The 57,671-nt window shown below is 74.4% G+C and carries 33 protein-coding genes and 2 riboswitches (1 of these 35 only partly in view); of the genes, 18 read left to right on the forward strand and 15 right to left on the reverse strand.

All coding sequences use genetic code 11. The features are described 5' to 3' along the window. Positions 1-193: 193 nt before the first annotated feature. The 8 genes from ACIP2X_RS12915 to ACIP2X_RS12950 all read left to right on the forward strand — a co-directional run bounded on the left by ACIP2X_RS12915 (position 194) and on the right by ACIP2X_RS12950 (position 8,957). Positions 194-652: a DUF6174 domain-containing protein gene (locus tag ACIP2X_RS12915; protein ID WP_401671297.1), complete on the forward strand. Its 459-nt coding sequence runs from the start codon at positions 194-196 to the stop codon at positions 650-652. Positions 653-1,198: 546 nt separating this feature from the next. Further along, on the forward strand, positions 1,199-2,785 hold the full coding sequence (locus ACIP2X_RS12920) for an ABC transporter substrate-binding protein (protein WP_401671299.1): 1,587 nt from the start codon (positions 1,199-1,201) through the stop codon (positions 2,783-2,785). A 20-nt stretch (positions 2,786-2,805) separates the two neighbouring features. After that, positions 2,806-3,774, forward strand: a complete 969-nt coding sequence (locus ACIP2X_RS12925; RefSeq protein ID WP_401672335.1) for an ABC transporter permease — start codon at positions 2,806-2,808, stop codon at positions 3,772-3,774. Between the two features lie 14 nt (positions 3,775-3,788). Next, the gene (locus ACIP2X_RS12930) at positions 3,789-4,685 is read left to right on the forward strand and encodes an ABC transporter permease (RefSeq protein ID WP_401671301.1); all 897 of its coding nucleotides are present in this window, start codon (positions 3,789-3,791) and stop codon (positions 4,683-4,685) included. A 110-nt stretch (positions 4,686-4,795) separates the two neighbouring features. Then, positions 4,796-5,953, forward strand: a complete 1,158-nt coding sequence (locus tag ACIP2X_RS12935) for an oligopeptide/dipeptide ABC transporter ATP-binding protein (protein WP_401672337.1) — start codon at positions 4,796-4,798, stop codon at positions 5,951-5,953. Further along, the gene (locus tag ACIP2X_RS12940) at positions 5,946-6,644 is read left to right on the forward strand and encodes an ABC transporter ATP-binding protein (protein ID WP_401671303.1); all 699 of its coding nucleotides are present in this window, start codon (positions 5,946-5,948) and stop codon (positions 6,642-6,644) included. Before ACIP2X_RS12935 ends, ACIP2X_RS12940 begins: the two co-directional genes overlap by 8 nt. A gap of 103 nt (positions 6,645-6,747) precedes the next feature. Further along, positions 6,748-7,965 (forward strand): MFS transporter, encoded by a 1,218-nt coding sequence (locus tag ACIP2X_RS12945; RefSeq protein ID WP_401671305.1) that lies wholly within the window; start codon positions 6,748-6,750, stop codon positions 7,963-7,965. Further along, a complete protein-coding gene (locus ACIP2X_RS12950; protein WP_401671307.1) occupies positions 7,962-8,957 on the forward strand; it encodes a sugar ABC transporter permease in 996 nt (331 codons plus the stop codon). Before ACIP2X_RS12945 ends, ACIP2X_RS12950 begins: the two co-directional genes overlap by 4 nt. Before the next feature lie 19 nt (positions 8,958-8,976). Here ACIP2X_RS12950 and ACIP2X_RS12955 read toward each other — a convergent pair whose 3' ends face one another. Then, positions 8,977-10,068, reverse strand: coding sequence for an acyl-CoA dehydrogenase family protein (locus tag ACIP2X_RS12955; protein ID WP_401672340.1), 1,092 nt, complete (start codon positions 10,066-10,068; stop codon positions 8,977-8,979). A 199-nt stretch (positions 10,069-10,267) separates the two neighbouring features. Here ACIP2X_RS12955 and ACIP2X_RS12960 point away from each other — a divergent pair, with 199 nt between their 5' ends. Beyond that, positions 10,268-12,010, forward strand: a complete 1,743-nt coding sequence (locus ACIP2X_RS12960) for a CoA transferase (RefSeq protein WP_401671309.1) — start codon at positions 10,268-10,270, stop codon at positions 12,008-12,010. After that, positions 12,007-13,683 carry a class I adenylate-forming enzyme family protein gene (locus tag ACIP2X_RS12965; protein WP_401671311.1) on the forward strand — a complete coding sequence of 559 codons (1,677 nt, stop codon included), beginning with the start codon at positions 12,007-12,009 and terminating at the stop codon, positions 13,681-13,683. The genes ACIP2X_RS12960 and ACIP2X_RS12965 overlap by 4 nt, the downstream gene beginning before the upstream one ends. Before the next feature lie 64 nt (positions 13,684-13,747). Here the strand turns inward: ACIP2X_RS12965 and ACIP2X_RS12970 are convergent, their stop codons facing one another. The 3 genes from ACIP2X_RS12970 to ACIP2X_RS12980 are packed head-to-tail and all read right to left on the reverse strand — an operon-like array spanning position 13,748 to position 16,019. Further along, a complete protein-coding gene (locus tag ACIP2X_RS12970; RefSeq protein ID WP_401671313.1) occupies positions 13,748-14,560 on the reverse strand; it encodes a metal ABC transporter solute-binding protein, Zn/Mn family in 813 nt (270 codons plus the stop codon). Next, complete coding sequence (locus ACIP2X_RS12975) at positions 14,518-15,387, reverse strand: metal ABC transporter permease (RefSeq protein ID WP_401671316.1); 870 nt, start codon at positions 15,385-15,387, stop codon at positions 14,518-14,520. The genes ACIP2X_RS12970 and ACIP2X_RS12975 overlap by 43 nt, the downstream gene beginning before the upstream one ends. Next, on the reverse strand, positions 15,384-16,019 hold the full coding sequence (locus ACIP2X_RS12980; protein WP_401671318.1) for a metal ABC transporter ATP-binding protein: 636 nt from the start codon (positions 16,017-16,019) through the stop codon (positions 15,384-15,386). Before ACIP2X_RS12980 ends, ACIP2X_RS12975 begins: the two co-directional genes overlap by 4 nt. A gap of 139 nt (positions 16,020-16,158) precedes the next feature. Further along, positions 16,159-16,381, forward strand: a riboswitch (cobalamin riboswitch). A 171-nt stretch (positions 16,382-16,552) separates the two neighbouring features. On the opposite strand from ACIP2X_RS12980, the gene metE reads away from it, so the two are divergent. Then, on the forward strand, positions 16,553-18,871 hold the full coding sequence (gene metE, locus ACIP2X_RS12985; RefSeq protein WP_401671321.1) for a 5-methyltetrahydropteroyltriglutamate--homocysteine S-methyltransferase: 2,319 nt from the start codon (positions 16,553-16,555) through the stop codon (positions 18,869-18,871). A 57-nt stretch (positions 18,872-18,928) separates the two neighbouring features. Here the strand turns inward: metE and ACIP2X_RS12990 are convergent, their stop codons facing one another. The 8 genes from ACIP2X_RS12990 to ACIP2X_RS13025 all read right to left on the reverse strand — a co-directional run bounded on the left by ACIP2X_RS12990 (position 18,929) and on the right by ACIP2X_RS13025 (position 29,239). Beyond that, entirely contained in the window at positions 18,929-20,719 is a 1,791-nt protein-coding gene (locus tag ACIP2X_RS12990; RefSeq protein ID WP_401671322.1) for an FAD-binding dehydrogenase, read from the reverse strand. 203 nt (positions 20,720-20,922) lie between these two features. Further along, positions 20,923-21,735 (reverse strand): ABC transporter ATP-binding protein, encoded by an 813-nt coding sequence (locus ACIP2X_RS12995; protein ID WP_401671325.1) that lies wholly within the window; start codon positions 21,733-21,735, stop codon positions 20,923-20,925. Continuing rightward, positions 21,732-22,724 (reverse strand): FecCD family ABC transporter permease, encoded by a 993-nt coding sequence (locus ACIP2X_RS13000; RefSeq protein WP_401672342.1) that lies wholly within the window; start codon positions 22,722-22,724, stop codon positions 21,732-21,734. The genes ACIP2X_RS12995 and ACIP2X_RS13000 overlap by 4 nt, the downstream gene beginning before the upstream one ends. A gap of 122 nt (positions 22,725-22,846) precedes the next feature. Beyond that, positions 22,847-23,839, reverse strand: a complete 993-nt coding sequence (locus ACIP2X_RS13005; protein ID WP_401671327.1) for an ABC transporter substrate-binding protein — start codon at positions 23,837-23,839, stop codon at positions 22,847-22,849. 134 nt (positions 23,840-23,973) lie between these two features. Continuing rightward, complete coding sequence (locus ACIP2X_RS13010) at positions 23,974-24,372, reverse strand: (2Fe-2S) ferredoxin domain-containing protein (RefSeq protein ID WP_401671330.1); 399 nt, start codon at positions 24,370-24,372, stop codon at positions 23,974-23,976. Between the two features lie 39 nt (positions 24,373-24,411). Continuing rightward, positions 24,412-24,602: riboswitch (cobalamin riboswitch) on the reverse strand. A gap of 132 nt (positions 24,603-24,734) precedes the next feature. Continuing rightward, positions 24,735-26,180 carry a Gfo/Idh/MocA family protein gene (locus ACIP2X_RS13015; RefSeq protein WP_401671332.1) on the reverse strand — a complete coding sequence of 482 codons (1,446 nt, stop codon included), beginning with the start codon at positions 26,178-26,180 and terminating at the stop codon, positions 24,735-24,737. A gap of 150 nt (positions 26,181-26,330) precedes the next feature. After that, a complete protein-coding gene (locus ACIP2X_RS13020; protein WP_401671334.1) occupies positions 26,331-27,170 on the reverse strand; it encodes a hypothetical protein in 840 nt (279 codons plus the stop codon). Positions 27,171-27,670: 500 nt separating this feature from the next. Continuing rightward, positions 27,671-29,239: an amidohydrolase gene (locus ACIP2X_RS13025; RefSeq protein WP_401671336.1), complete on the reverse strand. Its 1,569-nt coding sequence runs from the start codon at positions 29,237-29,239 to the stop codon at positions 27,671-27,673. Positions 29,240-29,328: 89 nt separating this feature from the next. On the opposite strand from ACIP2X_RS13025, the gene ACIP2X_RS13030 reads away from it, so the two are divergent. From ACIP2X_RS13030 to ACIP2X_RS13045, 4 genes are all read left to right on the forward strand, one after another. Further along, a complete protein-coding gene (locus ACIP2X_RS13030) occupies positions 29,329-29,937 on the forward strand; it encodes a hypothetical protein (RefSeq protein WP_401671339.1) in 609 nt (202 codons plus the stop codon). A gap of 62 nt (positions 29,938-29,999) precedes the next feature. Further along, positions 30,000-31,709: an ABC transporter transmembrane domain-containing protein gene (locus tag ACIP2X_RS13035; protein ID WP_401671341.1), complete on the forward strand. Its 1,710-nt coding sequence runs from the start codon at positions 30,000-30,002 to the stop codon at positions 31,707-31,709. A 134-nt stretch (positions 31,710-31,843) separates the two neighbouring features. After that, the gene (locus tag ACIP2X_RS13040; protein ID WP_401672345.1) at positions 31,844-33,496 is read left to right on the forward strand and encodes an ABC transporter ATP-binding protein; all 1,653 of its coding nucleotides are present in this window, start codon (positions 31,844-31,846) and stop codon (positions 33,494-33,496) included. A gap of 71 nt (positions 33,497-33,567) precedes the next feature. Beyond that, a complete protein-coding gene (locus tag ACIP2X_RS13045) occupies positions 33,568-34,635 on the forward strand; it encodes an iron-siderophore ABC transporter substrate-binding protein (protein ID WP_401671344.1) in 1,068 nt (355 codons plus the stop codon). Positions 34,636-34,695: 60 nt separating this feature from the next. Here ACIP2X_RS13045 and ACIP2X_RS13050 read toward each other — a convergent pair whose 3' ends face one another. Continuing rightward, a complete protein-coding gene (locus ACIP2X_RS13050) occupies positions 34,696-34,905 on the reverse strand; it encodes an MbtH family protein (RefSeq protein WP_399894323.1) in 210 nt (69 codons plus the stop codon). Between the two features lie 20 nt (positions 34,906-34,925). Next, positions 34,926-53,807, reverse strand: coding sequence for an amino acid adenylation domain-containing protein (locus ACIP2X_RS13055; protein WP_401671346.1), 18,882 nt, complete (start codon positions 53,805-53,807; stop codon positions 34,926-34,928). A gap of 171 nt (positions 53,808-53,978) precedes the next feature. Between ACIP2X_RS13055 and ACIP2X_RS13060 the strand changes: the two genes are divergently transcribed. From ACIP2X_RS13060 to ACIP2X_RS13070, 3 genes are all read left to right on the forward strand, one after another. Next, positions 53,979-55,019 carry a FecCD family ABC transporter permease gene (locus ACIP2X_RS13060; protein WP_401671349.1) on the forward strand — a complete coding sequence of 347 codons (1,041 nt, stop codon included), beginning with the start codon at positions 53,979-53,981 and terminating at the stop codon, positions 55,017-55,019. A gap of 89 nt (positions 55,020-55,108) precedes the next feature. Beyond that, complete coding sequence (locus ACIP2X_RS13065) at positions 55,109-56,218, forward strand: FecCD family ABC transporter permease (protein WP_401671351.1); 1,110 nt, start codon at positions 55,109-55,111, stop codon at positions 56,216-56,218. A 4-nt stretch (positions 56,219-56,222) separates the two neighbouring features. Next, positions 56,223-57,122 carry an ABC transporter ATP-binding protein gene (locus ACIP2X_RS13070; RefSeq protein ID WP_401671354.1) on the forward strand — a complete coding sequence of 300 codons (900 nt, stop codon included), beginning with the start codon at positions 56,223-56,225 and terminating at the stop codon, positions 57,120-57,122. Positions 57,123-57,170: 48 nt separating this feature from the next. Here ACIP2X_RS13070 and ACIP2X_RS13075 read toward each other — a convergent pair whose 3' ends face one another. Further along, on the reverse strand, positions 57,171-57,671 hold the 3' portion of the coding sequence (locus ACIP2X_RS13075) for a methionyl-tRNA formyltransferase (protein ID WP_401671357.1). It continues 447 nt past the right edge of the window; only the last 501 of its 948 coding nucleotides appear in the window; the start codon falls outside the window, past its right edge; the stop codon is at positions 57,171-57,173.

The following is a 57,671-nucleotide window of genomic DNA, read 5'->3' on the forward strand; positions in this document are numbered from 1 at the left end:
CCGGGAGGCACCTGTGAAGACGCTGTGAAGGTCGGGAGCGCTCGCATCGTAGGGGCCTTGCCGATCGGGCGGCCAGGGCTGGATCCGGACATCCCCGTCGGCCGGACGCGCCTCGCGCACCTCACGCCCGAACGTTCCGGGGCCGGCCGCCGTCGTAGCGGTAGCCGCTCCGAGGGCCGAAGGGACTGCCACCATGAAGAGTGCACGCGTCGGCGACCACGCCTTGTTCGCTCCCCGACCGATCGCCGGACTGGTCGCCGGATTGCTGTGCGCGACCGCCGCGTGCGGCGGCGCACAGCGTGCGACGGACTGGGAGGAACCCTCCTCGTACACTTACACCCTCCTGTCGACCGAGGGCGAGCGATCGCTGATCGGGACGTTCCGCGTGACCGTGCGGGACGGCGAGGTCGCGACGGCGGTCGGCCTGGACGACAGCGGACGGCGCGTGGTCCGGCAGAATCCCGACGCGGTGCCCACCCTCGGGGAGTTGCTGAGGGAATTCGACCGGGCCCGGCAGGACGGCGCCGACAGGGCCGAGATCGAGTACGCGGCGGACGGGCATCCACGCAGCATCGTCCTCGACCGGGACGAGCGGGCCATCGACGACGAGGCCGCCTACGTCATCAGCGCCTACGAGCCGCTGGCGCGGTGAGATGAGGCACGGCCGGGCGAGGTGAGGCGCCGGAATCCCTACCGAGCCGCTTCCCCGCTCCCGCACACGACTTGGCACACACTCCCGAGTCGTCCCGGCCCCCGCGCACGACCCGGCACACCTCCCGAAGTCGCCCCGGCCCCCGCGCACGACCCGACACACCTCCCGAAGTCGTCCCGCTCCCCCCGCACGACCCGACACACCTCCCGAAGTCGTCCCGCTCCCCCCGCACGACCCGGCACACCTTCCGAAGTCGTCGCGACCCCCCGCACGACCCGGCACACCGCTCCCGCGTCGACCCGCTCACGCCTCACGGCCGCCCGAACCGGCCGGCTCCCGCATCGTGGCAGCCGAACCGTCAGGTCCCCCCGCCTCACAGCCGGCCGGACCGGCGACCACGCCCCCTTGCCTGGCGCGACGCCGTCGGTCGCCGGGACGGCGGCACTCGCTCCGATCCGCGGCGACTGACATCCCGCGCGCAGGGGTATCTCTCCCGTCGCACATAATGTGCAAGTACGATCGGCCAGCAATAAGAGTGTGAGGCTCATGACGACCCGTCGAACAAGAGGAGCCGCCGTCGTGGCGGCGATGGCGGCAGGGGTCGCCGCCTGTTCCGCCCCCAGCGAGGGCGGCGCCGGCGGCGGTGCAGCCGACTCGGTCGTGATCGGCGTGGGCTACGAGCCGGACACCTTCAGCCCGCTGCTCGGCTACGGCAAGGACGGCAATTCCAAGATCTTCGACGGGCTGCTCACACGGGACGCCGACCTCGCACTGAAGCCCGCGCTGGCGACGTCGCTCCCGGAGATCGGCGACGACGGCCTGACCTACACGTACACCCTGCGCGACGGCGTGAAGTTCAGCGACGGCGAGCCGCTCACGCCCGCCGACGTGGTCTTCACCTACAAGGCCGTGCTGGACGAGAAGACCAACAACACGGCCAGGAGCGAGCTGGACGCCGTCAAGGACGTCCGCGCGAGCGGTGACGACAAGGTCGTCTTCACCCTGAAGTACCCGTACGCGCCCTTCGCCGGGCGCACGGTACTGCCCATCGCTCCCGAGCACATAGCGGGCGAGCAGGACGCCAACACCGGCTCCTTCAACACCAAGCCGGTCGGTACCGGGCCGTACGTCCTCTCCGCCTGGAGCAAGGGCGAGAAGATGACGTTCAAGGCGAATCCGCACTACTGGGGCGGCGCGCCGAAGGTGAAGACGTTCACCATGGCGGTCATCACCGACGACAACGTACGCGCCACCCGGCTGCGCTCCGGCGACCTCGACGGCGCCGTCCTGCCGCCCAACCTCGCCGCCACCTTCAAGAACGACGACGGCGCGAAGTCGTACGAGGCGAGGTCCTACGACTTCCGCGCGGTCACCCTCCCGACCGCCGGCAAGGTCACCGGCGACCGCGCGATCCGGCAGGCGCTCGACGCCGCCGTCGACCGCGAGGCCATGGTCGACAAGATCCTCGACGGCGCGGGCACCCCGGCGTACGGACCGCTGCCCGTCGACGATCCCGCCTTCGCCGAGGACGTCGAGCGCACGCAGGACCTGGACAAGGCCCGGCGGATCCTCGACGCGGCGGGGTGGAAGGCCGGCGCGGACGGCATCCGCGCCAAGGGCGGGCAGAAGGCCGCCTTCACGCTGCTCTACCCCTCCGGCGACAAGGTCCGCCAGGACCACGCCCTCGCCTACGCCTCCGACGCCAAGAAGGCCGGGATCGCCGTGACGGTGGAGAGCGCCACCTGGGAGGTCATCGAACCGCGGATGAAGGACACCGCGGTCCTCGCGGGCTTCGGCAGCACCGGCGACCCCGACTTCGGCCTCTACACCCTGCTGCACTCCTCCCTCGCCGGCGACGGCTTCAACAACATGGCGCGCTACGACAATCCGGTCGTGGACGAGGCGCTGGACACCGGCCGCCGTACCCAGGACCCGGGCGAGCGCAGGGCCGCGTACGAGACGGTGCAGCGCGAGCTGGTGAAGGACCCCGGCTACACGTTCCTCACCCACATCGACCACCTCTACGTGCTCGCGGACCGCTGGAACGGGCTGACCACCCAGCTCGAACCGCACGAGCACGGCTTCGCCAGCGGCCCCTGGTGGAACATCGAGGACTGGCAGCCCCGGACATGACGCCACTGCCCTGGGGGGCGATGGCACGACTGGCGGGACGGCGGACCCTGTTCGCCGTCCCCGTGCTGCTCGTCGTGACGTTCGGCGTGTTCGCCATCGCCGCCGCCTCCCCCTTCGACCCCGTCAAGGCGTACGCCGGCACGGCCGCGCTCGGTGCCGACCAGGAGACCCTGGACCGGCTGCGCGACAACCTCGGTGTGGACCAGTCGTTCCCGGCCCGCTGGTGGGAATGGCTGACCTCGGCGCTCACCGGCGACCTCGGCCATTCCAGCGTGCTGCGGCAGCCGGTGGCGCAGGTGATCGGCGAACGCCTGGTGTGGTCCTCGTTGTTGTGCGCGGTCGCGTTCACCGTGGCCGTGCTCGCCGGGACGGTGCTCGGGGTGCTCGCCGCCCGCCGTCCCGGATCGATGCTCGACCGGGCCGTCACCTCGCTCGCCTACACCCTGGAGGCCGCGCCGGTCTTCTGGATCGCCCTGCTCGCCGTGTGGCTGTTCGCCCTGCAACTCGACGTGCTCCCGGCGGGCGGCCTGACCGACACGGCCAGCGAGCGGGTCACCGCCGGTCAGGTCGCGAGCCACCTCGTGCTGCCCGCCGGGGTCCTCGCCGTCTCCCAGCTCCCCTGGTTCGCCCTGTACGTACGGCAAGGGGTCGGCGACGCCCTGGCGGAGGACCCGGTCCGGGGCGCACGCGCCCGGGGACTGGGCGAACGCACCGTCCTGCTCGGGCACGCCCTGCGCTCGGGGCTGCTGCCGGTGCTGACCCTGATCGGCTCCCGCGTTCCCGAACTCATCACCGGAGCACTGCTGGTGGAGAGCGTCTTCAGCTGGCCGGGCATCGCCGCGGCCACCGTCGAGGCGGCCACCGCCGTCGACTTCCCGCTGCTCGCCGCCCTGACCACCCTCGCGACCGCCGCCGTCCTGGCCGGCAACCTCGTCGCCGACCTGCTCTACGGCCTCTTCGACCCGAGGGTGAAACTCAGTGACATGTGACCTTGGTAATTGCCGTGGCTGACACCGCGATCAAGACCGAGCCGCCGGCGCCGACCGCGTGGCGCGCGGCCGGCACCGCCCGCCGCTCGACCCGCGCGCTGCGCGTGCGCGTCTCCGCCACGCTGGTGACCCTGACCGTCCTCGCCGTCCTGCTCGTCCCGCCGCTGGCTCAACTCGACCAGCAGGCCGTCGACCTGTCCGCCAAACTGCTGCCGCCGTCCTGGGACCATCCCTTCGGCACCGACGACGTGGGCCGGGACCTGCTGCTGCGTTGCGTGTACGGCCTGCGGGTCTCGCTGCTCGTCGGTGTCGCGGCGGCGCTCACCGCGACCGTGGTCGGCACGGCCGTCGGCGCCGCCGCCGGCGCGCTGGGCGGCTGGTTCGACCGGGGCATCATGCGCCTGGTCGACACCTTCTCCTCGGTGCCCCATCTGCTGCTCGGCATCTTCATCGTCGCCATGTTCCGGCCGGGGGTCTGGCCGGTCGTCGTCTCGGTGGCGCTCACCCACTGGCTGTCGACCGCGCGCATCGTGCGCGCCGAGGTGCTCTCGCTGCGCTCGCGGCCGTACATCGACGCCGCCGTCTCCGGAGGCGCTTTGCGCCGGCGCGTGGCGGTACGGCACCTGCTGCCCGGGGTGCTGCCCCAGGCCGCGCTCGCCGCGGTGCTGATGGTGCCGCACGCCATGTGGCACGAGTCGGCGCTGTCCTTCCTCGGGCTGGGACTGCCCACCCACACCGCGAGCCTGGGCACCCTCATCCAGAGCGCGCGCGGTTCGCTGCTCGCCGGGCAGTGGTGGCCGACCCTCTTCCCCGGCCTGTTCATCATCGTGCCCACCCTCGCCGTCGCCGGGCTGGCCGGCGCCTGGCGGGAGCGGATCAACCCCCGCCGCCGATCGGAGCTGATGCTGTGACCGAGCGACCGCCACGCGGACCGGCCGAACGACGGGCGAGTCACCCGTCGTCACCCTCCGCCGGACAGTCCCCCGTGCTCTCGGTGCGGGGCCTCTCCGTGCGCTTCCGGATGCCGGGCGGTGCCCACGTCGCCGCCGTCACCGGCGCGCACTTCGACGTGGCGGCGGGCGAGTGCCTGGCCCTCATCGGCGAGAGCGGCTGCGGCAAGTCCGTCCTCGCGTCCGCGCTGCTGGGCCTGCTCCCGGCCAACGCCGAGACGGCCGGCGAGGCCCGGCTCGGCGACCTCGACCTGCTCTGCGCCGACGAACGGACCCTCGCCCGACGGGTGCGGGGCCGCCGGATCGGGCTCATACCGCAGAGTCCGGCCGCGCACCTCACCCCGGTGCGCACCATCCGCTCCCAACTGGAGGAGACTCTCCGGGAGCTGACCCCGGTCCGGGGCCGGGCCGCGCTGCGCGCGGCGGCGGAGTCGGCCGCCGGCCGTGCCGCGTTCCCCCTGGACCACCTCGACCGCCACCCGCATCAGCTCTCCGGCGGCCTCGCCCAGCGCGCCGCCACCGCGCTCGCCCTCGTCGGCGACGCCCCGCTGCTGCTCGCCGACGAGCCGACGACGGGGCTCGACCGCGACCTGGTGGACCGTACGGTCGACGAACTGCGCCGCCACGTCGACGGCCGGGACGGCACGGGCACTTCGGTCACCGCAGGCGTCCCGAAGGGCGCAGACGCTCCGGCCGTCTCGGGCGGCCCGAGGGGTAGGGGCACGCCGACCATCGCAGGCGACCCGGAGAGTACGGGCGCTGCGGCCGACGCCGACGGCCCGGGCGCGCCAGGGGGCGCCGATGGCGCGCGGGACGGCGAGGGCACCCGGGACGCGAACGGCACCAGGCGCGCGCTGCTGATGATCACCCATGATCTGGCGGCGGCCGAGCGCATCGCCGACCGGATCGCGGTCATGTACGCGGGCCGTATCGTCGAGATCGCCGACGCCACGGCGTTCTTCGGCTCCCCCGGCCCCCGCCACCCCTACAGCCGCGGCCTCCTCCAGGCCCTTCCCGACCGTGCCTTCACCCCCATCCCCGGTCTGCCCCCGGAGCTCGGCGCGCTCCCCGACGGCTGCGCCTTCGCCGCGCGCTGCGACCGGGTCAGCGACAACTGCGGCGCGCTGCCGCCGCTGACCGACTCCGTAGCCTGCCACCACCCGCTCACAGGTCACGGCCCGCGAACAGCGCGCCCTGCCGTTCCGGCTCCCGAGGACATCCGTGCTTGAACTCCGCGCCGTCACCGCCGGATACGACCGCCACGCACCGGTCGTGCGGAACGCCTCCCTGGCCGTCGCGCCGGGCGAGGCCGTCGGGCTGCTCGGCCCCAGCGGCTGCGGCAAGTCCACCCTCGCCCGGGTCGCCGCCCTTCTGCACCGCCCGGACTCCGGCACGGTGCTGCTGGACGGCGAGCCGGTACGGCAGTGGCGTCACCGCGCGCCCCGCGCGCTGCGCACCGCCTTCGGGGTCGTCTTCCAGCAGCCACGGCTCTCCGCCGACCCCCGCCTGCGGCTCACCGACCTGATCGCCGAACCCCTGCGCGCCACCGGCCGGCGCGACGAGATCCCCCAGCGGGTCGCCGAACTCGCCGACACGGTCGGCCTGACCGCCGACCTGCTGCGCAGGCAGCCCCACGAGGTCAGCGACGGCCAGCTCCAGCGCGCCTGCCTCGCCCGTGCCCTGGTCCTGCGTCCCCGCTGGCTGGTGTGCGACGAGATGACCGCGATGCTCGACGCCTCCACCACCGCCGCCCTGGTCGCGGCCGTCGAGGAGTACCGCGCCACCACGGGCGCGGGACTGCTCGCCGTGGGGCACGACCGCGTGCTCCTGCACCGCTGGTGCGACCGCACGGCCCCCTGGGAGACGGTGTGCGGCAAGGAACCGGTCGCCGTGGGCGAGCCGGTCTCCGGCGCCGCCTGATCCACCGGGCGCACCCCATGTGGCACACGCCACACGCCGAGGTCCGCGCGGGCCGGAACCCGGAGGGGGTCCCGTCCGACTGCTCTTGCTGGGAGGTGCGTCTGTGACGACGGGTCGGAGCGCGACGGGGACGGCGGCCGAGGTGGACAAGGCGGGGGCGGGCGGCGCGGGCGGCGCCCTGACCGCGCTGCTCACCTGCGCCATGGCCTTCTCGATGATGCAGTTGTTCCTGCTGGGTGCCCTCGGCCCCCGGCTGGTGACGGAACTCGGCGTCTCCCCCACCGTGCTGGGGCTGACGACGACCGTCGGGTTCGCGACGGCGACCGTGCTCTCGCCGGTCGGCGGGCGGGTGGTGGACCGGGTGGGACCGCGCCGGTGCCTCGTCGCGCTGCTGGCGGTCTCCGCGCTCGCGCTGGCCCTGATCGGGGCGGCGCCCGGCACCGGTCTCCTGCTGGCGGCGGTGGCGCTCGGCGGGGTGCCGCAGGCGCTGGCCAACCCCGCGACGAACAAGGCGATCCTGGCCGTCGTACCTCCCGTCCGGCGTGGCTCGGTGACGGGCATGAAGCAGTCGGGGGTCCAGCTCGGGGCGTTCGCGGCGGGGCTGCCGCTCGCGGCGCTCGCCGCCGTCGTGGGGTGGCGGGGAGCGGTGTGGACGGCGGCGGGTGCCGCGGTCGTGGCGGCCGTGTGGGCGGCGCGTGCGCTGCCCACCGACCCGCCCGCGAAATCCACTCCGGCGGCCTGGGTGCCACGTGGCACGATCGCCTGGCTGATGGTGTTCTCCCTGCTGCTGGGCTGCGGCATCGCCTCCGTGAACACCTATCTGGCGCTCTACGGCGCCCAGCGGCTCGGCCTCGGCGCGACGGCGGCGGGCGCGCTGGTGGCGGTGCTGGGCGTGGCGGGGATCGCCGGGCGGGTCGGCTGGTCGCGGCTCGCCGGACGCCCCGGGCGGGCGGTGTGGTTGCCGGGTGCGCTGGCCGCGGGCGCCGTGCCGGCGGCGGCGCTGCTCGCCCTCTCCGCGCACACCCCCGCGCTCGCCTGGGTGGCCGCGGTGGCGGTCGGGGTGTTCGCGGTGGCGGCCAACGCGGTGTCCATGGTCCTCGTGATGCGGCGTGCCGCGCCCGGCCGGGCGGGCCAGGACTCGGCGCTGGTCTCGGCCGGGTTCTTCGCCGGGTTCGCGATCGGGCCGCCGCTGTTCGGTCTGCTGGCGCAGGAGGGCCGGTACGGGGCCGGATGGTGGCTCGTGGCGGGCGAGTTCGCGGCCGCGGGCGTGGTCGCCGTGCTGTGGGCGCTGCGGGGAAGCCGCGAGGACGGCGGGAGGTGAGCGGGTCCCTCCCGGCCGTGCCGCCCGCGTGGGCCGCTCCGGCTCTCGCCTCCATGCTCGACCGGGTCGCCGTCACCCGTGCCGCGGTCGGCGACCGCTTCCCGCTGTTCGCGGACCCCTACGACGGGACGTGGACGACGAGCGGGCGCGGTTCGTGGACCGGCGGCTTCTGGGCGGGGCTGCTGTGGCTGCGCGCCCGGCGCACCGGCACACCGGCGGACCGGGAGGCCGCGCGGCTGTGCACCGCCCGGCTCGCCGGCTGGACCGGGGCGGACACCGCGACCCGCGGGCTCATCTTCTGGTACGGCACCCTGCATGCCGCCGACGGCGACGGCGGACTGCGGGAGCGGGCCGCCCTGGCCTGCCGGGACTCCTTCGACGCGGAACTGGGCCTGGTGCCCTGGGGTGCGGCCTTCGGCGGGCCCCGCCTGCTCGCGCGGGTGGACGCGGTGCCGGGGCTGGTGCCGCTGCTCGCCACCGTGGACGCGGCGGCGGCCCGGTCCCACCTGCGGCGCCATCTCGACCTCTGCCTCGGGCGGCCCCCGCGCCACTGGGCGTGGCGGCACGACCCGGCGCGGGGCTGGACCGCCGTCAAGGATCCGCCGCCGGGCTGGAGCCGGGGGCCGGCGTGGCTGCTGCTGGCGGTGGCCGAGGCCGTACGTCACGTGGGCTTCGGGGAACTCGCCGACGTGACGACCGAGTCGATGGCCGGGGACCTCGTGCCGCTCGCCGACGCGGCGCGGCCCGACGGCCCTCGTGACAGCTCGGCCGCGGCCGTCACCGCCACGGCGTTGCTGCTTCTCGGACACCGGAGCCGGGCCGTCGCCGTCCTCGAAGAGCTGGTCCGCTCCCATCTGAGCGTCGACGGCCGCCTGCTGGACGGCTGTTACGACCTCGCCTCCGCGACGGCCGTCCGGCACGAGCTGATCTGGGGCGACTTCTTCCTCGCGTACGCGCTCGCCCTGCTCACCGGCCTCGTCGCACCGGCATGACGACGAGCCCGAGTCCCTTCTAGGAAGTTCCTGTCCGCAGGACGCGGCGGGCCACGGCGGTGATGTGCAGCTCGTCCGGACCGTCCAGGATGCGTGCGGCGCGACCGGTGCGGAAGAAGGCGGGCAGCGGGGTGTCGGGGCCGAGGCCCTCCGCCCCGTACACCTGGATCGCCGCGTCGGCGACCTGCTGGAGTGTGCGGGCCGCCGCCACCTTGGCCAGGCCCACCTCGACGTGGGCGTCGAGACCGGCGTCGAGGAGGGCCGCGGCCTCGTGGACGAGCGGCCGGGTGGTGCGCAGGGCCAGCAGGGACTCGAAGACGTGGCGCTGGACCAGCTGGAGGTCGCCGAGCGGACCGCGGGAGCGGGTGCGGGACAGGGCGCGGTCCCGCATCAGGGCGAAGGCCCGTTGCGCCTGTCCGAGCCAGCGCAGACAGCGCAGCGTGCGGCCGAGCTGGAGCCGCTCGCCCGCGACGGCCAGGGCCTTGCCGCGTTCACCGATCAGCTGGTCGGCGCCGACCGTGACGCCGTCCAGGGCGATCTCGTACTGGCCCGCCGCGCCGAGCACCGGCAGGTCGCGCACCACCCGGAAACCCGCCGCGGCAGTAGGCACCAGCAGCAGTGACAGCCCCTCACGATCGGGTGCGGAGCCGTCCGTCCGCGCCAGCACGGTGACGAGGTCGGCGTCCGCGACGCCGCTGGTGAACCACTTGCGGCCGGTGAGCCGCCAGGCCCCGTCCGTCGTCCGTTCGGCGCGGGTGGCGGTGCGGAAGGGGTCGGTCCCGGGAACGTCGGGCTCGGTCATGGCGTAGCAGGCCCGCAGGTCCCCGGCCACCAGCGCGGGCACGTACGTCTCGCGGACGCGCGGGCTGCCGTGCCGCCACAGCATCAACACGTCCAGCAGCGAGGCCGACCCGAGGGCCGCCGGGCCGTGGTCGCTGGCGCCCTCGGCCTCGGCGACATGCGCGTACGCCCGCAACGGCAGCCCCTGGCCGCCCAGTTCGGCGGGATGGGGCAGGGCCCACAGCCCGGCGTCCTTCGCCTCCTGCCGGAGCCGGGCCAGCACCGCGCCCGCCTGCGGGCCGCCCGCGTCCAGCACCGGCTCCTGGGGCATCACCCGCCCCTGGACGAACTCCGCCACCCGGTCCCGCAACTCCACGATGTCGGGCGGGCATTGCGGCTCCCCCTGCGTCACCAGCACCACTTTCCTCCGCTCCCGTGGGAACTCCGGCCGTCGCCGGTCCGACTGCTCTTGTCGTGGAACAGGTCGGGGGCGACCGCCCCCGGGTTCCCGAGCGTCAGGAAGGAACGGCATGGCAACTCCAGCCACACCCATCACCCTGCGCACGGCCCGGCCGCTGGAGGGGCTGCGCGGGGAGGCCTCGGGGCCGCCCGGCCCCGCGGACGGACTCGTCGCGGAGCATCTGCGGCTGCTGGGCGCCGACGGCGACGGCCGTCCCGGTGGCCGGTTCGCCCTCTCCGGGTTGCCGTCCTCGCCGGAGCCGGTCACCGCCCGCACGACGTGGGGTGACGGGCTCGTCGACGAGGCGACCGTGCAGGCGGCGACCGGCGTCATGGCCGTCCACGGCCGTCGTGACGGCGCCCCCCGCGGCCTGGCCGTCGACTACGCGGCCACCGCCACCGGCGTGCTCACCGTGCAGGCGCTGCTGGCCGGACTGCTGGCGCGGGCCCGCGGCGGAGGCCTCCCCGGCGCGCACGTGAGCGCGGAGCGGGCCGGGCTGCTGGCCGTCTCGCAGTACGCGGCCGCCGCCGGCGCCGAGGAGGGCGAGGCCGCCGAACTCGCCCCGGGCGGACCCCCGTTCACGGCGGCGGACGGCACGCTCTTCGAGCTGGAGACGCTCGACCCGGGCGGCTGGGCCGCGTTCTGGCGGGCGCTCGGCGCGCCCGAGGAGGCGGTACGGCGGGGCTGGCGGCCCTTCCAGTTCCGTTACGCGACCGCCTGCGCGCCCTTCCCGCCCGTACTGCACGAGATCGTGCGGGCGTCTTCCTGGGAGCGGATCCGGGAGGCCGCCGGGGACGCCGGTGTCGACGTGTGCCCCCTGTCGTCGCTGGCGCGGCGTGCCGCCGAGTACGACGGGGCGCCACCGTGGGAGCTCGCTGCGCACCAGGCGTCGTACGCCCGGACGACGGCACCGGTGGACGCCCCGCTCGCCGGCCTGACCGTGCTGGAGGCGGGGCGGCGCATCCAGGCGCCGCTCACCGCGCATCTGCTCGGCCTGCTGGGCGCCGAGGTCGTCCGGATCGAACCGCCGGGCGGTGATCCGCTGCGGGGCATGCCGCCGGCCTGCTCGGGGATCTCCGCACGCTGGCTGGCGCTCAACCGGGGCAAGAAGGCCGTGGAGGTCGACATCAAGTCGGCGGCGGACCGCGAGCGGCTGCGCGCGATGGCCGCGGGCGCCGACGTGTTCCTGCACAACTGGGCGCCGGGCAAGGCGGCCGACCTCGGTCTGGACCACCAGCACCTGGCGGCCGCCAACCCGGCGCTGGTCTACGCCTACACGAGCGGCTGGGCCGGACGGCTGCCCGGCGCGCCCCTGGGCACCGACTTCATGGTGCAGGCCCGCACCGGGGTCGGTGAGGCCGCCAGGCCCGCCGACGAGGCGCCGGCACCGTCGCTGGTGACGCTGCTCGACGTGCTGGGCGGACTGCTGGGCGCCGAGGCGGTGCTCGCGGGCCTGCTGCTGCGGGAACGCACGGGGTGCGGGGTGCGGGTGGACTCGTCCCTGCTCGGTGCCGCCGACGTACTCACCGCGCCCGCCCGCGCCCGAGCGGCGCGGGGGCTCGACCCCCGGCGTCCGGCCGGCTTCCGCCGTCCGCTGCCGACGGCCGACGGCTGGATCGCCCTTCCCGACCACACCGCCGCCCCGGTCGACCCGCGCCCGCTGTCCACCGCACAGGCGCTCCAAGAGCTGCGGGGCCGCGGGCTCGCGGCCGTCCCCGTCGTCACCGACCTCTCCGACCTGCTGACCGCCGGCTCGATCAGCCGCGACGCGCACGGCGCCCCCGCCGTCCCCGACCCCTGGAGCTTCGCATGACCGTCACCCTGCACGACCTGCTGCCCGCCGAACTGCGCCGCACCTGGGCCGTCGACGGCACCTGCCCCGATCTGGACCTGTACAGCCTCTACCGCGCCCATCAGATCGCCGACCTGCACCGTACGGCGATCCTCGACGCCAAGGGCAAGCTCTGCTACACCGCGCTGGACCGCAGGGCGCGATGTCTGGCCGCCGGCCTGTCGGGGCTCGGGATACGCGCCGGCGACGTGGTCGGCGTACAACTGCCGAACGGCCGGAACGCCGTCGTCGCCGATCTGGCGCTGGCCGCCCTGGGTGCCGTCGCGCTGCCGTTCCCCGTGGGGCGAGGCGGGCGGGAGGCGGCGTCGCTGCTGGCCAGATCGGAGGCGGTCGCGGTCGTCGCGGCCGCCGAGCACCGGGGCAACCACCACGCGGCCGACCTGCTGGCGTCGGCCGGTGAACTACCCGCCCTGCGCACCGTGGTGGCGGCCGGGCCCGGTGCCGTCCCCGAGGGGGCGGTCGCGCTGTCCGCGCTGCTGCGCACCGACCCCAGGGCGTTCGCCCCGGCCCGCCCGCACCCCGACTCCGCCGCCCGCATCCTCGTCTCCTCCGGCTCGGAGGCGGAGCCGAAGATGGTGGCGTACTCGCACAACGCGCTGGCCGGCGGGCGCGGCAACTTCCTCGCCTCGCTGATGACCGGCGGGCAGCCGCCGCGCTGCCTGTTCCTGGTGCCGCTGGCCTCCGCGTTCGGCAGCAACGGCACCGCCGTCGCGCTCGCGCGGCACGGCGGCACGCTCGTCCTGCTCGACCACTTCACGCCCGAGGCCGCGCTGGAGGCACTCGTCGAGCACCGGCCCACCCATGTCCTCGGCGTGCCGACCATGATCCGGATGATGCTGGACCGCGTCGCCGAGGGCGGCCTGGCGGAGTTCACCCCGCCCACCGCCCTGGTGGTCGGCGGCTCCCCGCTGGACGAGGCCACCGCCGAGGAGGCGCGGCGCGTCTTCGGCTGCCCGGTGGTGAACCTCTACGGCTCGGCCGACGGAGTCAACTGCCATACGGGGCTCGCGGCCGAGGACACGAAGGGCGCGGGGCCCGGCGTCCTCGCGGGCCACCCCGACCCACGCGTCGCCGACATCCGCATCGCCAGCCCCGGCACCCGCGAACTGCGCGAGCTGCCGAGCGGCACGGTCGGCGAGATCGTGGCCCGCGGCCCGATGACGCCGCTGTGCTACGTCGCCGCCCCCGACCTGGACGCCCGCTACCGCACCGACGACGGCTGGGTGCGCACCGGGGATCTGGGACTGCTCCAGGAGGACGGCACCCTGCGGGTCGTCGGCCGGCTCAAGGACGTCGTGATCCGCGGCGGGGCCAACATCAGCCCGGCGGAGGTGGAGGTCGAGCTGGCGGGCCATCCGCTGGTGCGGGACGTGGTCTGCGTGGGGGTGCCCGATCAGCTGATGGGCGAGCGGCTCGCGGCCTGCGTGGTGCCGCGCGAGGGCCGCGCGCCCACGCTGGCCGAGCTGTGCGCCCACCTCGACGCGCGCGGACTGGAGCGGCGCAAGCACCCCGAACGGCTGCTGGTCGTTGCGGAGTTGCCGCTCACCCCCGCGGGCAAGCCGGACCGCACCGTACTGCGGGAACGATTCGCCGCGCAGCCGGGCCCGGAGCGGCCGCTGGCTCCGGCCGGCTGAGTGCGCCACGCGCTGAGGGGGCCGTCCGGCGCGGGCGGCCCCCTCGGTGCGTGACGCGACGCCGTCACGAGGCGGCCATCGCCGTCTCCACCGTCTTCGCCGCTTCCCGGTAGACCGCCAGCAGGTCCAGGTCCGTCCCCGGGTAGTTGACGATCTCGACCTGCTCGGCGCCCGCGTCGGGCAGCACCGTGCCGGTCGTCATGTGCGCGTTGTCCAGGACGAGTCGGGGCTTCGTCCGCGACAGCTCGGACAGCTGCTTCGCCGTCACGGCCTCGGGCCCGAAGGTGCCGACGAGTTCGGCACCCGCCAGCTTCGCCGCCCAGGTCGTGAACACCTGGGCGACGACGGTGGGCTGCTTCCCTCGCGGCCACTTGGCCTTCAGACCCTTGTGCAGCGCCGCGTACTCGGAGTCGAAGGAGGCGGTCCACCGCGCGGCGGCGTCCTCGGTGCCGAACAGCTGCGCCAGCCGGGCGACTTCGGCCTTCGCCTTGTCCGCGTCGTTGTCGAGGGCGACCTCGACCAGCTCGGCGTCGGAGCCGGCCGCTTCCTTGATTTTCGCGGCGTACGGTTCGAAGGGCGCGTAGAGCACGTAGTCGGCGCCCGCCACCGCCGCGAGGTCGGAGGGCTTGGGGTCGTAGTCCGGGGCGTGCTGCACCGACTGCGGGACGATGACCTCGACGTCCGCGGCGCCGGCGGCCTTGGCGAGGGCGCCCTCCCAGGTGGTGGTGGCGACGACGACCGGTGAGGAGTCCTTGGCACCGGAGGACGAGGACGACGACGGCTCGTTCTCGCCCCCGCACCCGGTCGTGGTCAGGGCGAGCCCCGCGGTGAGGGTCAGTGCGAGGAGGGAATTCTTGCGGACGCGGGTGCGCGCCATGAGCTGATTCTCCGTTCGGGTAGGAGATGGACGGCGAGGACGACCACGCCGGCGGTGAGGACGAGGACGGGCCCGGGGGGCCAGTCGAAGCGGAGCGCGAGAAGGAACCCGGTCAGGTTCACGGCGACTCCGATGCCGACCGCCCAGGCGGTGATGGACTTCAGGGACGTGCCGAGGCGGCGGGCCGCGAGCGCCGGCAGCAGCGTGAGGGCGTCGACGAGCAGCGCGCCGGTGAGCTTGATGGCTCCCGCGACGGCCACCGCGACCAGGACGAGCAGCACCAGGGTGAGCCGTTCGACCCGTACGCCGGAGGACAGGGCGAGTTCGCGGTCGTACAGCAGCAGGGCGAGGTCGCGGCGCCGCCACCAGAACAGGGCCGGGACGGCGACCGCCAGGGCGCCCAGCACCCACAGGTCGGCGGTGCCCACGGACAGGATCGAACCCCACAACAGGGCGAACGCGCCGGCCGCGTTGACCCCGGACACCGCGAGCACGAGCAGCGCCGCCGCGATGGCCAGGCTCATGAGCAGGCCCATCGCCCCCGACAGCCCGTCCGGGGTGCGGGCCAGCGGGGCGACCCCGGCGCCGGCGAGGGCGCAGGCGAGCAGCGCGCACAGCATCGGGTCGAGGCCGGTCAGCAGGCCCACCGCGATGCCGAGCAGTGCCACGTGCATCATCGCGAACCGCACCGGCATGATGTCCAGACCGACGATCACGACGCCGATCACGGGCAGGCCCACGGCGGCCAGCAGCAGGGCGACCCCCGCGCGCTGGACCGGGACGAGTTGCAGCAACTGGCCGACGTCGGCGGCGGCCTGGGCGTTCACCGCACCTCCCGCAGCCGGCCGGCGGCCATCTCCAGCACCTGGTCGCAGCGGTCGGCCAGGGCCCGGTCGTGAGTGACGACCACGACGGTCACGGGCAGGGACAGCAGGACGTCGGCTGCCTCCTCCTGCCCCGCGAAGTCCAGCGCGGCGGTGGGTTCGTCGGCCAGCAGCACCCCGGCGCCCGCCGCGACACAGCCGACCGCACGCGCCAGGTACATCCGCTGCAACTGGCCGCCGGACAGGGTGTGCAGCGGCCGTCCGACGAGCTGCCCGACGCCCAGCTTCGCCGCCGCCTCGACGGCCTCGTCCCGCGCGCCGCCGCTGTCCAGCAACTCCCCGGCCAGCAGCGGGAACCGGCCGACGGCCGGTTTCTGCGGGATCCAGGCGCAGGCCCGGCGCCGCCACGCCCACTCGGCCGCGCTGCGGGTGTCCCGTCCGCCCACCAGGATCCGGCCGCCCGCCCGGCGGTGCAGACCGAGCACGGCGCGCAGCAACGTGGTCTTGCCCGAGCCGTTGGTACCCGTCAAGGCCACCCGCCGGCCGGCCGCGACGTCGAGGTCGACGCCCCGGACGGCCTCCACCCGGCCGTGCCGGCAGGCGACGTCGCGCATCACGACGTCCAGTCCTTCCATGCCACCTCCTCGCTCCTCCACAGCAGTCGGAAGGGAACGGCGGCTGGTTCCCGGGTGCCGGCGACGGCCGGCGCGCCCGCGTGTCCGACTTCACCTTCCGCATGCCGGACCTGCCCGCCTCGCCCGCCTGTCACGGCGTAGGGTGGTCGGCGCAGCTGGTTCGCCCCGTCCGCCAGGCGGGACGTCGTAAGAGGGAACCCGGTGGGAATCCGGGACTGCCCCGCAGCGGTGAGTGGGAACGACCGCCGTCATACGCACTGGACCCAAGGAGACGGGTCCGGGAAGCGACGGCCAGTAGGTGCCTCGTACGACACGAGGCGGGCCCGCGAGTCCGAAGACCTGCCAACTGCCCGTGCGCGACCCCTCGTGCGCGGACATTCCGGTGACCTCGAGGGCGGGTCGGCGTACTACCAGGCGGACGACCGCGCGGTGCTCGCAAGCCGCGCGAGGTCGGGTCCGTCCGGTTCCGTCACCCTTCGCGCTCTCGTCCCGTCCCCGGGATCTCAGGGATTCATCTCGCGAAGGAGATCTCCGTGACCACCAAGCCCGCAGCCGCGGCAGCACGGGCCACCGTGTACGGCTACCCCCGCCAGGGCCGCAACCGGGAGCTGAAGAAGGCGATCGAGGGCTACTGGAAGGGCCGCGTCACCGCCGACGCCCTCCGGTCGACCGCCGCCGAACTGCGCGCCGCCACCTGGCGCCGCCTCGCCGGGGCCGGCGTCCACGACGTGCCGAGCGGCGACTTCTCGTACTACGACCACGTGCTCGACACGACCGTCATGGTCGGCGCGATCCCCGACCGGCACCGGGAGGCCGTCGCGGCCGACGCGCTCGACGGGTACTTCGCCATGGCGCGGGGCACGCAGGACGTCGCGCCGCTGGAGATGACCAAGTGGTTCGACACCAACTACCACTACCTGGTGCCCGAACTGGGCCCGGACACCGTCTTCGCAGCCGACGCCTCGAAGCAGGTCGCGGAGTTCGAGGAAGCCCGCGCGCTGGGGCTGACGGCCCGTCCGGTCCTCGTCGGACCCGTGACGTACCTGCTGCTCGCCAAGCCCGCGCCGGGCGCCCCCGCGGACTTCGAACCGCTCACGCTGCTGGACCGGCTGCTGCCGGTGTACGCCGAGGTCCTCGCCGACCTGCGCGCGGCGGGCGCCGAGTGGGTGCAGCTCGACGAGCCCGCCCTCGTCCAGGACCGCACCCCGGCCGACCTGAACGCCGCCGAACGGACCTACCGCGAACTCGGCGCCCTCACCGACCGGCCGCAACTCCTCGTGGCCTCGTACTTCGACCGGCTCGGCGACGCCCTGCCGGTCCTGGCCAGGTCCCCCGTCGAGGGACTCGCGCTGGACTTCACCGGGGCCGGCGCGGCCAACCTCGACGCCCTGGCGGCCGTCGGCGGACTGCCCGGCAAGCGCCTGGTCGCCGGTGTGGTCGACGGGCGCAACATCTGGGCCGCCGACCTGGAGAAGTCCCTCGCCACCCTCGGCACCCTGCTGGGCCTCGCCGACCGGGTCGACGTGGCCGCCTCCTGCTCGCTGCTGCACGTGCCGCTCGACACGGGCCTGGAGCGGGACGTCGAGCCGCAGATCCTGCGCTGGCTCGCGTTCGCGCAGCAGAAGACCGCCGAGATCGTCACCCTCGCCAAGGGCCTCGCCCAGGGCACCGCCGCGATCACCGCCGAACTGGCCGCCAACCGCGCCGTCCTGGCCTCCCGCGCGAGCTCGCCGATCACCCGGGACCCGGCGGTCCGCGCCCGCGCCGCCGCCGTCACCGAGGCCGACGCCCGCCGCTCCCAGCCGTACCCCGAGCGGGCCGCCGCCCAGCGCGCCCACCTCGGCCTGCCCCTGCTGCCGACCACGACCATCGGCTCCTTCCCGCAGACCGGCGAACTGCGTGCCGCCCGCGCCGATCTGCGGGCCGGCCGGATCGACGACGCCGGGTACGAGGAGCGCATCCGGGCCGAGATCCAGGAGGTCGTCGCCTTCCAGGAGAAGACCGGCCTCGACGTCCTCGTGCACGGCGAGCCCGAACGCAACGACATGGTCCAGTACTTCGCCGAGCGGCTCACCGGCTACCTCGCCACCCAGCACGGCTGGGTCCAGTCCTACGGCACCCGCTACGTCCGCCCGCCGATCCTGGCCGGGGACATCTCCCGCCCCGGGCCGATGACGGTGCGCTGGACGACGTACGCCCAGTCCCTCACCGGCCGCCCGGTCAAGGGCATGCTGACCGGGCCGGTGACCATGCTCGCCTGGTCCTTCGTCCGCGACGACCAGCCCCTCGGCGACACCGCCCGCCAGGTCGCCCTCGCGCTGCGCGACGAGGTGAACGACCTGGAGGCGGCCGGTACCTCGGTCATCCAGGTCGACGAACCGGCGCTGCGCGAGACCCTCCCGCTGCGCTCCGTGGACCACGCCGCCTACCTGGCCTGGGCGACGGAGGCATTCCGGCTCACCACCGCCGGCGTACGCCCGGACACCCAGATCCACACCCACATGTGCTACGCCGAGTTCGGGGACATCGTCCAGGCCATCGACGACCTCGACGCGGACGTCATCAGCCTGGAGGCCGCCCGCTCGCACATGCAGGTCGCACGGGAGCTGGCCGCGCACGGCTACCCGCGCGAGGCCGGGCCGGGTGTCTACGACATCCACTCCCCGCGCGTCCCGGGCGCCGGCGAGGCCGCGGAACTGCTGCGCACCGGCCTGAAGGCCATTCCGGCCGAACGGCTGTGGGTCAACCCCGACTGCGGTCTGAAGACCCGGGGCTGGCCCGAGACCCGCGCGTCGCTGGAGAACCTGGTGGCCGCGGCCCGCACGGTCCGGGCGGAGCTGTCGGCCTCCTGATCCCGCCGTGCCGAAGAGGCCGGGGCGTCGGTGGCGCCCCGGCCTGCGGGAGGCGGTTCAGGTCGCGGTCGCCTCGGCCGCCGCGCGTCCCGCCGTGCGGCCGGAGAACAGGCAGCCGCCGAGGAACGTGCCCTCCAGCGAGCGGTAACCGTGGACTCCTCCGCCGCCGAAACCGGCGACCTCACCGGCCGCGTACAGGCCGGGGACCGGGGTGCCGGAGGCGTTCAGGACGCGGCCGGACAGGTCGGTCTGGAGGCCGCCCAGGGTCTTGCGGGTCAGGATGTTGAGCCGCACGGCGATCAGCGGCCCGGCGGCCGGGTCCAGGATCCGGTGCGCGGACGCGGTGCGGCTGAGCGTGTCCCCGGGATAGGCGAGCGCGTTGCGGATGCCCATGACCTGGACGTCCTTGGTGTAGGGGTTGGCGATCTCGCGGTCGCGGGCCTCGATCTGCCGCCGGAGGTCGGCAAGCCGGATCAGGTTCTCGCCCGTCAGCCCGTTCATTCCCGCCACCAGCTGCGGCAGGGTCTCGGCGACGACGAAGTCCTCGCCCCGCTCCTTGAACCGCTCGATGGGCTCCGGGGTCTGCCAGATGCGTGACAGCAGCTGCCAGACGTTCTTCTCGGTGAGGTCCGGGTTCTGTTCGGAGCCGGAGAGGGCGAACTCCTTCGCGATGATCTTCTGTGTGGTGACGAACCAGGAGTAGTCGTATCCGCTGTCGGTGATCGACTTGAGGGTGTGCAGGGTGTCGTAGCCAGGGATGTCGGGGCTGGAGAACCGCTTGCCGGTGGCGTCGAACCACAGGGAGGACGGCCCGGGCAGGATGCGGATGCCGTGGCCGGGCCAGATGGGGTCGTAGTTCTTGAGGCCCTCGGTGTAGTGCCACATCCGGTCGGGGTTGACGATCCGTCCGCCGGCCCGCTCGGTGATGGCGAGCATCCGCCCGTCCACGTGCGCGGGCACTCCGGTGATCATGGACTTGGGCGGGGTGCCGAGGCGGGCGGGCCAGTTCCGGCGAACGAGGTCGTGGTCGGCGCCGATGCCGCCGGAGGTCACGATCACGACCGGCGCGCGCAGTTCGAAGTCGCCGATCACCACGCGGGAGCTGGGCTTGCCGCGGGCGGCGTCGCTCGGCTCCAGGACCGCGCCGCGTACCCCGGTGACGGCGCCGTTCGTGACCACCAGCTCGTCCACCCGGTGACGGAACCTGAAGGCGACCCGGCCGTTCTGCGCGGCGGCCCGCACCTTCTTCTCGAAGGGTTCGACGACGGCGGGTCCGGTGCCCCAGGTGACGTGGAAGCGCGGCACCGAGTTGCCGTGGCCGTCGGCGAGGCCGCCGCCCCGCTCGGCCCAGCCGACGATCGGGAACCACTGCACTCCGAGCCCCGACAGCCAGGACCGCTTCTCCCCGGCGGCGAAGTCGACGTATGCCTCGGCCCACCGGTACGCCCAGTGGTCCTGGCCCTCCGGATCGTCGGTCCCGCGGTCGAATCCGGCCGTGCCCAGCCAGTCCTGCCAGGCGAGTTCGCGGGAGTCCTTGATGCCCATCAGCCGCTGCTCGTGGGAGTCCACGAGGAACAGGCCGCCGAACGACCAGAACGCCTGTCCGCCGAGGCCGGTCCCGGGTTCCTGGTCGAGCAGCAGCACCTTGCGTCCGGCCGCGGCCAGTTCGGCCGTGGCGACCAGCCCGGCCAGACCGTGGCCGACGACGATGGCGTCCGCGTCCGACGCGGCGGAGGCGGCGTACGCCGGGGTCGCGGCCTGGGCCAGGGCGGCGCCGGCGAGCACGCCGCCCGCCACGGTCAGGGCATGGCGGCGGGTGATCGGGGCCGGTGATGACGAGTGCTCCATGGGCTGCCTTCCAATGGGGGTGAGGAGGGGGCCGGAGAGGTGCGGGATGCTGCTGCGAGAGCAGGGGTTACCGACGGTAGATCAGGGAGTACGCGGACCACCAGAGTCGTGCGCCGCTCAACTGCCTGTGTGCATAGGCGAGTTGACCTGTCCAGCCGGTGAGCGGTCGGCGGCGACGGGGGACGGGGCCTCGTGCGGGGCGTTCACGGCAGCAGCGTGATGTGCGGTACGCCGGTGCGGGGATCCTCGGTCACCTCGGCGTCGACGCGGTAGACGTCGGCGAGGAGTCCGGGCGTGAGGACCTCCGCGGGCGGCCCGGTGGTCACCACGCGGCCGCCGTCCATGACGCAGAGGCGGTCGCAGAAGGCGGCGGCGAGGTTGAGGTCGTGCAGGGCGACGACGGCGGTGACGCCGAGCCGGCGCACGAGGCGCAGCGTGTCCAACTGGTGGCGCAGGTCCAGGTGGTTGGTCGGCTCGTCCAGCACCATCGTGCCGGCCCGCTGGGCGAGCGCGCGGGCGATCAGCACCCGCTGCTTCTCACCGCCCGACAGCCGGCTGAAGGGGGCCTGCGCGAGGCCCTCGGCGTCGACCTCGCCCAGTGCGGCCATGATGACGGCGCGGTCGCCGGCGTCGTCGCCCTCGAAGACCCGCTTGTGCGGGGTGCGTCCCATGGCCGCCACGTCGTACACCGAGAGCTCGAACTCCCCGGCCGACTCCTGCAGAACGGCCGCGAGTCGCCGCGCGAGGCTCCTGCCCGGCATCCGCCGGACGTCCTCGCCGTCCAGCAGCACCCGCCCCGAGGTGGGGCGCAGCGCCCGGTAGACCGTGCGCAACAGGGTGGACTTCCCGGCGCCGTTGGGGCCCACGAGGCCCACCACCTCGCGCGGCGCCACGTCCAGCGACGCCCGGTCCACCAGTGCCCGGCCGTCCACGACGACCGAGACGTCCCGCACGGCCAGCGCGCCGGGCGCCGCCGCGGCCGGGGTGGCGGGCTCGGCCGCGAGTGTCCTCGTCATGCCGTCCTCCGACGCATCAGCCACAGGAAGAAGGGGCCGCCGACCAGGGCGGTGAGGATGCCCACGGGGATCTCCTCCGGGTTCATCACGGTGCGTGCCACCAGATCGGCGGCGATCAGGAAGGCCGCGCCGAGCAGTGCCGCCGCGGGCAGCGCGCGGCGGTGGTCGGCGCCGACGAGCAGCCGCACGACATGGGGCATGATCAGTCCGACGAAGCCGATCTGGCCGCTGACCGCGACGATCGTGCCGATCATCACGGCGACCAGGGTGAACAGCGCCGCGCGGAAACGGTGGACGTCCAGGCCGAGCGCGACGGCCGCCTCCTCCCCCGCGAGCAGCAGGTTGAGGGACCGGCAGACGCCCAGCAGGACGGCCGTGCCCATCAGGACGGCGCCGACGGGGATCCACACCACCGTCCAGGTGGTGCCGGCGAGACCGCCGAGCATCCAGCGCAGGGCCGACTGCGTCTTGTGCGGATCGCCGGAGGTCACCACCAGGAAACTGGCGAGCGCGGAGAGCACCTCGGCCGTCGCCACGCCCGCCAGCACCAGCCGCACGGTCGTCATCCGACCGCCGGACCGGGCCAGGAAGTAGACGGCGACGAGTGCGGCCAGCGCGCCGAGGAACGCGGCGACCGGCAGTGAGAACACGCCGAACAGGGTGAGGTGGAAGACGACGACCAGCACCGCGCCGACGGAGGCGCCCGACGACACACCCAGCAGCATCGGATCGGCGAGGGGGTTGCGCACCAGCGCCTGGAGCGCCGTGCCGCACACCGCGAGGCCCGCGCCCACGACACCGGCGAGCAGGACCCTGGGCAGCCGTACGTCGACGACGATCGTCTCGCGGACCGGGGTCCAGGTGGGGTCGGCCAGGGCGGGATGCACCCGGTTGAGCAGGATGCCCCAGACCTGGTCGGCCGGGACGCTGATGGAACCCGCGGCGATCCCGAAGGTGGCCGCGAGCACCACCAGCGCGGCCAGCAGCATCAGGACGAGGGGGTAGGGAAGCCGGGTGCCGCGCCGGACGGCGTCCGTCCCGGCCGGCTTTCGCGTGCCTGCCTGCGCGGTGGCGCTCTCGTCGGTCACGCCCGCGGCATCGGCCGTGCCGCTCACTTGAAGCGGTCCGGGTGGAGCTGGCGGGCCAGGGAGTCCACGCCGGCCGGCACCCGCACGCCGAGCACGGTGGACGACAGCGGCAGTACCGCGAACCGCTTGTTCCTGATGGCGGGCACGTCCTTCAGCGCCGGGCTGGCCAGTAGGAACTTCTTCTTGTCCGCGACCGGCTGATCGCCGTAGTCGTAGATCACGACGACCTCGGGCGCCCGCTCGGCGACCTGCTCGAACGACACGTCGCCGAACGCCTTGTCCAGGTCGGCGAAGACGTTCACCCCGCCCGCGCGTTCGATCATCTCGTTTCCGATGCCGGCGCCGCCCGCGGTGAAGGCGGTCTTGTCGCCGCTGTCGTAGACGAAGAGCTCGACCGGGGTGACCCCGGCGAGTTCGTCCTCGACCGTGTCCAGGGTGGTGTGGAGCTTCTTCAGCTCCGCCTCCGCGCGGTCCGGCACCCCGAAGATCTTGGCCACGTTGCGGATCTCCTGGTCCATCGTGGCCATGGTCACGGGTCCGGACGGGCATTCCTCCACGTTCAGGTAGGAGTTGATGCCCGCCTTGGACAAGGCGTCACGGCTGCGGCCCTCCTTCTCGTCGAAGGTGCTGGCGAACCCGCCGTAGGCGAAGTCGGGTTCGGCGGCCAGCAGCGTCTCGAACGACGGGTACTCCTCCGCGACGACCTCGATGCCGTCGTAGGCGTCCTGGTACTCGGGGAGGATGCTGTCGTCGAGGTAGGCCGTGCCCACCATCGACCTCTCCAGACCGAGCGCCAGCATGACCTCGGTGGCGTGCTGGTTCAGCGACACGGCCCGCCGCGGGGGCCGCTGATACGTCGTCTCCACCCCGCAGTTGGACAGCGTGACCGGGAAGCCCTCGGCCGCGGGGCCCGCCTGCGCGGCGTCGTCCCGGGTGGAGCCGCCACCGCAGCCGGACATCAGCAGGGCCGCGGCGGCGGTGGCCGACAGCAGGGACAGCGGGCGCTTGCCCATCATGGAGGGTCCTCTCACCGGAGGGGGAACAGGGAACGCGGAACGGTCAGGACGGACGGGGTCCGGGACACGGCCGGGAACGGCGGAGGGCGGCCGCGAACGGTCCGACCGGAGGTGGGGTGTGGGCGTCGGCGCGGTCAGGCCGCCGGTCCGGGAGCCGGCGTCGCCCCGGACCGGGCGGGCCCGGGCGGGGTGAAGACGTGGAGCTCCAGGATGTCCGGCAGCGCCACGAGGCCGGGGCCGCCCGCGCGCACCCAGGCGGCGACGTCCTCCGTCGCGGCCGGGTCGTTGACCAGGCCGAACCAGACCGGCCGGCCACCGGCGGCGCGCCCCTCGGACGAGGGCCGCACGACGACCACGTTCGCCTGGTCGCACGCGTCGAGGCAGTCCGTGACGAGGACGGGGGCGTCCTCGGCGAGCCGCGCGGTCTGCGCCGCGTGGTCCACCCCGGTCACCTTGGGGCTGCCGCAGCAGCAGTCACGGCACACGACGACCCGGCACGGCACCGAACATTCCGGCGACGTCTCGACAGGCATCACGACATACCCTCCTCCCCGGGGAAATCCGCCCCGGTCACGTCGAGGAGGCGACCGCGTGAGTCTCCTGGCTCTCGGGTCAGTGCTCGTCCCGGCCTTCCCACCCGCATCCGGGCAGTGGTTCGTTCGGGATCCGCTCGCCGATCACAGTGGCGGGACCGCGCCGGATTCACACCGGCTTCCTCGTTCCGCCGTCGCCTTTTCGCGGGACATCATGTCAGACGGGCCAGTCATCTCATACGCCGGCGGCGACGCCGGGCAGGGTGAGGTGGTGCACACGACCGGCGGGCGGCATGCGCAACGCGCCGCCCCGTCGCATCGACCGGGCGGCGCGTTGCGCGCTGTTGGGGGGGAGCCGGGGGTCAGCTGACCGGCGGCATGTCACTGGGACGTGAGTCGAGGCCCGCGCGGCGGTTGACCCACGAACCGCGCGTGAAGTCGGGCACGGCGACCGGACGGCCGCCCGCCGCGAGGGACTTGACGCTCAGCGGCACCGGGGAGCACCAGGCGGCGGCGTCGTACACGTCCATGTCGGGGACGAGTCCGGCGCGCATCTGCTGGACGGTGCGCCACTGCAGGACGTAGTCCATGCCGCCGTGCCCGCCGTTGTTGGCGGCGTCGTCACCGATCTTCTGCCAGAGCCAGTGGTCGAACTCCTTGAGGTACGCGTCGAACGACCGCCAGGTGTGGCCGCTGTGATCGGGCTCCACGTAGATGCGGCCGCCGCCGGCGGAGGTGACCCCGGCGTAGTCCTCGAAGATGCCGCGGCTGCCGGCCAGCGAGTTGATACGGCTGTACGGCCGCGGCGAGCTGACCTCGTGCTCGGCGCGGACGACCCGGCCCTGGGCGGTGTCGATCAGGCAGGTGACCAGGTCACCGTTGATGTAGGTCTCCTTCCAGCTCGGGTGGGAACGCGGCACGAAGCGGGCGCGGTAGTCGGCGAGGCCCCTGGGCTCGGTGGCGGTGGCGCGCAGCGTCGTGAAGCGGTCGCCACGGTTGATGTCCATCGCGGCGGCGATCGGGGCGAGTCCGTGCATGGCGTAGAAGGACGCGGTGCTGCGGGTGTGCCACAGCCGCCGCCAGGAGTCGGTGTAGTACGTGTCGGAGAAGAGCAGCTCGCGCAGGTCGTGCAGATAGCCGCCGTGGCCGTTGGTGACGTCGCCGAAGAGGCCGTCGTGGGCCATCTTGAGCATCGCCAGCTCGTTGCGGCCGTAGCTGCAGTTCTCGGACAGGAACAGGTGCCGCCGGGTCCGCTCGCTGGTGTCGACGAGGTCCCACAGCTCGTGCAGCTCGGTGGCGACGGGCAGTTCGACGATGGCGTGCCTGCCGGACAGCAGGGCGGCGCGGCCCTGCTCGTAGTGGAACTCCCAGGGAGTGGCGACGTAGACGAGGTCGATGTCCTCACGGCGCAGCATGCGGGCGTAGGCGTCGGCCGAGCCGCCGTACTCGGCGGGGCGGGGCCGTCCCTCGGCGACCAGTTTGTCGGCGGTTCGCCGGGCGCGCTCGGGGCGGATGTCGCACACGGCGGTCACCGTGCACCCGGGGACGGCGGCCCATCCCGAGGCCATGCCGTTGCCCCGGTTGCCGAGGCCGATCAGGGCGACGCGGACCGTGCGGTACGGGTCGAAGGGGACGTTGACCATCGACTTCTGACCGTGCCGCCGGGCCGGAGGGGCGTCGGCGGCAGGAGGGGCGGGGGCGGCGCCCGGTGCGGCGGCGGCCGTGGTGCCGAGCCCCGCGACGACGGCGCCGGAGGCCAGGGCCCCGCCCATGAGAGTACGGCGTGAGACAGCAGGGATTTCATGCATGACGCTGAACGCTCCCTTGTGGGTGGCCGACAGCTCTTGTTGCCGAACGACTTTGGCGAGCGGACGACGGAGTGTCAATAGGTGCTCGAAGAGAGGCTGTTGCGAGCAGAAATGAGCATCCAGCTGTCACGGGGGTGAGGGTGGAGCCGATCAGGCCCGCGGCGAGGCCTGCTGCTCCGCCTCGCCGAAGCGGGCCAGGGCGAGGGCGCCCGCGATGGAGGCGGCGAAACCGGCGACGGCCAGCGGTGCGAGGCCGTGGCGGGTGGTGTCGCCCAGCCAGACGATGCCGAACAGGGCGGGCCAGACTGTCTCCCCGATGACCATCGCCGCCGTGGCGGAGGTGACAGAACCGGACTGGAGGGCTTCGATCAGGAGCAGATAGCCGGTGATGCCGGAGAGGACCACGGCGTACACCGACGGGTCGGCGAGCAGGCCGGGCAGCGACAGTTCCGGCATCAGCCGGGCCCCGACGGCCGTCACGCCGAAGCTGATCCCGGCGAGGCCGCCGAGGACGGCCGCGCGGTGGCGCACGTCGCGCAGACGCGGGGTCAGCGCCCAGCTCACCAGGGCCAGCCCCACCGAGCCCACCAGGACCGCGAGCCGCATCCTCATGTCGCCGTCCCCGCCGGTCTCCCGGCCGGCCGCGATCGCCATCACCGCGAGCCCGCCGCACACCGCGACGACGGCGGCCCACTCCACCCGTCGCAGGCGGATGCGCAGCACGAACGCCGAGACGATCGCCGTCACGGCCAGCGCCCCGGCGACCGCCGCCTCGACGAGGAAGAGCGGGACCGAGCGCAGGGAGACCAGTTCGGCGCCGAAGCCCAGCGTGTCGAGGGCGACCCCGACGACGAACGGCCACTGCCAGGTGGCCCGCACGGCCGCGCCGGCGCCCCCGCCGGCCACCCTGCGCGCACCGAGCGCCTGGAACACGGTCGCCGTTCCCATGAAGAGGGCGGCGCACAGCGCGAACAGCAGCCCGAGTCCCATGACCGCAGGCTAATGCGCCGAGCGCGCGTGACCTCGGAGGACAACCCCCCGTGGTGTCGCCCCCGCCGGGTCCGGCCCGGGCTCCTGCGGCGCGTCCGCGCCACGGCGCTCGAATCCGGCCTGCACGCCGGAACAGACCCGGCACCGACGGCGAGGGCCAGGCCGCTGCGGCAATCCCGGCACGGCCGGACCGAGCCACCGCGGCGAACCCGACCCGCAGCGGGTGCCGCGCCCGATCTCCGGCCCTACGGCGGGCCCGCGCCGCCGCAACAGACCCGCGGCGCCGCACCATCCCACCGAAGCCCTACCCGCACCGAGTGCCTTGTCGCTGCGGCTAACCAGGCACGACGGGACCGCGCCGCCGCGGCGCACACCGGCACCCCCACCGCCGCAGTGCGCTCCGGCACCCGCAGACGCGGCGGACCCCGCACGACGGGACCGGGACGCCATTGCGTACACCGGCACCCCCACATGCGGCGGCTGCGGCGGGGCCCCGTTGCTCAGAAGGCGTCCTCCGTCTCGCCCTCCAGGAACGTCCCCAGTACCTCGATGTCCGCGATCCGGGAGGGGTCCACCCGGTAGGGGTCGTCGCCGAGGACGACGAGGTCGGCACGCTTGCCCGGGGCGATGCTGCCCGCGTCGGACTCCCAGTGGCAGGCGTGGGCGGCGTCCACGGTGTAGGCCCGCAGGGCCTCGTCCACGGTGATTGACTCCTCGGGGCCGATGGCGAGGCCCGACTCCGAGGCCCGTTCGACCATGAACTGGACCGCCCGCAGCGGCGCACCGTCGGCGACCGGCCGGTCCGAGCTTCCCGCCACCCGGACGCCGTGGTCGAGGAAGCCCCGGCCGCGGTAGAGCCAGCCGGCCCTGTCCTCCCCCATGACCGTGGCGTAGTCGTCCCCGTAGTAGCGCAGGAAGTTCGGCTGGACGACGACGGTGACCCCGAGCGCGGCCAGCCGGGGCAGCTGGTCCGGGCGGACCAGGCCCGCGTGTTCGATGCGGTGGCGCGCCTCGGGGCGTGGCAGCAGGCGCTGCGCCCGCTCCAGGGCGTCCAGGGCGACGTCGACCGCGCGGTCCCCGATGGCGTGGATCGCCAGCTGCCAGCCGGCGCGGTGCCCGGCGACGATGGTCTCCTCCAACTCCTCGGGGGAGGCCTGGAGTTGCCCGGAGGTGCTGGTCCCCCGGTAGGGGCTCGTCAGTGCCGCCGTACGGGCCATCATCCCCCCGTCGGTGAAGATCTTCAGGGCACCCAGGGACAGCGCGCCGTCGCCGAAGCCGGTGCGCAGACCGAGGGTGAGGGCGTGGGTCGTGGCGTCCTCGGGGGCGGCGCGTACGGCGTCGAGGGCGTCGGCGGCCACCATGAGCTGTACGCGTACCGGCAGGCGGCCCCTCTCGTGGGCGAGCTGGTAGGCCGCCGCCTCCACCGGGCTGTGGCGGAACAGCCGGGCTCCGACGCCCGCCTCCGCGCAGGCGGTCACGCCTTCGGAGCGGCAGACGCGGGCCGCCCGCTCGATCGCCTCGGCGAGTTCGTCCAGGGAGTGCGGCGGCCGGGTGCGCAGGGCGGCTCCCATGGCGCCCTCGACGAGGAAGCCGTCACGGCTGACCGCCTCGGCGGGCAGTCCGTCGAGGATCGCCGTGTTGACGAGGCAGGCGTGGCCGGAGAGATGGCCCAGATACACCTTGCGGCCTGCGCTGACGGCGTCGAGGTCGGCGGCCGTCAACGGGCGGTCGAGGGTGCGCTGGTCGTAGCCGCCGAAGTCCAGCCACGCCCCGGCCGGCGCCTGGGCGACCGCGTCGGCGACGACGCGGAGCACGTCGTCGGCGCGGGTGCTCGGCGCCACACCGGGGACCGCCGCCTTCAACCCGGCCCAGGCGAGATGGACATGGCTGTCGATGAAGCCCGGCAGCACCACGGCGCCCCCGAGGTCGTGGGTGCGCCGCGCCGGCAGCCCCGCCACCTCCTCGTCGAGACCGACGACGCGACCGCGCCAGATGCCCAGTTCGCGGGCGACCGGGCGGTGCGGATCCATCGTGATGACGCGGGCGTTGGTGATCCTCGACGACAGCAAGGACAACTCCTTTTCGGTTCTCCCAGGCGAAACTGCTGGCACACAGCCCGTACATGTGTTTAGGTAAGGCTAACCTAAGGGGGTTACCGGTGGAGGAACCACTGGGCCCCGACCGCGAGTTGGCGGCCTGGGCCGATGGTGTGCTCGCGCGTATCGACGCGCAACAAGGTATCGACGAGGAACTGCTCGCCGCCCTCGGGCGCGGTCCGAGCCTGCGCGAGGAGACGCTGGCCCGGATGGCCGAGGCCGTGCGGGCGGCGGCCCTCGGCTTCGGACCGGCGGGCTGCGCCACGGCCGCCGGAGTGCCGGAACGGCTGCTGCGCAACTGGCAGGACGGGAACCCGGCGTTCGCCGCGGCGATGTCGGGCGCACGCGCCCTGGCCCGCTCCCACGCGCCCGAGGGCAGCGACGCGGCACGGCCGCCGACCCCCGCCGCGCTGCTCGTGCTGCTCCAGGCGATCCGCTCGGGCGCCCAGCACGCCTCGGCGGCGGCGCTCGCCGGTCTGCCCCGCGCGGCCCTCTACCGGTTGCGCAAGGAACGCCCGAAGGTCGACGCGCTCGTGCTCGCGGCCCGCCGCGCCCGGTCCAGGCGGACCGAGCGGCGCGGCGGTTCGGCCTACGAGCACCGGTACCGGCTCGTCCGCCTCGACGACGCTCCCGCGCATCACCAAGGGGGTAGCCGCGAGCGTCAGATCTGATTAGCCTTACCTAAGTTTTGTGCACTCGGTGCAAGCGCGGTGACCCCCTTCCGGAGGGATGCGTGAGAAGAGCGGACCTGCCGGGACGGCGTGTCCTGTGGGGTGCGGTGGGTGGTCAGCGCCGGGACGTCCTGCTCGGCGCGGTACTGGGCATGGGCCACCAGACCGGCGAGGCCCTGGTGCCGGTGCTCATCGGACTGGCCGTCGAACGCGGCGTCGTGGCCGGTGACGTGGGCGGCCTGCTGCTGTGGCTCGGTGTCCTGGCCGTCGTCTACGTCGGGCTCTCCTACAGCTTCCGCTTCGGCGCCCGGGCCGGGGAACGCGCCGCCGTGACCGCCGCGCACCGCCTCAGGGCCCAACTGGTCGGCCGCGTGCTCGCCCCCGAGGGCGGCGCGCAGGAAGGCCGGTTGCCGGGCGAACTGGCCAACACCGCCACCGAGGACGCCAAGCGGGTCGGCGCCGTCACGATGGCCCTCGTCGTCGGCATCGGCGCCGCCACCGGCCTGGTGGTCGGCGCGGTCGTCCTGCTGCGCATATCCCTCCCGCTCGGCCTGCTCGTCCTGCTGGGCGCGCCGCTGCTGCTGTGGCTGGTGCACCTGCTGAGCAAGCCGCTGGAACGGCGCAGCGAGACCGAGCAGGAACGCGCCGCGAGGGCCTCGGGCGTGGCCGCGGACCTGGTGGCGGGGCTGCGGGTGCTCAAGGGGATCGGCGCCGAACCGGCGGCCGTCGCCCGCTACCGGCGCACCAGCCAGGAGTCGTTGGCCGCCACCCTGCGCGCGGCCCGTGCCGAGGCCTGGCAGAACGGTGTCGTCACCATGCTCACTGGAGCCTTCCTCGCGCTGGTGGCGCTCGTCGGCGGGCGGCTGACCGCCCGCGGCGACATCGGTCTCGGTGAGCTCGTCTCCTCCGTGGCGCTCGCGCTCTTCCTCATCGGCCCGCTCTCCGAGTTCTCCTGGGTCAACGCGGAACTCGCGCAGGGCCGGGCGTCCGCCGCCCGGATCGCCGAGGTGCTCGACGCCGACCGCGCCGTGTCGCCCGGTCCGCCGCCGGACGGCGCCCCACCGGGGCGGACCGCGGGCCGGCTGCGGCTGAGCGGCCTGTCCTACGGCTGCCTGCGCGAGGTGGACCTGGACATCGCCCCCGGCGAGACGGTGGGCGTGGTCACCACCGACCCGGCCGACGCGACGGCGCTGCTGCGCTGCCTGGGCCGCCACGCCGATCCGGCGGACGGGGCCGTGGAACTGGACGGCATCGCCCTGCCCGCGCTGAGCCTCGCGCACGTGCGGGCCGCGATCCTCGTCGCCGAGCACGACGCCGACCTCTTCGAGGGCACGCTCCTCGACAACGTGACGGCCGCGATCACCACCGCCGACGCCGCACCCGTCGCCGCCGCGCTCGCCGCGTCGGGTACCGACGAGGTCGTACGCGCCCTGCCCGAGGGCACCGGGGCGGCCGTCACCGCGCGCGGCCACTCCCTCTCCGGCGGGCAGCGGCAGCGGGTGGCCCTCGCCCGGGCGCTGGCCGCCGACGCGCCGGTGCTCGTGCTCCACGAGCCCACGACGGCCGTCGACGCGGTCACGGAGGCGGGCATCGCCGTCGGGATCAGGGAGGTCCGCGGCGAGCGCACCACCGTCCTGGTGACCAACAGCCCCGCGCTGCTCGCCGTGACCGACCGGGTCGTGCTGATCGAGGACGGCAGGGTCACCGCGACCGGCGCCCACGACCGGCTCGTGCACGAGCGCGCCGCCTACCGGACGGCGGTGCTCGCGTGACCGGACCGCACCAGGGGACAGGGGCTCCTGCGAACGCCGCCCTGCTGCCCGTCGCCACACCGGCCCGGACCAGGGCCGCCGTCGCCGAACTGCTGCGCCCGCAGCGCCGGCTGGCGGCCACCGCGTTCACCGTGATGGTCGTCTCCACCGCCGTCGGGCTGCTCGTGCAGCCGCTGCTGGGCCGGATCGTCGACCTGGCCGCGGGCCGCGGCTCCGTGGACGCCCTCACCACCACCGCGGCCCTTCTGCTCGCGGTGGCCGTGGCGCAGGGCGTGACCGCCGGGTTCGGCCTGTCACTGATCTCCCGGCTGGGTGAGACGACCCTGGCCCGGCTGCGCGAGCGGTTCGTGGAGCGGGCGCTCGGGCTTCCCCTGGAGCGGGTCGAACGGGCCGGTGCCGGCGACCTGACCGCGCGGGTCACCGCCGACGTCTCCCTCATCGCCGAGGCCATCCGCAACGCCCTGCCGGAGCTGGCCCGTTCGCTGCTGACCATCGTCCTGACCCTGGGCGCCCTGGCGCTGCTCGACTGGCGTTTCCTGCTGGCCGCCCTGATCGCGGTGCCGGTGCAGGCGGCCACCGCACGCTGGTACGTCTCCCGCGCCGTCCCGCTCTACGCCGAGCAGCGCAGGGCCGCGAGCGCACAGCAGCAGCAACTGCTCGACACCCTCGCCGGCAGTTCCACCGTGCGCGCGTTCCGGCTGGAGCGGGAGCACACGGAGCGGGTCACGGAGCGGTCCTGGTCGGTGGTGGCGCTGACGATGCGCGGGGTCCAGCTCGTGCTGGGCTTCTACAGCCGGCTGCACGTGGCGGAGTACGCCGGGCTCGCCGCCGTGCTGTTCACCGGCTACTGGCTGGTCCGCGACGGTGCGGCGTCCATCGGCACGGCGACGGCCGCCGCACTGTACTTCCACAGCCTGTTCACCCCGGTCAACGCCGCGCTCGTCCTGCTCGACGACGCCCAGTCGGCGACGGCGAGCCTGTCCCGGCTCGTCGGGGTCACCGACCAGCCCACGCCCCCGGAGGGCACCGCTTCCGTGCGTGCGGGCGGCGTCGACGTCACCGTGCGGGGTCTGCGCCACGCGTACCGGCCGGGGCATCCCGTCCTGCACGACGTCGACCTGACGGTCCGGCACGGTGAGCGGGTGGCCCTGGTCGGTGCGAGCGGCGCCGGCAAGACCACGCTGGCCCGGCTCGTCGCGGGCATCCAGCCGCCCACCGCAGGGACAGTCCTGATCGGCGGTGTGCCCCCGACCGAGCTCGGCGCGGCGGCCACCCGCACGGTCGCCCTGATCACCCAGGAGACCCATGTCTTCGCGGGCCCCCTCGCCGACGACCTGCGCCTGGCCAAACCCGACGCCACCGACGGCGAACTGCGCGCCGCGCTCGACCGGGTGGACGCCCTCACGTGGGCCGAGGCGCTGCCCGACGGCCTGGCGACCGTGGTCGGTGACGGCGGCCACCGGCTCAGCGGCGCGCAGACGCAGGCCCTCGCGCTCGCCCGGCTGATCCTGGCCGATCCGCCCCTGGTCATCCTCGACGAGGCCACCGCCGAGGCGGGCAGTGCCGGGGCGCGTGCGCTGGAGAAGGCGGTCGCACAGGCGGTCGACGGCCGCACCGCGCTGATCGTGGCCCACCGTCTCAGCCAGGCGGCGGCCGCCGACCGTGTCGTCGTCATGGACGCGGGACGGATCGTCGAGAACGGCACGCACGACGAACTCCGCGCCGCCGACGGGCGCTACGCCGCCATCTGGAGGGCGTGGTCGGACACCCGCGACACCGGCACCTGACCCCACGCGCACACCCCGAAACCCCCCGCACCGCCCGGCTCCACAGGAACCCGAACAACGAAGGACCAGCGATGTTCCGCTCCCGCAGAGCACCACGGCTCGCCGCCGCGCTCACCTCCGCCCTCCTGCTCCTGACCGCCACCGCCTGCGGCGGTGACGACTCGGGAGCCGACGACACGGGTGCGAAGGCTCAGCAAGGCGCCTCCGGCGAGTCCGCCTTCCCGGTCTCCGTCGCGCACAAGTACGGCAGTACGACGATCAAGTCCGAGCCCCGGCGGATCGTCACCGTCGGCCTCACCGACCAGGACGCCGTCCTGGCGCTCGGCAAGGTGCCGGTCGGCACCACCGAGTGGCTCGGCGGCTACAAGGGCGCCGTCGGCCCCTGGGCCGAGGACAGGCTCGGCGGCGCCGAGGTGCCGACCGTCCTCAAGGACACCGGCACCGGCCCGCAGGTGGAGAAGATCGCCGCGCTCAGGCCGGACCTGATCCTCGCGGTCTACGGCGGACTCACCAAGGAGCAGTACGAGTCGCTGTCCAAGTTCGCGCCCGTGGTCGCCCAGCCGAAGAAGTACAACGACTACGGCGTGCCGTGGCAGGAGCAGACCGAGACGATCGGCAAGGCGCTCGGCAAGCCGGAGGAGGCCGCCAAGGCGGTCGAGGAGACCGAGGCGCAGATCGCGGCGGCCGTCGAGGAGCACCCCGAGTTCAAGGGCCGCACGGCCGTGATGGCCACGCCGTACGAGGGCATGTTCGTCTTCGGCAGCCAGGACCCGCGCTCGCATCTCCTGACCGACCTCGGCTTCACCCTGCCGCCGGACCTGGACAAGGTGATCGGTGACCAGTTCGGCGCGAACATCAGCAAGGAGCGCACCGACCTGCTCGACCAGGACGCCCTCGTGTGGCAGGTCACGGACGTGACCAAGGACGCCGGCAAACTGCACAAGGACGCCTCCTACAAGGACCTGAACGTGGTCAAGGAGGGCCGCGAGGTCTACGTGAGCGAGACCAGCGACTACGGCAACGCGCTGTCCATGGGCACCGTTCTGGGCCTGCGGTACGTGGTCGAGCGGCTGGTCCCGCAGCTGGCGGCGGCCGTCGACGGCAAGACCGACACGAAGGTGGAACAGCCCGCGTCCTGAACCGGCGCGGCTGTGGGCACGACTGTGGGGCGGTCCCCGGGGACCGCCCCACAGTCGTGTTCAGCTGTCCATGGCCTCGGCCAGGCTGCGCGGCCTCATATCCGTCCAGTGGGTCTCGACGTGGTCCAGGCAGGACTGCCGGTCCGCGGGCCCGTGCACCACCCGCCAGCCGGCCGGCACGTCGACGAAGTCCGGCCAGAGGCTGTGCTGGTTCTCGTCGTTGACCAGCACCAGGAAGACGCCCTCGGGGTCCTCGAACGGATTGCTCATGTTCTTCCTCTCCTCATGGTTCACGACCGTGTGTTCCGCTCCGCCCACGCGACGAGCCCTTCCAGTGCCCTGAACCAGGTCTCGGCCAGGTCCTGGACCGTCTCGCGCGGCAGCAGTCCTTCCAGGTAGGACCAGTGGGCGGCCAGCACCGGCCCGTCCGCCCGGTCCTCGGTGACCACGTTGATGCTCAGCGCGTGGCCTTCGCGCATGGCGCCCTCGGGGCCGATGTCGGCCGCGTCCTCCTCCGGCGCGTACGACCAGTCCGTCTCCTCGGGGATGCCGAACCGCCCGAGGTAGTTGAACTCGATCCGGGCCGCCTCTCGGCCGGCGAGCACCTCACGGGTCCGGGGGTTGAGGTGCCGCAGCATGCCGTGCCCGATGCCGCCCGCGGGCAGCGCGGCCAGGTGCTCCCGCACCCGTCGCAGGGCCTCCCCCGCCGCCGGGCCGCCCGCGAAGGCGTCGGCCGGATCGACCGGGCCGGGGTCGAGGCGGACCGGGAAGACACTGGTGAACCAGCCGACCGTACGGGAGAGGTCGATGTCCTCGCCGCCCAGTTCCTCGGCGCGGCCGTGGCCTTCGAGGTCGACCAGGACGGAGGTGTCCGAGCCGCCGTCGCGCCGCCGCCGGTCGGCGAAGGCCAGGGCGAGTCCGGCCAGCAGCACGTCATTGACCCCGGCCCCGAGGGTGGCGGGCACCGTGGACAGCAGCGGCCCGGTGTGCTCGGCGGGCATCCGCAGGACGACCTCCCGCTGGGTGGCGGTCGTGTCGCGGTCCGGGTCCAGCGCGCGGACGAGCGGGAAGGGTTCCGTGCCGCCGTCCGACACGGCCGTCCACAGCGGCAGTTCCGCCTCCCTGGCCGGGTCCTGGGCCAGCTCGGTCAGCAGCCGCGACCAGCGGGCGAAGGACGTCTCGACGGGGGCGAGCCGCGCCGGCCGGCCGGCGGCGACGTGCTGCCAGGCGGTGGCCAGGTCGGGCAGGAGCACCCGCCAGGAGACGCCGTCCACCACCAGGTGGTGGGCCATCAGCAGCAGCCGTCCCGGGGCGTCGCCCGCGTCGAACCACACCGCCCTGACCATGGCGCCGGCGTCCGGGTCGAGCAGCGCCCGCGCCGCGTGCGCCTGGTCCCGTACGGTCGCGGAGAGCACCTCGGCGGTAAGGCCCGTCACGTCCACGCGGTCGATCCATCCGGCGGCGTCGACCGCGCCGGCCGGCGGCACGTGCAGCGACCAGTCCTCCAGGGCGTCCGGCGCGGGCCGCACCAGTCTCGCCCTCAGCAGGTCGTGCCGGTCGGCCAGCGCCTGGAGCACGGCGGTGAGACCGGGCAGGTCCAGAGCCGCGGGGGTGCGCACGAGCGCCGCCTGGTGGTAGGTGGCGAAGGGGCCGCCCAGTTCGCGCAGCCAGTGCATCACCGGGGTGAGCGGCACGGTTCCGGTGCCGTCGTCCACCGGGCGGGAGCCGGTCTCGCCGGCGGCCTCGGCGACGGTGCCGAGCGCGGCGACCGTGCGGTGCCGGAAGACCTGCCGGGGAGTGATGCGCAGGCCCGCGGCGCGGGCGCGGCCGACGAGCTGCATCGCGACGATGCTGTCGCCGCCGAGGGCGAAGAAGTCGTCGTCCACGCCGACCTGTTCCAGCCCCAGCACCTCGCCGACGACCGTGCAGAGCAGCTCCTCCACTTCGGTCGCGGGCGCGCGGCCGGAGGACAGGGCGGAGAAGTCCGGGGCGGGCAGGGCGGCGCGGTCGAGCTTGCCGTTGGCCAGGTGCGGGAACCGCTCCAGCGTGACCACGGCCGCCGGCACCATGTGGTCCGGGAGCCGGGCGGCGACATGGCCGCGCAGTGTCCCCGGGTCCGGGTCGGCGCCCGGGGCCGGGACGACGTAGGCCACCAGGAGCTTGCGCGGGCCCTCCTGCCGTACCGTCACCAGCGCCTGTGCGACGGCGGGGTGGGCGGTGAGCGTGGACTCGATCTCGGCCGGTTCGATGCGGAAGCCGCGGATCTTGACCTGGTCGTCGGCGCGGCCGAGGTAGTCGAGGCGCCCGTCGGCGGTCCAGCGGGCCAGGTCGCCGGTGCGGTAGAGCCGCCCGCCGGGCGCGCCGAAGGGGTCGGCCACGAACCGCTCGGCCGTGAGTCCCGGTGCGCCGAGGTAGCCCCGGGCGAGGCCGCCGCCCGCCAGGTACAGCTCGCCCGTGACGCCGGGCGGCACCGGCTGGAGCAGCCGGTCCAGCACATGGGCGCGGGTGCCGGCCACCGGCCGTCCCACGAGGGGGCGTTCGCTGTCACGGACCCGCGCGACCAGGGCGTCCACGGTGGACTCCGTCGGCCCGTACAGGTTGAAGGCCTCGGTGCCGCGCAGCGCGGCGAGCCGCTGCCACAGCGCCCCCGGTACGGCCTCGCCGCCCACGCCGACGACGGCGAGGGGACAGTCGTCCCCGGTCAGCAGACCGCTGTCGGCCATCTGCGCGAAGAAGGACGGGGTGACCTCCAGGAAGTCGAACCGGTGCTCGGCGACGGCCGCCGCGAGCAGTTCGGGGTCGCGCCGGACCTCCTCGGACACCACGTGCACGCAGTGCCCGTCGAGCAGCCACAGCTGCGGCTGCCAGGAGGCGTCGAAGAAGAAGGACCAGGCGTGACCCGCCCGCAGGTGCCGGCGCCCGGTGGCCTCGGTGGCGGGCCGGTACAGCGTCTCGCGGTGGCTGTGGAAGAGGTGACCGAGGGTCTCGTGGGTGACGACGACCCCCTTCGGCCGGCCGGTGGAGCCGGAGGTGTAGATGACGTACGCCGGGTGGCGGGGCGTCAGCGGGGCGGTCCGGTCGGCGTCCGTGAGGCCGGACGCGTCCTGTGCCGCGATCCGCTCGGCCGTGCCGGGCTCGTCGAGGACGAGGGGCTCGGTGCCGGGCGGCAGGGTGGCGGCGAGGGCGCGGGTGGTGAGCGTCAGGACCGGGCGGGCGTCACCGAGGACGTCGGCCGTGCGTTCCCCGGGCGCGTCCGGGTCGAGCGGCAGGTAGGCGGCTCCCGCCTTGTGCACCGCGAGCACGGCCGTCAGGAAGTGCGCGGTGCGCGGCAGGGCGAGGGCGACGTACCGCTCGGGGCCCGCGCCGTGCCGGACCAGGAGGCGGGCCAGCCTGTTGGCCCGCGCGTCGAGCTCGGCAAAGGCGAGCTCGACGCCGTCGGAGGCGGCGGCGGGAAGGTCAGGGTACCGGCGCACCGCCTCCTCGAACAGCGCGGGCACGGTGGTCGGCGCGGCGCCGAGGGGACGGCCGTGCCAGCCGCCGCGCAGCCGCGTCTCCTCCTCGGGATCGAGGATGCCGACGCGTGCGAGCGCGACGTCCGGGTCCGCGGTGACGGCCCGCAGGACGCGCCGCAGCCGGTCCGCGAAGGACTGCGCGGTCGCGTGGTCGAACAGTTCGGCGCTGTACTCCAGCACGCCGTCGACGCCTTGGCCGTCGGAGCGCTCCACGAAGTCGAAGGACAGGTCGAACTTCGCCGTCGTCTGCGCCACGTCGTCCCGGTGGGCCCGCAGGCCGGGCAGCCCGGCGTCGTCGCCGCCGGACGCGAGGTACACCACCATCACCTGGAACAGCGGGTGCCGGGCCAGGGACCGGGTGGGGTTGAGCACCTCCACCAGCCGCTCGAAGGGCACGTCCTGGTGGTCGAAGGCGGCGAGGTCGGCCTCCCGTACCCGGGCGAGCAGCTCCCGGAAGGAGGGGTCCCCGGAGGTGTCGGTGCGCAGCACCAGGGTGTTGAGGAAGAACCCGACCAGGTCCTCCAGGGCCGCGTCGGTGCGGCCGGAGATGGGGCTGCCGATGGGGATGTCGTGGCCCGCCCCCAGCCGGGTGAGCAGGGTGGCCACGGCGGCCTGGAGGACCATGAACACGCTGACGCCGTTGTCGCGCGCCAACCGGTGCAGTCCCGCGGCCAGTTCGGCGTCCAGCGACAGGTCGGCGGAGCCGCCCCGGTAGCTCGCCTCCAGGGGACGGGGCCGGTCGACGGGCAGCGCCAGTTCCTCGGGCAGCCCGGCCAGCGCCCGGCGCCAGTGGGCGACCTGCCGCGCGGCGAGGCTTCGGGGGTCCTTCTCGTCGCCGAGGACGTCACGCTGCCACAGCGTGTAGTCGGCGTACTGGACGGGCAGCGGCTCCCACTCGGGGGCCCGTCCGGCCGTACGGGCCGCGTAGGCGAGGGCCAGGTCCCGGTTGAGGGGCGCCTCGGACCACTCGTCACCGGCGATGTGGTGCAGCAGCAGGAGCAGGGTCCAGTCCCGCTCGCCGGTGCGGAACACATGGACGCGCAAGGGCGGTTCGCTCTCCAGCCGGAAGCCGTGCGCGCCGGCCCGCTCCAGCAGGCCCGGCAGCTGTTCCTCGGTCACGTCCTCCACCTGGAAGGGGATCCGGACCTCGGCCGGATCCAGCACTTGCTGGAAGGCCCGGCCCTCCTCGTCGGGGAAGACCGTGCGCAGCGTCTCGTGCCGTGTCACCAGGTCGTGCACCGCGGCGCGCAGCGCCTCCACGTCCAGGGCGCCGGACAGCCGCCACGCGGCGGGGATGTTGTACGTCGCGGAGGGGCCCTCCACCTGGTACAGCACCCACAGGCGCCGCTGGGCGGAGGAGAGCGGCAGGCGTTCGGGTCGCGGCCGGACGGTCAGGGCGGGGCGGCCGGTGTCCCGTTCGTCCGTGAGGCGTTCCGCGAGCCGGGCCACGGTGGGCGCGTCGAAGACCGTGCGCAGCGACACCTCGGTGCCGAGCACCGCCCGGATCCGGGCGGTCAGCCGCATGGCCAGCAGCGAGTGGCCGCCCAGGGCGAAGAAGTCGTCGTCGATGCCGACCTCGGGGACGTCGAGGACCGCGGCGAACGCCTCGCAGAGCAGGTCCTCGCGGGGGGTGCGGGGCCGGCGTCCCGAGCTGAGCGCGGCGAAGTCCGGCGCGGGCAGCGCCTTCTCGTCGAGCTTCCCGGAGACGGTGCGCGGCAGGGCGGTGACGCGGACGAAGGCGGCCGGGACCATGTGCGCGGGCAGCGTGGCGGCGACGTGGGCGCGCAGGTGCGACGGGTCGGGTTCGCGGTCGCCGGCCGCGCGGACGTAGGCGACCAGCCTGCGTACGCCCGGCGTGTCCTCCCGGACGACGACGGCGGCGGTGGCCACGTCGGGGTGTTCGGCGAGCCGTGCCTCGATCTCGCCGAGTTCGATGCGGAATCCGCGCAGCTTGACCTGGCTGTCGGCGCGGCCGAGGAACTCCAGCGTGCCGTCCCGGCGGCGCCGGGCGAGGTCGCCGGTGCGGTACATGCGGCTGCCCGGCGCGCCGAAGGGGTCGGCCACGAACCGTTCGGCGGTCATGCCGGGCCGGTTCAGGTAGCCGCGGGCAAGCCCTTCGCCGGCCAGGTGGAGTTCACCCGTGACGCCGACGGGGACGGGCCGCAGCGCGTCGTCGAGGACATGGGCGCGGATGTTGCCTACCGGGGCCGCCCAGGGGCCGGACGCGCCGTCGTGCCAGCCGTAGGCGTCGACGGCGCACTCGGTGGGCCCGTACAGGTCGTGGACCTGGACGCCGGGCAGCGCGCGCAGTCGCTCCCACAGCGCCGCCGGGGTCGCCTCGCCGCCCACCGTGATGACGCCGGGGACGTGGCCGCCGGGGGCGAGGAAGCCGTGGTGGACCAGTTCGCGCAGATAGGTCGGGGTGACGTCGAGGTAGTCGATCCGCTCCCGGCCGAGGTAGGCCAGCAGCGCGGCCGGGTCGGCCATGGTGGCCTCGTCGGTCACGTGCAGTTCGTGGCCTGCCAGCAGCCAGAGCAGCGGCTCCCAGCTGCCGTCGAAGCTGAACGACGCGGCGTGCGCGGCCCGCAGGCCCGTACGGCCGGCCGCCCGCTCGGCGGGGGCGACGACGTCCTCGCGCTGCACGGCGTAGAGGTTGCTCAGGCCCCGGTGGGTGCCGACGACACCCTTGGGCCGGCCGGTGGAGCCGGAGGTGAAGATGACGTAGGCGGCGTGCGACGGGGCGGGTGCCACGGGGGCGAGGGGCTCGCCGTCCGCGGCGGGAGCGGCCTCGTCGAGCAGCACGGGCACGCAGTCCCGCGGCAGCCGGGGCGCGAGGGCGGCCGTGGTGAGGACGCACAGGGACGCGGTGTCCCGCAGCATGAACTCCAGCCGCTCGGCGGGATACTCGGGATCCAGGGGCAGGCAGGCGGCGCCCGCCTTGAGCACGCCGAGGAGGGCCGGGACCATCAGGTGCCGGGGCAGGGCCAGCCCGACGACCGTCTCGGGGCCAGCGCCCCGGTGCCGCAGCAGCCGGGCCACCGCGTCCACCCGTGCCGCCAGTTCGCGGAAGCTGAGCCGTACGTTCCCGGCGACGAGCGCCGGCGCGTCGGGCCGGGCCCGGACGACGTCGTCCAGGATCTCCGGCACGGAGCGCGGCTCCAGCGGCCTCGCGGTGTCGTTCCACACGGTGGTGGTGGCCGACTCCTCCTCGGCCGTCAGCACGCTCAGCGAGCCCACCGGCCGGGCCGGGTCCCGCGCGACCTGCTCCAGCAGGCTCACCAGCCGCTGGACGAGCCCGGCGGCGGTGTCCGCGTCGGTGAGGTCGGTGGCGTACTCCAGCAGCAGCGCCATGTCGTGTCCGGCGCCGTGGTCGACGAAGGTGAAGTCCAGGTCGAACTTGGCCATGCCGGTGTCCATGGCGAACCACTCGGTGGGCAGTCCGAACAGGTCGGGGTCGCCGTCGGGCCGGTGGTGGTAGCCGAGCATCACCTGGAACAGCGGGTTGCGGTCGGCGACGCGGGCCGGGTTGACGGCCTCGACCACCCGGTCGAACGGCACGTCCTGGTGCTCGAAGGCGGTGAGCGCGGCCTCCCGTACCCGGCCGAGGAGTTCGGTGAACGTCGGGTCGCCGGACAGGTCCGTGCGCAGGACGAGGGTGTTGACGAAGAAGCCGACCAGGTCGTCCACCGCACTGTCGGTGCGTCCCGCGATCGGCGCGCCGAGCGGGATGTCGTCCCCGGCTCCCATCCGGTGCAGCAGGGCCGCCGTCGCCGCCTGGAACAGCATGAACATGCTGACCTGATGTCCGGCGGCCAGTTCCCGCAGCGCGGCCCCCGTCGCGTCCGGCAGGGAGCGGCGCACGGTGGCGCCCCGGCCCGTGGTGCGGGCCGCGCCGGGGCGGTCCAGCGGCAGCGGGATCTCCTCGGGCAGGTCGCGCAGGGTCCGCGTCCAGTAGGCGAGTTGTCCGTCGCCGACCTCGGCGAGCAGGCGCTCCTGCCACAGCGTGTAGTCGGCGTACTGGACCGGCAGGGGCGCCGGGTCCGGCCGCTCGCCGGCGGCGCGGGCCGCGTAGGCGCGGTTCAGGTCGGCCAGGAACGGCCGGTCCGACCATTCGTCGGTGGTGATGTGGTGCAGCACCACCGCCACCACGTGGTCCTCGGCTCCCAGCCGCAGGACCTCGGCCCGGACGGGGAGTTCGGTGCCCAGGTCGAAGGGGCGGCGCTGGGCCGCCTCGATCCGCGCGGCGAGTTCCTCCTCGGCGCAGTCGGTCACCCGGACGTGGGGCTCGGCCGCGCCGGGCGGCGCGATCCACTGGTACGGCTCGCCGTCCTCGCTCACGAACCGGGTGCGCAGCGCCTCATGACGGTCGGTCACCTCGCGCAGCGCGGCCCGCAGGGCGTCGGTGTCGAGTGCTCCGCGCACCCGGACGACCAGCGGGAAGTTGTAGGCGACGCCGCCGCCGGTGATCCGCTCCACCAGCCACAGCCGCCGCTGGGCCGCCGACAGCGGTATGCGTGCGGGCCGCTCGGCCGCGGGTACGGCGCGCAGCACCGGACGGGCGGGCCGTCCCGCCTCGGCGCGCAGCGCGAGCGCCTCGGGCGTCGGTGCCTCGAACAGGTCCCGGATCGCGAGCTCCGCGCCGAGTTCGGTGCGGGCCCGGCTGATCAGGCGGGTGGCGAGCAGCGAATGGCCGCCCAGGTCGAAGAAGTTGTCCTCCGCGCCGGTGCGCGGCAGCCCCAGCACCTCGGCGAAGAGACGGCACAGCACCTCCTCGGCGGGCGTGCGCGGCCCGCGGCCCTGCGACAGGGCCACGGCGGGCTCGGCGTCCGGCAGCGCCCGCACGTCCAGCTTGCCGTTGTCGTTCATCGGCAGCCGGGGCAGCACCACGAAGGCGGCGGGGACCATGTAGCCGGGCAGCCGCTGCCCCAGGTCCTCGCGCAGCCGGCGGACGAGCGCGCCGTCGCCGCGGGCGGCGGTGGGGGTGTTGGCGTAGGGGGCGGTGCCCCGGTCGGGGCGGGGGCGGTGCAGTCCCCAGGTACGCCGGGGCCGGGAACCGCGCACGAAGACGGCGTCGAAGTGGCCCGGTTCGTCCGACCAGGTCGTCAGGACCCGGTAACCGCGGGACTCCCCCAGCCACCGCAGCCGCTCGGGCTCCTCGCCCGCCGGAACGGGGACGGGGCGTCCGGCGTCCATCGCCCGTGTCGCCGCGAGGTCGTCGACCGTACGGGCGTCGGGGACGCGGCGGACCCGGAGCAGGTCCACGCCGTCCAGGCGGGCGGTGAGGTCGCCGGTACCGGCCCAGTCCAGCGCCGGGGCGTCGTCGAGGCGCAGGGCGTCCTCGCCCTCGTACAGCACCACGTCGTAGCGGTAGCGGGTCAGTTCGTTGTGGTGCCGGCCGGCCTTGGTGCGCAGTTCGGTGCCGAGGCCGAGGGTGCTGAACCAGTCGGGGTCGACGAGGAGTTCCTTCTCCAGGGCGAGGCCGCGCTCCACGGCCCGGCGCAGCGTCTCCCGGTCGGTGTCCGTGCCCGCGCGGGCGAGCTGGATGCCGGTCTGGAAGACCCGCGCCTGCCGCAGGTCACGCACGTCGCCGAGGAACAGGGCGCCGCCCGGCGCGAGCAGGTCCATGGCACCGCGGATCACCTTGTGCAGGTGGTCCAGGCTCGGGAAGTACTGCACGACGGAGTTGATGACGACCGTGTCGAAGTACCCGGTCGGCAGGCCGTCGGTCACCTCGGCGGCCTGGCAGCGCAGTTCGACCTTGCGCGCCAGCTCGGGGTCGGCCTCCAGGTCCTGGCCGATCTTGCGGATCACCGGCGCCGCGAAGTCGGTGGCCCAGTAGGCCTCCGCGTCGGGGGCGAGCCGCGACAGCAGCAGTCCGGAGCCGACGCCGATCTCCAGGACGCGTCGCGGCCGCAGCTCGCGGATGCGCTCCACGGTGGCCTCGCGCCACTCGCGCATGTGCTCCACGGGGATGGGCGCGCCGTCGTAGGAGCTGTCCCAGCCCGCGAAGTCCTCGGTGAAGACGGCCGTGCCGATCTCGCTGTACTCGGCGGAGTAGATCTCCCGCCACTCGCCGATCTGGGCCCGCTCGGCCGTGTCGACCGCCTCGGCGTCGGGTTCCGCCGGGACGACGTAGCCCACGAGCCGCTTGGTGCCCGGGGCGGCGGTGTCGTCGCGGGCCACGACCGCGGCCTGGGACACCTCGGGGTGCTGGGCGAGCGCCGTCTCGATCTCGCCGAGTTCCACGCGGTGACCGCGGATCTTGACCTGGTCGTCGGTGCGGCCGAGGAAGTCGAGGTTGCCGTCCGGGCCGCGCCGCACCAGGTCGCCGGTGCGGTACATGCGCTCGCCGGGCCGCCCGTACGGGTCGGCCACGAAGCGCTCGGCCGTCAGGCCCGGCCGGTCGAGGTAGCCGCGGGCCAGGCCCACGCCGGCGATGTACAGCTCACCCGCCACGCCGTCCGGCACCGGGCGCAGCCAGGCGTCGAGGATGCGGGCCCGGGTGGCGCGGATCGGGCGGCCCACGGTGGGGGTGGCGCTGTCGTGGGTACCGCCGCCGAGCGTGTTGATGGTGTACTCGGTGGGTCCGTACAGGTTGTAGCCGTAGGTCCCCTCGGTGTCCCGCAGGGCGTTCCACACCGTCTCGGTCACGGCCTCGCCGCCGAGCAGCACCAGCGGCGGCCGGTGGCCCTCCAGCAGGCCCTCCTCGATGAGGAGATGGGCGTAGGTGGGCGTCACGTTCACGACGTCGACGCGGTGTTCCTCGCAGTACGCCACCAGCGCGGTGGCGTCACGGCGCAGTTCCTCGTCGCAGATGTGCACCTCGTGTCCTTCGACGAGCCACAGCAGCTCCTCCCAGGACATGTCGAACGCGAACGACACGGTGTGCGCGATGCGCAGCCGGCGCCCGCCCGCCGAGGCGATCGCCGGGGCGAAGATCTCCTTCTGGTGGTTGAGCTGCATGTTCGTCAGGCCGACGTACGGCGTGACCACACCCTTGGGGCGGCCGGTGGATCCGGAGGTGTAGATGACGTACGCGGGGTGGTCGAGGCTGAAGGTGACGTCCACGGCGTCGGCGGGCAGACCCGTGAGCTCGGACGCCACCTCCGGGTCGTCGAGCAGGACGCGCGGGGTGTCGCCGGTGAGGGTCCGTGACACCGCCTCGGTGGACAGCAGGAGCAGGGGGCGGGCGTCGGCCAGCATCAGCGACAGCCGCTCGGCCGGGTGGTCCAGCTCCAGCGGCAGGTACGCGGCCCCGGTGCGCAGCACCGCGAACAGCGCGACCACCATGTCGATCGACCGGGGCAGGCCCAGCGCGACGACCTTCTCGGGGGCCGCGCCGCGCGCGAGGAGCAGCCTGGCCATGCGGTTGCAGCGGGCGTCGAGTTCGGCGTACGTGACGGTCTGGGCGCCGAAGACGAGGGCGGTCGCGTCGGGGGTGCGGGCGGCCTGGGCGGCGAGCATGTCCGCGACGGTCTCGTGCGGCACCGGCTGCCGGTTCCCGGACTCCTCGCGGGCCAGCGCCTCGGCCTCGGCGGGCAGCAGCGGGTCGAGCGAGCCGACGGGCGCCGACGGATCGGCGGCCAGGCGGCCGACCAGGAGCACGAACCGGTCGAGCAGGCCGCGCGCGTACCCGTCGTCCAGCAGGTCCGGGCGGTAGGCGAGGGTGACCCGGACCCGCTCGCCCGGGGTGACGACCAGGTTGGCCGGGTAGTGGGTGGCGTCCACGTTGGCGACGGCGCTCGCCCCGTGCCGGTCGCGCAGTTCGGCCAGGCGCTCGTCGGTGTCGGCGTTGCGCAGCACGAACAGCGTGTCGAACAGGCGCCGGTGGCCCGTCTCGGCCTGGAGGACGCCGAGGCCCAGGTACTCGAACGGCATCAGCGCGAGGCGCTCGCCCTGGACGCGGCGCAGCAGGTCGAGGACCGGCTCGCGCGGGTCGAAGGCGAGGCGGGCGGGCACGGTGTTGAGGAACATGCCGATGACGTTCTCGACGTCCGGGACCTCGCTGGGACGTCCGGCGACGGTCGTGCCGAACGCGACGTCGGTGCGGCCCGTGACGGCTGCCAGAGCGAGGCCCCAGGCCGCGTTGAGGACCGTGTTCAGGGTGAGGCCGTGCCGGCGGGCGGTGTCGCGCAGCCGGTCGGCCACCTCGGGGGCGAGGACGGCGTCGAGCTGCTCGGGGATCACCGGCTCCAGCCCTCGGTCGGAGACCGCGGGGACCAGCAGCGTGGGCTCCTCGAACCCGGCGAGGGCGGTCCGCCAGGCGCGCGTGGCCTCGGCGTCGTCCTGGCGCTCCAGCCAGGTCAGGTAGTCGCGGTAGGAGCCGGGCCGGTCGAGGCCCTCGGGGTCTCCCCCGTTCTCGTAGAGGGCGAACAGCTGGTCCAGGAACAGCCAGGCCGACCAGCCGTCCCACAGGATCAGGTGGCGTCCGATCACCAGGCGGTCGCCGCGGCCGTCCCCGAGCCGCACGAGCAGCATGCGGAACAGCAGCGGGCTGGTCAGGTCGAAACGGCGCGAGCGCTCCTCGTCCATCAACTCGCGCATCCGGGTGTCCTGTTCGGCCGTCTCCAGCCCGGAGAGGTCGACCTCGGTGAGCGGGATCTGCGCGTCGCGGACGATGAACTGCACCGGCTGGGGCAGGCCTTCGCTGGTGAAGCCGGCCCGCAGGCTGGGGTTGCGGGAGAGCAGGGTGCGGGTGGCGGCCACCAGCCGTGTCGTGTCGACCCGTTCGGCGAAGTCGAAGGACTCGTGGACGGTGTAGACGTCCAGGACTCCGTCGTCGTAGGTGGAGTGGAAGAACAGGCCTTCCTGGAGCGGCGCGAGCGGCCACACGTCCTCGACGCGGCCGGGGGCGAGCCGCTCCACGCGGGCGCGTTCCTCCTCGGTGAGGACGAACGCCGGCGCCGACGCGGTGGGTTCGGCCCGCTCGTCCACGGTGGCGGCCGCGGCGAGGGCGGCCGGGGTGCGGTGCTCGAAGACGTCGCGCGGGCCGATCGCCAGACCGGCTCGGCGGGCGCGGCTGGAGACGGCGATGGAGGTGATGCTGTCGCCGCCGAGCAGGAAGAAGTCGTCGTCCACGCCGGCGTCGGGGAGCTTCAGCACGGCCGCGAAGATCTCCGTGAGGAGCTGCTCACGCGGATCGCGGGGTGCGCGGGCGACGGCCCGTACGGCCTGCGGGACGGGCAGCGCGGCCCGGTCCAGCTTGCCGCTCGGGGTCAGCGGCAGCGCGTCGAGCGGGACGTAGGCGCCGGGGACCATCGGGGCGGGCAGGGCGGCGGCCAGGGCCGCACGAAGCGCCGTGGCGTCGACGTCGGCGGCGGCCGACGGCACGACGTAGGCGACGAGCGCGTCGTCCCGTACGGTCACGGCGGTCTGCGCCACCTCGGGCAGCCGTGTCAGCGCGGCCTCGATCTCGCCGAGTTCGATGCGGTTGCCGCGCAGTTTGACCTGCCGGTCGGTGCGGCCCAGGTACTCCACCACGCCGTCCGCGCGGCGCCGTACGAGGTCGCCGGTGCGGTACATGCGGGTGCCGGGCGGACCGTAGGGGTCGGCGGTGAACCGCTCCGCGGTCAGCGCCGGGCGGCCGTGGTAGCCGCGCGCCAGCTGCACACCCGTCAGGTACAGCTCGCCCGGGACTCCGTCGGGTACGGGCCGCAGGCACCGGTCGAGCACCCGCAGCCCGGTGTTCCACACCGGCCGCCCGATGGGCACGGTCGTGCCCGTGTCCCCGTCGTACGGATGGTGGGTGACGTCGACGGCTGCCTCGGTCGGGCCGTACAGGTTGTGCAGGGGTACGCCGGTGAGCGCGTGCCAGCGGCGCGCGGCGGCCGTGGGCAGCGCCTCGCCGCTGCTCAGCACGCGGCGCAGGGACGCGGCCCAGGCGGGGTCGGCGGTGACGTCGTCCGACTGGAGGAACGCCTCCAGCATGGAGGGCACGAAGTGCAGGGTGGTGACGGACCGCTCGCGCACGAGCGCGGCGAGGTAGGCCGGGTCGCGGTGGCCGTCGGGCCGGGCGAGGACGACCACCGCGCCTTCGAGGAGCGGCCAGAAGAACTCCCACACGGACACGTCGAAGCTGGACGGCGTCTTCTGCAGCACCCGGTCGTCGGCGCGCAGGCCGTAGGCGCCCTGCATCCACGCCAGCCGGTTGACGACGGCGCGGTGGGTGACGACCACGCCCTTGGGCAGGCCGGTCGAGCCGGAGGTGTAGATGAGGTAGGCGGGGTCGCCGGGGCGGGCGGCCCGCCCGGTGACGGGACCGTCCTTTGTCGCCGGGGCGTCGAGCAGCAGGGCAGGCGGTGCCTGCCGGGGCAGCCGGCCGGCGGACGCGGACAGCGTGACCACCGTCGTGGCGCCGGAGTCGGCGAGCATGTGGGCCACCCGGTCGGCCGGGTAGTCGAGGTCCACCGGCAGATAGGCGGCGCCCGACTTGAGCACGCCGAGCAGGGCGACCATCAGCTCCGCCGAGCGCGGGAGCGCGACCGCGACGAACGTGCCGGGGCGCGCGCCGCGGGCCCGCAGCCGGGCCGCCAGCGCCTCGGCGCGTGCGTCGAGTTCGGCGTAGGTCAGCCGTTCGTCCTCGAACAGGACGGCGGTCGCCTCGGGGGTGCGGGCGGCCTGCGCGGCGAACGCCTCGGCCAGCGTGGTGTCCGGGACGGGGCGCTCCTCGCCGGCCGGGTGGGCGCGCAGCGCCTCGTCGGGCGTGAGCAGTTCGACGGAGGCGGCGGGACGCGCCGGGTCCTCGGCGATCGCCTCCAGGATGCGCACCAGCCGGTCGCCGAGCGCGCGCACGGTGTCGGCGTCCAGCCGTTCCGTGTGGTGCTTGAGCCGCAGGTCGAGCCTGCGGCCGGGCTTGACGACGAGGGCGAGCGGATAGTGGACGGCGTCGTGGAACGCGTCGCCGGTGATCCGGACGGTGCCGGAGGCGTCCCGCAGGTCCGTCTCGGCGGGGTAGTTCTCGAACACCACGAGGGTGTCGAAGAGTTCGCCCCCGCCCGCGTGCCCGGCCAGCCGCTGGATCTCGGCGAGTCCGAGGTGCTGGTGGTCGAGGAGGCGGGCCTGCTCCTCCTGGAGGCGGACCAGCAGATCCCCGAGCGGCTGCCCCGGCGCCCAGCGGAACCGGGTGGGCAGGGTGTTGATGAACAGGCCCACCATGGTGGCGATGCCGTCGACCTCGCTGTCCCGGCCGGAGACCGTGGTGCCGAAGACCACGTCGTCCCGGCCGGTGAGCCTGCCCAGCAGCAGTCCCCAGGCGGCCTGGACCACGGTGCCGAGGGTGACGCCGTGGGCGCGGGCCCGTTCGGTGAGGCGGGCGGTGGTCGACTCGGGCAGCTCCACCCGGACGTGCGCGGGCCGCACCGGCGCTCCCGTCCCGGGCGCGTCCACGAGCCGGGTGGGCTCGTCGAGCCCGGCCAGGGCGGTGCGCCAGGCCTCGCCCGCGGCGTCGCGGTCCTGCTCCGCGAGACGCCGCAGGAAGGCGCGGTACGGGGTGACGTCGGCGAGGGGCGGCGCGTCCTCGCCGTAGCAGGCCATCAGCTCGCGGTGCAGCACCGGCAGGGACCAGCCGTCGGCCACGATGTGGTGGAACGTCAGGACCAGCCGGCTGCGCCGGGCGCCCAGCCGGACCAGCGCGCAGCGCAGCAGCGGCGGCGTGGCCAGGTCGAAGCCCCGGGAGCGCTCGTCCTCGGCCACCGCGTCACCCAGCGCCTCGCGGACCTCGCCGTCCTGTGCCGACAGGTCGATCTCCCGCCACGGCAGTGCGGCGTGCTGGGTGATGATCTGCACGGGGGTGCCGTCCGCTCGCTGGCGGAACGCGGCCCGCAAGGGCGCGTGCCGGTCCAGCAGGCGCTGTGCGGCGCGGCGCAGGGTCTCGCCGTCGACCGGCCCGGCCAGGTCGAGCACCTGCTGCACCACGTAGGCGTCGCCGTCCGGGCCGCCGCTCTGCGCGTGGAAGAAGAAGCCCTGCTGGAGCGGGGTGAGCGGAAGCAGCTCCGCGACGGGCAGCGGCCGCGTGCCCTGGATCTCGGCGAGTTCGGCCGCGTCCGCCTCGACCAGCGGGTGGTCGGAGGTGTGCTCGTGGGTGCGGGCGACGGCGGCCTTCGCGAGGGCCTCGGCCGTGCGGCGCCGGAACACGTCGCGGGTGGTGAGACGCAGCCCCGCCTCCCGCGCCCGGACCAGCAGCTGGATGGCGGTGATGCTGTCGCCGCCGAGGGCGAGGAAGTCGTCCTCGGCCGTCACGGAGTCCAGCCCCAGCACCCCGGCGTACAGCCCGCAGAGCAGCTTCTCGCGCGCGGTGCGCGGGGGGCGGCCGGAACTCATCGCGGAACGGTCCGGGACGGGCAGCGCCTTGGCGTCGATCTTGCCGCTGGGGGTGACCGGCAGGGTGTGCAGCGGGACGAAGGCCGACGGGACCATGTACTCGGGCAGCCACTCGGCGGCGTGCGCGCGCAGGTCCCGCATCAGGGCGCCGACGTCGCGGAAGGGGGCGGGGCGGTTGGCGTGCGGGTGGGCCGCCGCGGTGCGGTACGGCCCGGTCAGCGGGCCGTCGAGGCCGAGGAGCACGTCGAACGCGCCGTCGTCGGCGGCGCCGTTCCAGGTGAGGGCCACCCCGTAGCCGTGCTCGGCGGCGAGGCGGTCGACGTCCTCGGGGTCGGCGCCGGGTGCCGCCTCCTGGCCGCTGCCCTCCAGCCTTCGCAGGTCCGCCAGGTCGTCGGCGAGCCGTGCGTTGGGCACACCGGTGACCCGCAGCCGGCCCGGCCGCGATGCCAGCAGTGCGGCCAGGCCGGTGAGGCCGCCGACGGCGGCCCAGTGCACCTCGCGCTCGTCCGGCACGGGCGCCACGGCCGTCGCGGGGCGCAGGACGACGTCGTACCGGTAGCGGCTCAGCTCGTTGTGGTGGGCGGCGCGCTTGATGCGGATGTCGGCGTCGAAGCCGTCGAGCGCGGCGAAGAAGTCGGGGTCGAGGAGGAGTTCGTTCTCCCAGCGCACCGACTGTTCGACGGCCGCGCGCAGGGCGCTCTTGTCCGTCTCCTCGGCACCCGCCGCACGCCGGGTCTCGACCGCGGCGCGCAGGGTGCGCAGCAGCCGCAGGTTGCGGATGTCGCCGACGAAGACGCGTCCGCCCGGCGCGAGCAGCCCCGAGATCCGGGTCAGCACATCGCGCAGGTACTCGGCGCTCGGGAAGTACTGGGCGACGGAGTTGAGGACGACGGTGTCGAAGTACCCGGTGGGCAGGGCGTCGGTGTCGTGGGCGGCGAGGGCGCGCAGTTCGACCTTGGCGGCGAGTTCGGGGGCGGCGGCCACCTGGGCGCGCAGGGCCTCGATCGCCTGCTCGGAGAGGTCGGTGCCCCAGTAGGACGCGCATTCCGGGGCGAGACGGGACAGGATCAGGCCGCTGCCGACGCCGATCTCCAGCACGCGGCCGGTGGCGCCGAGTCCGCGGATGCGCTCGACGGTCGCGTCCCGCCACTCGCGCATCTCCTCGACGGGGATCGGCCGCCCGTCGTACATGCTGTTCCAGCCCGCGAAGTTCTCGCGGAAGCCGCCCGCGCCCTCGCGGGAGCCCTCGGACCCGGCGGCGCCGTACAGGAGTTCGTGCAGCTGCTTCCAGTCCTCGACCCGCGCGTCCCGGTCGGCGTCGCGCGGCCCGTCCAGTGCGGGCACGACGTACGCGGCGAGCCGCCGGTCGCCGGAGCGGTCCTCGCGCGCTACCACGGTGACCTGGTCGACGGCCGGATGGCCGCGCAGCACGGACTCGATCTCGCCGGGCTCGATGCGGAAGCCGCGGATCTTGACCTGGGCGTCGGCGCGGCCGAGGAACTCCAGTCGGCCGTCCGCCTTCCAGCGGACCAGGTCACCGGTGCGGTAGAGGCGTTCGCCGGGCGCTCCGAAGGGGTCGGCGACGAACCGCTCGGCGGTCAGGTCGGGCCGGCCCAGATAACCGCGCGCGAGGCCGGCTCCGCCGAGGTACAGCTCGCCCGTGACCCCGGCGGGAACCGGCCGCAGGAAGGCGTCGAGGACGTACGCGCGCGTGCCGGGGTCGGGGACGCCGATCGGCACGATGGAGCCGGCCGGGATGTCCGGATCGCACAGTCCGAGGGTGGAGTTGGTGGTGGCCTCCGTCGGCCCGTACGCGTTGAACATCATCCGTCCGCGCGCGTAGCGCCCCACCAGCTCGGGCGAGACCCGCTCGGTGCCCGCCAGCAGCGTCGCGGCGGCCGGGAGCCGCACGTCGTCGGGCATGGCGGCGAGCAGCGCGGGCGGCAGGATCATGAAGGTGATGCCGTGGGCGTTCGCGTAGTCGGCGAGCGGTGCGCCGGGCACCCGCCGTTCGGCCGGTACGACGACCAGCCGCCCGCCGGAGAGCAGCCCGAGGCACAGGTCCCAGAAGGCCACGTCGAAGCTGGGCGAGGCGAACTGGAGCACCCGGCTGTGCGGTCCGATGCCGAACCGCTCGCTCTGGGTGGCGACGAGCTTCGCGACGCCGCTGTGGGCGAGCACGACGCCCTTGGGGCGGCCGGTCGAGCCGGAGGTGTAGATGACGTAGGCGGCGTTCAGCAGGGAGAGGGGCACGGCGGGGTCGTGGGGGGCGTGCCCGGCCAACTCGGCGGCGATGGCGGGCGTGTCGAGGGCGAGCAGGGTCATGCCCTCGCGCTCGGGCAGTTCTCGCGCGCTCTCCTCGGTGGTCACGAGGCAGACCGGTGCGGCGTCGCCGAGCATGTAGGCGACGCGGTCCACCGGGTAGTCGTGGTCGATCGGCAGGTAGGCGGCGCCCGACTTGAGGACGGCGACCTCGGCGACGATCAGGTCCGTGGAGCGCGGCAGGGCCAGCGCGACGATGCGTTCGGGGCCGGCGCCGCGCGCGATCAGGGCGTGGGCGAGTCGGTTCGCCCTGGCGTCCAGCTCGGCGTAGGTGAGGTGCTCGTCCTCGAAGACCAGGGCGACGGCGTCGGGACGCGTCCGTACCTGCTCGGCGAACATCGCGGGCCAGGTCAGCGGCGGCACCGTGTGCTCGGTGGCGTTCCATTCGGCGACGACCTGGCGCACCTCGTCCGGATCCATCAGGTCCAGCCGGGCGACGGGGGTCCCGGGGCGGGCGAGCGCGTCGCGGAGCAGGACACGGTAGTGGCCGAGCAGCCGCTCGACGGTGGTGCCGTCGAACAGACGCGGGTCGTACGTCGCCCGCGCGAGGCCTTCGCGCACCTCCAGCACCACGTCGGCGGGGCCGGGCAGGTCGTCGGCGGGGCGGGCGGCGGTCGCGAACGCGGTGTTGAAGAACAGGCCGCCGCCGCGCGTCGGGCGGGGGCGCAGTTCGTCGACGAGGAGTTCGGCGGGCACCCGGTGGGCCTCGGCGCCCTCCCAGGCCTCCGTCACGCGGCGCACGAGTTCCCCGAAGCTGGGCTCGTGGTCGAGGGACACCCGCACCGGCAGTCCGTCGTGGCCGACGGTCAGGTCGGGCGCGCCGGTGTAGCGGTGCAGCAGGGCGACGAACGCCGCGAGCCGCACGGCGTCCGGGGCGTCGGGGACGCCGGCCAGTGTGCGGGTCTCCCGCTTCGCCTCCGGCTCCGCCGGATGGGGGCGGTCGGTGGGCAGGGATGTCTCCAGCGGGAGCGGGGTGAGTATCCGCCGCCAGTACGCCAGCACTTCTTCGGAACCGCACACAGCAGCGTGCCTCCCCAGCGGGTCTGTCCCGGCCCTGGGCCGGGGGTCGGCGACATACTAAGGTAAGGGTTACCTTATTCACAGGGTCAGCACCTGGATCGCCCAGGGGTGGGATGCCGGGCCGTCTCGTCCTACGCTTGGCTAAGGCAAGCCTCATCAAAGGAAGTTCACGTGGGGACCTCAGCGGTCCGGGCGGCGAAAGGCCCCCGCGCAGTTGCACTGCTCGCGCTCTGTGGCGTCGCGCTCCTCGCGCTGTGCGCCCTCTCCATGGCGTACGGCGCGCTCGCCGTACCCCTCGACCAGGTCTGGGACACGCTCACCGGGGACGCGCCCAACTCCCGCATCGAGAACGTGATCTGGTCAGTACGTCTCCCCCGCACCGCCCTCGGCCTCGCCACCGGCGCGGCGCTCGGCCTGTCGGGAGCCCTGATGCAGGCCCTCACCCGCAACCCGCTGGCCGACCCCGGCATCCTGGGCGTCAGCGCGGGCGCCGCCTTCGCCGTCGTGGTGTCCGTCGGCGTCCTGGGGATCGGGACGGTCCACGGCTACATCTGGTTCGCCTTCGCCGGCGCGCTGGTGGCCAGCGTGCTGGTCTACCTCCTGGGCGGACTGGGGCGGTCGGGATCCACGCCGGTCAAACTGGCCCTGGCCGGCGTGGCCGTGACGTCCCTGCTGTTCTCCCTGACCAGCGCGGTGGCACTGACCGACCCGGACGCCCTCAACCGCTACCGCTTCTGGTCCGCGGGCTCGCTCGCCGACCAGAACGACGAAGTCCTGCTGCGCGTCCTGCCGTTCCTCGTGGTCGGCGGCGTCCTCGCCCTCGCCTGCGCCCCCGCGCTCAACAGCCTCGCCCTCGGCGACGACGTCGCCAAGTCGCTGGGGCTCAAGCTGGGCACGGTCCGCGTCTGCGGGGTGGTGGCGGTCACGCTGCTCACCGGCGGGGCGGTCGCCGTGATCGGCCCGGTCGTCTTCGTCGGCCTGGTCGTGCCGCACATCGCGCGCGTCCTGACCCAGTACGCCGGCATCGGCCCGGACCACCGCTGGCTGCTGCCCCTTTCGGCGGTGCTCGCCCCCTGCCTGCTGCTGGCGGCGGACATCACCGGCCGGCTGATCGCCCGCCCGGTCGAGATCCAGGCCGGCATCCTGGTCGCCTTCATCGGAGGCCCGTTCTTCATCGCCCTGGTCCGCCGCCGGCGCCTCGCGGAGCTGTGAGCCATGGCGTCGCCGCCGAGTCCCTGGGCCGCACCGCACCGGCACGCCGGGCAGACCCCCGCCGAACCCCCGCACGAAGGTGTGAGCGCATGACGACCGAACTCGTGCCCGGAGCCGGACGAGGGGAAGTGGCGGACCGGGTCCCCGTCCCCCGCTCCCCCGGCCGCCTCCCGTTCCGGCTCGGTGTCCCGCCCGTCTCCGGAGTGCTGCGGCCCCGGCTGGCGGCCGTCTGCCTGGTCCTCGCCTGCTGCGCCTTCCTCGCGTTCTGCGTGGAGACCGCGGTAGGCGACATCGGCCTTCCGCTCCCCGACGTGATGCGGGCCCTGTTCGGCGGGGGCGATCCGGGCACCCGCTTGATCGTCCACGAACTGCGCCTGCCGCGCGCCCTGGCGGGCCTGCTGGTCGGCATCGCGTTCGGCATCTCGGGCGCCCTGCTGCAGACCATGACGCTCAACCCGCTCGCCAGCCCCGACATGATGGGCGTCACGCAGGGCGCCGGCGCGGCGGTGGTCGCCGGCATCGTCCTCGGCTGGGACGGCGGCGCGGGGACCCAGGTCCTCGGCCTGATCGGCGCGTTGACGGCCGCGCTGCTGGTCTACGTCCTGGCGTGGAGCCGCGGCACCACCGGCTACCGGATCGTCCTCGTCGGCGTCGGGATCGCCTGGATCTGCACCAGCGCCACCGACTACCTCATGGCGCACGGCAGCCGGTTCCAGGCGCAGGCGTCGCTCGGCTGGCTGGTCGGCAACCTCAACGGCCGCACCTGGGGCCAGATCGGCCCGCTCGCCGTGACCATGGCCGTCCTGGTGCCGGCGGCCCTGCTGCTGGGCCGGCAGATGCGGATCCTGCAACTGGGCGACGACGTCGCCCGGGGCCTGGGCACCCGCGTCCAGACCGTGCGGGTGGCCGTGCTGCTCATCTCCGTCGGTCTGGTGGCCTTCGGCACGGCGACCGCCGGTCCGGTCGCGTTCGTGGCGCTCGCCGCGCCCCAGGTCGCCCAGCGCCTGGCCGGCACCTCCGTCCCGCCGCCCGTGGCCGCCGGGCTGACCGGCGCCGTGATGGTGCTCGTGTCCGACCTGATCGCCCGGAAGCTGATCCCGGACACGGAGCTCCCGGTCGGGATCGTCACGGGCGTCCTGGGCGCCCCCGTACTGCTGTGGCTGCTCGTCCGCGCCAACCGCGCCGGTTCAGGAGGCTGAAGACGTGTCATCGAAGCACGAGGTGTACGAAGGTCCCGCCGAGGGGCCCGACCTGCGCGCCGAGGGCCTGCGCCTGGCGTACGACGACCGGGTCGTCGTCGACGACCTCGACGTGGTGATCCCGCCCGGCCGGATCACGGCGATCGTCGGGGCGAACGCGTGCGGCAAGTCGACCCTGCTGCGGGCGCTTGCCCGGCTGCTGACCCCGAAGGCCGGCGCCGTCCACCTCGACGGACGCTCGGTGCACTCGATACCCACCCGCGCCCTGGCGCAGCGGCTCGGCATCCTGCCGCAGACGCCGGTGGCGCCCGAGGGGCTGACGGTCATCGACCTGGTGGGGCGCGGACGTTCACCGCACCAGACGTGGTGGCGGCAGTGGTCGGCCGCCGACGAGGAGGCCGTGCACGACGCGCTGCGGGCCACCGCGATGACGGACCTCGCGCACCGGCCCGTCGACGCGCTGTCGGGCGGTCAGCGGCAGCGGGCCTGGATCGCCATGGCGGTCGCGCAGGGCACCCCGGTGATGCTGCTGGACGAGCCGACGACGTATCTGGACCTCGCGCACCAGATCGACGTCCTCGACCTCGTCACCGACCTGAACCGGCATCAGGGCCGCACCGTCGTGATGGTGCTGCACGACCTCAACCAGGCCTGCCGGTACGCCGATCACGTCGTCGCGATGAAGGCGGGCCGGGTCGTGGGCGAGGGGGCGCCCGCCGACGTCGTCACCGCCGCGATGGTGGAGGAGGTCTTCGGGCTGCGCTGCGTGGTCGGCGAGGACCCGGTCAGCCGGACGCCGATGGTCATCCCGATGGGCCGCCACCACGAGGGCGCGGACGCCGGCGGGGGCACCTCGGGCGCCGCGGACACGGCTCCGCTCGCGGTGCCGGGCGCGGCCGGCTGACCTGGGTGCGGACCGCCCGGCTCACCGGCCCGCGCCCAGGGCGGCACGCTAGGGACGGGGCGTCAGATAGCCGCCCATGGTGCGGAAGTAGTCGGTGGCCGCGTGCTCGGTGCCGTCCGCGGTACGCACCCGCCGGACGACCAGACCGGGCAGCCGCCCGGACCGCGCCGCGGCGCCGGCGACGACGACCACCCCGTCGCCCTCACGGATGAAGATCCGGCCCGGCGTGCCTCCGTAGCGGCCCTCGGAGACGGCGGCCGAGACGATCCGGATCCGTTCGCCGCGGTGGTGGGTGAAGGCGTTCGGGTACGGGTCCGACTGCGCCCGCACGAACCGCTCCAGGTCCTCGGCCGGCCAGGTCCAGTCGATCCGGCTGTCCTCCAGGGACCGCTTGTGGAAGAAGCTGGAGCGGGAGCGGTCCTGCGGCGTCCACACCGCCTTGCCGGAGGAGATGAGGTCCAGGGCGTCGGTCACGATCGGGCCGATCAGGTCGACCGTGCGGTGGAACAGGTCGGTGGCGGTGTCGGTGGCACCGACCGGCACCGCGCG

The organism is Streptomyces sp. NPDC089424 (assembly GCF_044749345.1).
Classification (GTDB): Bacteria; Actinomycetota; Actinomycetes; order Streptomycetales; family Streptomycetaceae; genus Streptomyces.

Excerpts from the sequence above, each read along its gene's own strand:
- ACIP2X_RS12915 (WP_401671297.1), top strand. The coding sequence starts at position 194 with ATGAAGAGTGCACGCGTCGGCGACCACGCCTTGTTCGCTCCCCGACCG.
- ACIP2X_RS12920 (WP_401671299.1), top strand. The coding sequence starts at position 1,199 with ATGACGACCCGTCGAACAAGAGGAGCCGCCGTCGTGGCGGCGATGGCG.
- ACIP2X_RS12925 (WP_401672335.1), top strand. The coding sequence starts at position 2,806 with ATGGCACGACTGGCGGGACGGCGGACCCTGTTCGCCGTCCCCGTGCTG.
- ACIP2X_RS12935 (WP_401672337.1), top strand. The coding sequence starts at position 4,796 with ATGCCGGGCGGTGCCCACGTCGCCGCCGTCACCGGCGCGCACTTCGAC.
- ACIP2X_RS12955 (WP_401672340.1), bottom strand. The coding sequence starts at position 10,068 with ATGCCCCAGGAGCCGGTGCTGGACGCGGGCGGCCCGCAGGCGGGCGCG.
- ACIP2X_RS12960 (WP_401671309.1), top strand. The coding sequence starts at position 10,268 with ATGGCAACTCCAGCCACACCCATCACCCTGCGCACGGCCCGGCCGCTG.
- ACIP2X_RS12965 (WP_401671311.1), top strand. The coding sequence starts at position 12,007 with ATGACCGTCACCCTGCACGACCTGCTGCCCGCCGAACTGCGCCGCACC.
- ACIP2X_RS12970 (WP_401671313.1), bottom strand. The coding sequence starts at position 14,560 with ATGGCGCGCACCCGCGTCCGCAAGAATTCCCTCCTCGCACTGACCCTC.
- ACIP2X_RS12980 (WP_401671318.1), bottom strand. The coding sequence starts at position 16,019 with ATGGAAGGACTGGACGTCGTGATGCGCGACGTCGCCTGCCGGCACGGC.
- ACIP2X_RS12990 (WP_401671322.1), bottom strand. The coding sequence starts at position 20,719 with ATGGAGCACTCGTCATCACCGGCCCCGATCACCCGCCGCCATGCCCTG.
- ACIP2X_RS12995 (WP_401671325.1), bottom strand. The coding sequence starts at position 21,735 with ATGACGAGGACACTCGCGGCCGAGCCCGCCACCCCGGCCGCGGCGGCG.
- ACIP2X_RS13000 (WP_401672342.1), bottom strand. The coding sequence starts at position 22,724 with ATGCTGCTGGCCGCGCTGGTGGTGCTCGCGGCCACCTTCGGGATCGCC.
- ACIP2X_RS13005 (WP_401671327.1), bottom strand. The coding sequence starts at position 23,839 with ATGATGGGCAAGCGCCCGCTGTCCCTGCTGTCGGCCACCGCCGCCGCG.
- ACIP2X_RS13010 (WP_401671330.1), bottom strand. The coding sequence starts at position 24,372 with ATGCCTGTCGAGACGTCGCCGGAATGTTCGGTGCCGTGCCGGGTCGTC.
- ACIP2X_RS13015 (WP_401671332.1), bottom strand. The coding sequence starts at position 26,180 with ATGCATGAAATCCCTGCTGTCTCACGCCGTACTCTCATGGGCGGGGCC.
- ACIP2X_RS13020 (WP_401671334.1), bottom strand. The coding sequence starts at position 27,170 with ATGGGACTCGGGCTGCTGTTCGCGCTGTGCGCCGCCCTCTTCATGGGA.
- ACIP2X_RS13040 (WP_401672345.1), top strand. The coding sequence starts at position 31,844 with ATGGTCGTCTCCACCGCCGTCGGGCTGCTCGTGCAGCCGCTGCTGGGC.
- ACIP2X_RS13045 (WP_401671344.1), top strand. The coding sequence starts at position 33,568 with ATGTTCCGCTCCCGCAGAGCACCACGGCTCGCCGCCGCGCTCACCTCC.
- ACIP2X_RS13050 (WP_399894323.1), bottom strand. The coding sequence starts at position 34,905 with ATGAGCAATCCGTTCGAGGACCCCGAGGGCGTCTTCCTGGTGCTGGTC.
- ACIP2X_RS13065 (WP_401671351.1), top strand. The coding sequence starts at position 55,109 with ATGACGACCGAACTCGTGCCCGGAGCCGGACGAGGGGAAGTGGCGGAC.